General features: G+C 70.2%; 48 protein-coding genes and 3 pseudogenes (2 of these 51 cut by a window edge). 26 read left to right on the plus strand and 25 right to left on the minus strand.

Going from position 1 to position 57,671, the window contains the following annotated elements; genetic code table 11:
- Positions 1-487 carry the beginning of a TIM-barrel domain-containing protein gene (locus OG272_RS45645; protein ID WP_405895949.1) on the minus strand. 2,549 nt of this gene lie to the left of the window's left edge, so the window shows 487 of its 3,036 coding nt (coding positions 1-487); it begins with the start codon at positions 485-487; the stop codon falls past the left edge of the window.
- A gap of 340 nt (positions 488-827) precedes the next feature.
- On the minus strand, positions 828-1,727 hold the full coding sequence (locus OG272_RS45650; protein WP_326573662.1) for an SIS domain-containing protein: 900 nt from the start codon (positions 1,725-1,727) through the stop codon (positions 828-830).
- A 166-nt stretch (positions 1,728-1,893) separates the two neighbouring features.
- On the opposite strand from OG272_RS45650, the gene OG272_RS45655 reads away from it, so the two are divergent.
- The 3 genes from OG272_RS45655 to OG272_RS45665 are packed head-to-tail and all read left to right on the plus strand — an operon-like array spanning position 1,894 to position 5,043.
- On the plus strand, positions 1,894-3,147 hold the full coding sequence (locus OG272_RS45655) for an extracellular solute-binding protein (RefSeq protein WP_327726278.1): 1,254 nt from the start codon (positions 1,894-1,896) through the stop codon (positions 3,145-3,147).
- Positions 3,148-3,151: 4 nt separating this feature from the next.
- On the plus strand, positions 3,152-4,123 hold the full coding sequence (locus OG272_RS45660) for a sugar ABC transporter permease (RefSeq protein ID WP_326573660.1): 972 nt from the start codon (positions 3,152-3,154) through the stop codon (positions 4,121-4,123).
- Complete coding sequence (locus tag OG272_RS45665; protein WP_327726277.1) at positions 4,123-5,043, plus strand: carbohydrate ABC transporter permease; 921 nt, start codon at positions 4,123-4,125, stop codon at positions 5,041-5,043. The genes OG272_RS45660 and OG272_RS45665 overlap by 1 nt, the downstream gene beginning before the upstream one ends.
- Positions 5,044-5,198: 155 nt before the next feature.
- Here OG272_RS45665 and OG272_RS45670 read toward each other — a convergent pair whose 3' ends face one another.
- On the minus strand, positions 5,199-5,987 hold the full coding sequence (locus OG272_RS45670; protein ID WP_326573658.1) for a DeoR/GlpR family DNA-binding transcription regulator: 789 nt from the start codon (positions 5,985-5,987) through the stop codon (positions 5,199-5,201).
- Between the two features lie 254 nt (positions 5,988-6,241).
- On the opposite strand from OG272_RS45670, the gene OG272_RS45675 reads away from it, so the two are divergent.
- The gene (locus OG272_RS45675) at positions 6,242-7,075 is read left to right on the plus strand and encodes a class II fructose-bisphosphate aldolase (RefSeq protein ID WP_327726276.1); all 834 of its coding nucleotides are present in this window, start codon (positions 6,242-6,244) and stop codon (positions 7,073-7,075) included.
- Between the two features lie 60 nt (positions 7,076-7,135).
- Here OG272_RS45675 and OG272_RS45680 read toward each other — a convergent pair.
- The 3 genes and pseudogenes from OG272_RS45680 to OG272_RS45690 form a co-directional block, all read right to left on the minus strand.
- Positions 7,136-7,353 (minus strand): annotated as a pseudogene (locus tag OG272_RS45680) (MFS transporter); the annotation flags it as partial.
- Between the two features lie 148 nt (positions 7,354-7,501).
- Positions 7,502-8,344: a phosphotransferase gene (locus OG272_RS45685; protein ID WP_405895950.1), complete on the minus strand. Its 843-nt coding sequence runs from the start codon at positions 8,342-8,344 to the stop codon at positions 7,502-7,504.
- A gap of 174 nt (positions 8,345-8,518) precedes the next feature.
- Complete coding sequence (locus OG272_RS45690) at positions 8,519-9,040, minus strand: DUF4396 domain-containing protein (protein ID WP_327726274.1); 522 nt, start codon at positions 9,038-9,040, stop codon at positions 8,519-8,521.
- A gap of 333 nt (positions 9,041-9,373) precedes the next feature.
- On the opposite strand from OG272_RS45690, the gene OG272_RS45695 reads away from it, so the two are divergent.
- Entirely contained in the window at positions 9,374-9,820 is a 447-nt protein-coding gene (locus OG272_RS45695; protein WP_327726273.1) for a hypothetical protein, read from the plus strand.
- 40 nt (positions 9,821-9,860) lie between these two features.
- Here the strand turns inward: OG272_RS45695 and OG272_RS45700 are convergent, their stop codons facing one another.
- Complete coding sequence (locus tag OG272_RS45700; RefSeq protein WP_328224620.1) at positions 9,861-10,853, minus strand: hypothetical protein; 993 nt, start codon at positions 10,851-10,853, stop codon at positions 9,861-9,863.
- 274 nt (positions 10,854-11,127) lie between these two features.
- Here OG272_RS45700 and OG272_RS45705 point away from each other — a divergent pair, with 274 nt between their 5' ends.
- The 4 genes from OG272_RS45705 to OG272_RS45720 all read left to right on the plus strand — a co-directional run bounded on the left by OG272_RS45705 (position 11,128) and on the right by OG272_RS45720 (position 13,870).
- Positions 11,128-11,325 carry a hypothetical protein gene (locus OG272_RS45705; RefSeq protein WP_327726272.1) on the plus strand — a complete coding sequence of 66 codons (198 nt, stop codon included), beginning with the start codon at positions 11,128-11,130 and terminating at the stop codon, positions 11,323-11,325.
- A 136-nt stretch (positions 11,326-11,461) separates the two neighbouring features.
- A complete protein-coding gene (locus OG272_RS45710; RefSeq protein ID WP_326573651.1) occupies positions 11,462-11,704 on the plus strand; it encodes a DUF6411 family protein in 243 nt (80 codons plus the stop codon).
- A 136-nt stretch (positions 11,705-11,840) separates the two neighbouring features.
- The gene (gene ppk2 / locus OG272_RS45715; protein ID WP_326573650.1) at positions 11,841-12,797 is read left to right on the plus strand and encodes a polyphosphate kinase 2; all 957 of its coding nucleotides are present in this window, start codon (positions 11,841-11,843) and stop codon (positions 12,795-12,797) included.
- A 107-nt stretch (positions 12,798-12,904) separates the two neighbouring features.
- On the plus strand, positions 12,905-13,870 hold the full coding sequence (locus tag OG272_RS45720) for a YihY/virulence factor BrkB family protein (RefSeq protein ID WP_326573649.1): 966 nt from the start codon (positions 12,905-12,907) through the stop codon (positions 13,868-13,870).
- 473 nt (positions 13,871-14,343) lie between these two features.
- Here OG272_RS45720 and OG272_RS45725 read toward each other — a convergent pair whose 3' ends face one another.
- Both OG272_RS45725 and OG272_RS45730 read right to left on the minus strand, forming a co-directional pair.
- A complete protein-coding gene (locus OG272_RS45725) occupies positions 14,344-15,366 on the minus strand; it encodes a DNA-directed RNA polymerase subunit alpha (protein ID WP_326573648.1) in 1,023 nt (340 codons plus the stop codon).
- A gap of 1,221 nt (positions 15,367-16,587) precedes the next feature.
- Positions 16,588-17,061: a hypothetical protein gene (locus OG272_RS45730; protein ID WP_326573647.1), complete on the minus strand. Its 474-nt coding sequence runs from the start codon at positions 17,059-17,061 to the stop codon at positions 16,588-16,590.
- Positions 17,062-17,431: 370 nt separating this feature from the next.
- Here OG272_RS45730 and denD point away from each other — a divergent pair, with 370 nt between their 5' ends.
- From denD to OG272_RS45765, 7 genes are all read left to right on the plus strand, one after another.
- On the plus strand, positions 17,432-18,487 hold the full coding sequence (denD, locus tag OG272_RS45735) for a D-erythronate dehydrogenase (protein ID WP_327726271.1): 1,056 nt from the start codon (positions 17,432-17,434) through the stop codon (positions 18,485-18,487).
- Between the two features lie 84 nt (positions 18,488-18,571).
- Positions 18,572-19,198, plus strand: coding sequence for a class I SAM-dependent methyltransferase (locus OG272_RS45740; protein ID WP_327732032.1), 627 nt, complete (start codon positions 18,572-18,574; stop codon positions 19,196-19,198).
- 278 nt (positions 19,199-19,476) lie between these two features.
- Positions 19,477-20,127: a hypothetical protein gene (locus tag OG272_RS45745; protein ID WP_326573645.1), complete on the plus strand. Its 651-nt coding sequence runs from the start codon at positions 19,477-19,479 to the stop codon at positions 20,125-20,127.
- A 254-nt stretch (positions 20,128-20,381) separates the two neighbouring features.
- The gene (locus tag OG272_RS45750) at positions 20,382-23,363 is read left to right on the plus strand and encodes a BTAD domain-containing putative transcriptional regulator (RefSeq protein ID WP_405895951.1); all 2,982 of its coding nucleotides are present in this window, start codon (positions 20,382-20,384) and stop codon (positions 23,361-23,363) included.
- Positions 23,364-23,503: 140 nt separating this feature from the next.
- Positions 23,504-24,025, plus strand: a complete 522-nt coding sequence (locus OG272_RS45755; RefSeq protein ID WP_326573643.1) for an RICIN domain-containing protein — start codon at positions 23,504-23,506, stop codon at positions 24,023-24,025.
- Positions 24,026-24,225: 200 nt separating this feature from the next.
- Positions 24,226-24,834, plus strand: a complete 609-nt coding sequence (locus OG272_RS45760) for a TetR/AcrR family transcriptional regulator (protein WP_327726269.1) — start codon at positions 24,226-24,228, stop codon at positions 24,832-24,834.
- The gene (locus tag OG272_RS45765; protein WP_327726268.1) at positions 24,831-25,823 is read left to right on the plus strand and encodes a DMT family transporter; all 993 of its coding nucleotides are present in this window, start codon (positions 24,831-24,833) and stop codon (positions 25,821-25,823) included. Before OG272_RS45760 ends, OG272_RS45765 begins: the two co-directional genes overlap by 4 nt.
- Positions 25,824-26,184: 361 nt before the next feature.
- On the opposite strand, the gene OG272_RS45770 is transcribed toward OG272_RS45765, so the two are convergent.
- The 5 genes from OG272_RS45770 to OG272_RS45790 form a co-directional block, all read right to left on the minus strand.
- Complete coding sequence (locus OG272_RS45770) at positions 26,185-27,315, minus strand: ABC transporter ATP-binding protein (protein WP_327726267.1); 1,131 nt, start codon at positions 27,313-27,315, stop codon at positions 26,185-26,187.
- Complete coding sequence (locus OG272_RS45775; protein ID WP_327726266.1) at positions 27,312-29,060, minus strand: iron ABC transporter permease; 1,749 nt, start codon at positions 29,058-29,060, stop codon at positions 27,312-27,314. Before OG272_RS45775 ends, OG272_RS45770 begins: the two co-directional genes overlap by 4 nt.
- Positions 29,057-30,136 carry an ABC transporter substrate-binding protein gene (locus tag OG272_RS45780; protein ID WP_326573638.1) on the minus strand — a complete coding sequence of 360 codons (1,080 nt, stop codon included), beginning with the start codon at positions 30,134-30,136 and terminating at the stop codon, positions 29,057-29,059. Before OG272_RS45780 ends, OG272_RS45775 begins: the two co-directional genes overlap by 4 nt.
- Before the next feature lie 154 nt (positions 30,137-30,290).
- A complete protein-coding gene (locus OG272_RS45785; RefSeq protein WP_405895952.1) occupies positions 30,291-31,052 on the minus strand; it encodes a response regulator transcription factor in 762 nt (253 codons plus the stop codon).
- The gene (locus OG272_RS45790; protein ID WP_326573636.1) at positions 31,049-31,855 is read right to left on the minus strand and encodes a HAMP domain-containing sensor histidine kinase; all 807 of its coding nucleotides are present in this window, start codon (positions 31,853-31,855) and stop codon (positions 31,049-31,051) included. The genes OG272_RS45785 and OG272_RS45790 overlap by 4 nt, the downstream gene beginning before the upstream one ends.
- Before the next feature lie 924 nt (positions 31,856-32,779).
- Between OG272_RS45790 and OG272_RS45795 the strand changes: the two genes are divergently transcribed.
- A complete protein-coding gene (locus OG272_RS45795; protein ID WP_405896141.1) occupies positions 32,780-32,959 on the plus strand; it encodes a hydrophobic protein in 180 nt (59 codons plus the stop codon).
- A gap of 356 nt (positions 32,960-33,315) precedes the next feature.
- On the opposite strand, the gene OG272_RS45800 is transcribed toward OG272_RS45795, so the two are convergent.
- The gene (locus OG272_RS45800; protein WP_327726264.1) at positions 33,316-34,698 is read right to left on the minus strand and encodes a hypothetical protein; all 1,383 of its coding nucleotides are present in this window, start codon (positions 34,696-34,698) and stop codon (positions 33,316-33,318) included.
- A 38-nt stretch (positions 34,699-34,736) separates the two neighbouring features.
- Complete coding sequence (locus OG272_RS45805) at positions 34,737-35,177, minus strand: GtrA family protein (RefSeq protein ID WP_327726263.1); 441 nt, start codon at positions 35,175-35,177, stop codon at positions 34,737-34,739.
- A gap of 148 nt (positions 35,178-35,325) precedes the next feature.
- On the opposite strand from OG272_RS45805, the gene OG272_RS45810 reads away from it, so the two are divergent.
- Positions 35,326-36,339, plus strand: a complete 1,014-nt coding sequence (locus tag OG272_RS45810; RefSeq protein WP_326573632.1) for a glycosyltransferase family 2 protein — start codon at positions 35,326-35,328, stop codon at positions 36,337-36,339.
- Between the two features lie 247 nt (positions 36,340-36,586).
- Positions 36,587-37,750, plus strand: a complete 1,164-nt coding sequence (locus tag OG272_RS45815) for a N(5)-(carboxyethyl)ornithine synthase (RefSeq protein ID WP_327726262.1) — start codon at positions 36,587-36,589, stop codon at positions 37,748-37,750.
- 733 nt (positions 37,751-38,483) lie between these two features.
- Here the strand turns inward: OG272_RS45815 and OG272_RS45820 are convergent.
- Positions 38,484-38,831: a hypothetical protein gene (locus OG272_RS45820; protein ID WP_326573630.1), complete on the minus strand. Its 348-nt coding sequence runs from the start codon at positions 38,829-38,831 to the stop codon at positions 38,484-38,486.
- A gap of 686 nt (positions 38,832-39,517) precedes the next feature.
- Positions 39,518-40,162 carry a GAP family protein gene (locus tag OG272_RS45825; protein WP_327726261.1) on the minus strand — a complete coding sequence of 215 codons (645 nt, stop codon included), beginning with the start codon at positions 40,160-40,162 and terminating at the stop codon, positions 39,518-39,520.
- A gap of 106 nt (positions 40,163-40,268) precedes the next feature.
- Between OG272_RS45825 and OG272_RS45830 the strand changes: the two genes are divergently transcribed.
- Positions 40,269-40,487: a hypothetical protein gene (locus OG272_RS45830; protein WP_327726260.1), complete on the plus strand. Its 219-nt coding sequence runs from the start codon at positions 40,269-40,271 to the stop codon at positions 40,485-40,487.
- 93 nt (positions 40,488-40,580) lie between these two features.
- Here the strand turns inward: OG272_RS45830 and OG272_RS45835 are convergent, their stop codons facing one another.
- From OG272_RS45835 to OG272_RS45845, 3 genes are all read right to left on the minus strand, one after another.
- The gene (locus OG272_RS45835) at positions 40,581-40,754 is read right to left on the minus strand and encodes a CsbD family protein (RefSeq protein WP_326573626.1); all 174 of its coding nucleotides are present in this window, start codon (positions 40,752-40,754) and stop codon (positions 40,581-40,583) included.
- Between the two features lie 264 nt (positions 40,755-41,018).
- A complete protein-coding gene (locus tag OG272_RS45840; RefSeq protein WP_327726259.1) occupies positions 41,019-42,047 on the minus strand; it encodes a LacI family DNA-binding transcriptional regulator in 1,029 nt (342 codons plus the stop codon).
- Positions 42,044-44,482, minus strand: coding sequence for a glycoside hydrolase family 2 protein (locus OG272_RS45845; RefSeq protein WP_405895953.1), 2,439 nt, complete (start codon positions 44,480-44,482; stop codon positions 42,044-42,046). The genes OG272_RS45840 and OG272_RS45845 overlap by 4 nt, the downstream gene beginning before the upstream one ends.
- 283 nt (positions 44,483-44,765) lie before the next feature.
- Between OG272_RS45845 and OG272_RS45850 the strand changes: the two genes are divergently transcribed.
- On the plus strand, positions 44,766-46,082 hold the full coding sequence (locus OG272_RS45850; protein ID WP_327726257.1) for an ABC transporter substrate-binding protein: 1,317 nt from the start codon (positions 44,766-44,768) through the stop codon (positions 46,080-46,082).
- A 44-nt stretch (positions 46,083-46,126) separates the two neighbouring features.
- Positions 46,127-46,474: pseudogene (locus OG272_RS45855) on the plus strand (ABC transporter permease subunit); the annotation flags it as partial.
- 34 nt (positions 46,475-46,508) lie between these two features.
- On the opposite strand, the gene OG272_RS45860 reads toward OG272_RS45855, so the two are convergent.
- From OG272_RS45860 to OG272_RS45875, 4 genes and pseudogenes are all read right to left on the minus strand, one after another.
- Positions 46,509-48,302: a glycoside hydrolase family 9 protein gene (locus tag OG272_RS45860; protein ID WP_327726256.1), complete on the minus strand. Its 1,794-nt coding sequence runs from the start codon at positions 48,300-48,302 to the stop codon at positions 46,509-46,511.
- Between the two features lie 329 nt (positions 48,303-48,631).
- Positions 48,632-50,926, minus strand: coding sequence for an ABC transporter permease (locus OG272_RS45865; RefSeq protein WP_327726255.1), 2,295 nt, complete (start codon positions 50,924-50,926; stop codon positions 48,632-48,634).
- Positions 50,927-50,929: 3 nt separating this feature from the next.
- Positions 50,930-51,583 (minus strand): annotated as a pseudogene (locus tag OG272_RS45870) (ABC transporter ATP-binding protein); the annotation flags it as partial.
- 92 nt (positions 51,584-51,675) lie between these two features.
- Positions 51,676-52,191 carry a PadR family transcriptional regulator gene (locus OG272_RS45875; RefSeq protein WP_326573620.1) on the minus strand — a complete coding sequence of 172 codons (516 nt, stop codon included), beginning with the start codon at positions 52,189-52,191 and terminating at the stop codon, positions 51,676-51,678.
- 124 nt (positions 52,192-52,315) lie between these two features.
- Here OG272_RS45875 and OG272_RS45880 point away from each other — a divergent pair, with 124 nt between their 5' ends.
- The 4 genes from OG272_RS45880 to OG272_RS45895 form a co-directional block, all read left to right on the plus strand.
- Complete coding sequence (locus OG272_RS45880; protein WP_327726254.1) at positions 52,316-53,584, plus strand: ABC transporter substrate-binding protein; 1,269 nt, start codon at positions 52,316-52,318, stop codon at positions 53,582-53,584.
- A 161-nt stretch (positions 53,585-53,745) separates the two neighbouring features.
- Entirely contained in the window at positions 53,746-55,428 is a 1,683-nt protein-coding gene (locus tag OG272_RS45885; RefSeq protein ID WP_327750270.1) for a glycoside hydrolase family 13 protein, read from the plus strand.
- A gap of 52 nt (positions 55,429-55,480) precedes the next feature.
- Complete coding sequence (locus OG272_RS45890; RefSeq protein WP_327726252.1) at positions 55,481-56,809, plus strand: extracellular solute-binding protein; 1,329 nt, start codon at positions 55,481-55,483, stop codon at positions 56,807-56,809.
- Between the two features lie 5 nt (positions 56,810-56,814).
- On the plus strand, positions 56,815-57,671 hold the 5' portion of the coding sequence (locus OG272_RS45895; protein WP_327726251.1) for an ABC transporter permease subunit. Its footprint extends 499 nt past the window's final position; the window shows 857 of its 1,356 coding nt (coding positions 1-857); the start codon lies at positions 56,815-56,817; its stop codon lies beyond the right edge, outside the window.

The following is a 57,671-nucleotide window of genomic DNA, read 5'->3' on the forward strand; positions in this document are numbered from 1 at the left end:
GCTCGGGGCTGCCGCCTTCGACGTCCCAGTCCAGCTGGTAGCGGTCCGCCTCGGGTGTGAGCCGGGCCTTGACGGTGGCGTCGTCGAGGGTGGTGTCGGTGGTGAGAGTGAGGACGCCGTCCTTCCACGTCCAGTCGGTGACCGCGGTGGCGTGCTCCCACTTCTCGTCGGAGCGGAAGCGGAGTCCTCCGGTGTCGCCGGACGCGGTGCCGAGCACGGTTTCGCCGGAGCGCTCGGTGGTCAGGGCGAGTTCGTCGGTGGTGATGTCGACGGTGTAGCCGGGGGCCTTTCCGGTGCGCGGCACGGACAGGGTGAGGCCGTTCGCGCTCTCGGTCACCTTCGGCCGGGCCGTGGCGTCTGCCCGCGCTGCGGCGTCTGCCCGTGCCGCTGTGGTGAAAGGTTCGGCGACGGGCGGGACGAGCGTCAGGGCTGAGGCGGCGACCAGTAATGTGCCGAGGCTGCGTGGTCTGAGCGGATGGGTGCGCACTCACGTCCTCCTGCGGGGCGGGGCATGGCGTGATGGAGCAGCACTGCAAGATCATGCGTATTTCTGTTCATGCTCTGGCGATAAACGTCAGCTGTCAACACTCTCCTTCATGATTCATCAGGAGCATCACGGGCCACTACCGGCCCTGGTGGCGGTTGGTTTCCCGGGTCAGCGCCCTGCCTCGGGAGGCCGCCGACCCGGGGAAAACGGCTGTAAATTCCGTGTGAACCGCGCCCGATCCGGCCGTTTCCGTTCCGGTGCTCGGGTCCGGTGCTCGGGTCCGGTGGCCGGGTCCGGGGGCCGGCGGTGGCGGCCAAGGGCCGCCGGATCCGGGCAGGGGTCAGGTCAGGATCACCGAGCGGGTCAGATGGCGGGGGTTGTCCGGGTCGAGCCCGCGCTTCCCGCCGAGGGCCGCGGCCAACCGCTGCACCACGATGAGGTCGGCCACCGGGTCGCGCCCGAGGGCGACCAACTGGCCGCCGGTGCGCGCGATTTCCTCCGCCAGACCACCGGGAACGGCCGTCGGGTCGCCGAACCACCAGGCCACCCGGCCCGGTCCGGTGATGCTGATCGGCCCGTGCCGGTACTCCATGACGGGGTACGCCTCCGTCCAGGCGCCGGCCGCCTCGCGCATCTTCAGGGCCGCTTCCTGGGCGATCCCGTACGCCCAGCCGCGCCCGAGAAAGGTGAACTGCTCGGCGTCGAGGAGCTCTTCGGGCAGTGGTTCGACCAGCGCCGAGGCGGCCTGTGCCGCCAGATGGCCGAGGTCCTCACCGAGCAGCGCGCGCAGCAGCACCAGTTCGGTGGTGGCGAACCGGGTCTGCACCACCGACGTCTCGTCGGCGAAGTCGAGCACGACGGCCGCGTCGGCGACGTCCATGACCGGGGTTTTCGGGTCCGCGGTGACCGCGACGGTCGGCGTCCGCCCGCGCAGTCGGCCGAGCAGTTCCAGTACCTCCGACGTGGTGCCGGACCGGGTCAGCGCGACCACCCGGTCGTAGGCCCGGCCGGCCGGCATCTCGGAGGCCGCGAAGGCGTCCGTCTCCCCGTGGCCCGCGGATTCCCGGAGCAGCGCATAGGCATGGGCCATGAACCAGGAGGTTCCGCAGCCCACGACGGCGACCCGCTCGCCGGGCCGGGGCATGGCCGTGCACGAGGGGTCGTTCGGCCGCCCTGCCAGTTCGATGGCGCGGCGCCAGCACTCGGGCTGGGTGGCGATCTCGATCTCGGTCCGACTCATGAAGGGGCTCCCGTCTCGGTGCTCATGGGGGTCGCGGCGAAACCGAGTGGTCGCCGTCGGCCCTTGACATCATGCGAGATCTGTTGGGCATGATGGGTATTGATGCTTGATCTTAGCCACTTTCAAGCAGAAACAATCACTCGGTTGCAGTGAAGGTGGGTACCCCGTGAAACGGCACCTCGTAGGTAGCGCGGCAGGTGTGGCCCTCGCCCTGGTCCTCACCGGATGCGGCAAGGGAGGTTCGTCCGGTGGCGGCGACGCCGACGGAAGGACGATCAGATTCGTGGCCGCGAAGTACGACGACGACACCCAGCCCTACTGGGAGAACCTCATCAAGGACTTCGAGGCCGAGAACCCCGGCTACCAGGTCGAGTTGGAGGTCGTCGACTGGGAGCAGATCGACTCCAAGGTCAAGACGTACATCCAGACCGGGCAGCAGCCCGACGTCCTCAACTACAACAAGTTCTCCGACTTCGCGCGCGACGATCTGATCTACCGGGCCAAGGACGTCGTGTCGCCCAAGGTGCTCGCCGACTTCCTGCCGCTCTTCGCCGACCAGGCGCGGTACGAAGGCGTCCAGTACGGTCTGCCGTTCATCTCCAGCGCGCGGCTCTTCTTCTACAACAAGGACCTCTTCGACAAGGCCGGGATAGCCGAGCCGCCGTCCAGCTGGGCCGAGGTCGAGGACGCCGCCGAGAAGTTGAAGAAGGCCGGGGACATCCCGCTGGGCCTGCCGCTCGGTGCGGAGGAGGCCCAGGCCGAGTTCTCCATCTGGGCGATGAACAACGGCGGCGGCTGGACCGACGAGTCGGGACGGTGGGCCGTCGACCAGCGGGCCAACGTGGAGACGCTGGACTTCCTGCGGAAGCTCACCAAGGCCGGTCTGACCCAGCCCAACCCCGAGGCCACCAACCGCAAGGACGTCTTCAACCAGTTCGCCCAGGGGAAGATCGGCATGATCAACGGCGCCGTCTTCATGCGCAAGGGCTTCATCGACACCGTCGACAAGGAACTGGACTACGGCGTCGCGCCGCTGCCCAGCAAGGACGGTACGACGCACAACACGCTCGGTGTCCAGGACTACCTGGTGGCGTTCAAGAAGAAGGACGAGGGCAAGAACCGCGACGCCGTCAACAAGTTCCTCGACTTCTTCTACCAGAAGAAGAACGCCTCGAAGTTCCTGTCCACCGAGGGGTTCCTCTCGGTCACCAAGTCGGCCGGTGACGCGCTGAGTTCGGACTCCGCCTACTACAAACCGTTCGTCGAGGCGCTGTCGGGCGCGCGGTTCGCACCCACCGACAACCCGAACTGGGCGACCGTCGAGGGCGCCGTGAAGCAGCGCATCGGTACCGCCGTGTCGAGTGCGGAGCCCGAAGAGGTCCTCAGTGAAATCCAGAAGACCGCAGAGAACGACGGCTGACGGGGTGGCCGTACAGGACGTCACCGCACCCACCGCGGGGGAGAAGGAGGACCGGACCCCCGCGGCACCGGAACGCGGCTCCCGCCGCCCCCGGTCCGCACACCGTCTGCGGGCGCTGGAGCCGCTGCTGTGGGTCGGCCCCGCACTCGCACTGATCCTGGCCGTGGTCGTGTGGCCCGTCGTCGAGATGGTCCGCACCTCCCTGATGGACATCAGCTCCACCGGTCTGACCCAGGGCTTCGCGGGCGGCGCCAACTACACAGAGCTGTTCGCCGAGCCTGACCTGCCGGGCGTGGTAGTGCGCACCCTGATCTGGGTGGTGGGCGTGGTGACGGTCACCATCACCGTCTCCCTGGGCCTGGCGCAGTTGCTCAACGCCCGTTTCCCAGGGCGTCGGCTGGTCCGCTGGGCGCTGATCGTGCCCTGGGCGGCGTCGGTACTGATGACGGCGCTCACCTGGCGCTGGATGCTCAACAACTTCTACGGCGTCGTCAACCGCGTACTGATGGACGTCGGAATCCTGGACAAGCCGGTGAACTGGCTCGCCGATCCGGTCCAGGCATTCGCCTGGATGATGGCCGTGGCGGTCTTCGTCTCCCTGCCGTTCACCGCGTTCGTCATCCTCTCCGGACTGGGAACCATCCCGGCCGAGGTCTACGAGGCGGCCCGCCTCGACGGAGCGGGACCGGTCCGCACCTATCTCGGCATCACGCTGCCGCTGCTGCGCCCGTCCCTGCTGGTCGCCGCGATCATCAACGTCATCAATGTGTTCAATTCGTTCCCGGTCATCTGGGCGATGACCCGAGGCGGCCCCGGCTTCTCCACCGACACGACCACCACCTATATGTACAAACTCGCCTTCGACAACCAGGACGTCGGCGAGTCGGCCGCCCTGGCCGTGGTGAACTTCGCGCTGATCCTCCTGGTGGTGCTGGTGTACCTGCGCGTCGTCCGCCGCCGAGAGGAGACCGGCTGATGTCCGCCGTCACGGCTGAAACAGCGCCCACAGCCGAAACCGCGACCGGAACCGCGGCCAAGGGTGGTCGCACCATCGCCCGGAGGCGGCGTCCGCCCCGGCTGCGCACCGTACTGCTCGCCGCGGTGGGCTGGCTGGTCGCCCTGACGTTCCTCGCGCCGTACCTTCAGATGCTGCTCACGGCTCTGAAGCCGACGCCGGAACTGATGCGGTCACCGCCGTCCTATCTGCCGTCACGGTGGGAGTGGTCCCACTTCGCCGACGTCTGGTCGCTGAAGGATCCGCCCGTCAGCGACGCGCTCTGGTTCTCGCTGTACGTCGCCGGGATGTCCACACTCCTCGCACTGGCCGTGGGACTGCCCGCCGCGTACTACACCGCCCGCAACCGGTTCCGCGGGCGCGGCGCCTTCCTGCTGCTGGTGCTGGTCACCCAGATGTTCGCGCCGACCGCGCTGCTGGTGGGCATCTACCGGGAGATGGTCAGCCTCGATCTGACCGACACCGCGGAGGGGCTGATCCTGGTCAACGCGGCGTTCAACCTGCCGTTCTGCATCTGGATCCTCAACGCGTACTTCGCGAGCATCCCCAGGGAGCTGGAGGAGGCGGCGTACATGGACGGGGCGGGACGGCTGGGCGCGCTGGTCCGGGTCACCCTGCCGCTGGCGCTGCCGGGAGTGGTGACCGCGCTCGTCTACACGTTCATCGGAGCCTGGAACGAGTACGTCGTCGCGCTCACCATCACCTCGTCCGGCGACCGGACGACGCTGACCAAGGCCATCCCGGGCTTCGTCACGGCGTACCAGGAGCAGTGGCAGTATCTCTTCGCCACCTCGCTGATCGCGATCGTGCCGGTCGTCGTCCTGTTCGTCTTCGTGGAGCGCTATCTGATCAGCGGTCTGACGGCCGGCGGCATCAAGTGATCCGCCGGGCAGGCCCATGGGGCGGGGACGGGGGCGAAGGCGGGGGCAGGGTCGGGGCCAGGACTCCGACCCCGGTCGACCGGGCCTCTGCAGGGGCTCCGGCTCCGGCCTCGGCCGCACGCCCGTCGGCACCGGTCCGGCACGTGCGAAGACCTTCAGGCCCGGACGATCTCCACGCCCGCAGCGGCAAACGGCTCGGTCAGGTCGGGGCCCGCCGCCTTGTCGGTCACCAGCACATGGACGTCCTCCACCGGGCAGATCCGGGCGAAGGCCCGCCGACCCAGCTTGGAGGAGTCCGCCACCACGATCACCTGTTCGGCGCGGAGGGCCAACGCCCGGTTGATGCCGGCCTCGCCCTCGTCCTGGGCCGTGGCCCCGTGCCTGACATCGATCGCGTCGACGCCGATGAAGACCTGATCGAGCGTGATCTGTGCGAGCACTTCGGTGGCCAGCGGCCCGGTGAGTTCGTACGAAGCAGGGCGGGCCACACCTCCGGTGACGACGAGCTTCACATGGCGGCGTACGACCAGCTCGTTGGCGATGTTCAGCGCGTTGGTGACAACCGTCAGCGAGGGACCGGCGCCCTCTGTGCTCAGCTCGGGCCTGATGGCCAGCGCCCGGGCGACCGCTGTGGTGGTGGTGCCGCCGTTCAGACCCACCACGGCGCCCGCCTTCACCAGGCCCGCCGCCGCGTCGGCGATCCGCTCCTTCTCCGGAGCGTTGCGCGCGGCCTTGTAGCGGAGCGGCAGGTCGTACGCGATCGCGTTGATCACGGCGCCGCCATGCGTGCGGGTGACCATCTGCTGGCGCGCCAGCTCGTCCAGATCACGCCGGATCGTGGCGGCGGAGACCCGCAGTTCGTCCGCGGCGGCCTCGACCTCGATCCGCCCGTCGCGCGTCAGCAGCTCCAGCAACGCGCTCCATCTGGCCTGTGGTGCCGCCATGCGTCGTCCCCTGTTCGTGGTGTCCGGGCCCATGACCATCACGGGCCGAAGTCCGCATCCGAAGTCCGCATTCGAAGTCCGCATCTCCCGAGCCTGGATCTGTGAAGACCGGATCTCCGAAGAGCGGATGTGCCGCGCCCGGATGTGATGACTGATGCCTGTTTGAGCATGTTATCTCGCCAAAACAAGCGAATTCGTGCACGGCTGTCTCAGCGTGCACGGCTCTCCCTGCCGAGGAAAGGCCATAACCACCCATGCCCCTGATCTCCACCGCCGAACTCGTCCGCATGGCCCGCGCCGACGGCCGTGGCGTCGGCGCGTTCAATGTGATCACACTCGAGCACGCCGAGGCGATCGTCGCGGGCGCCGAGGCTGCCGGAGCACCGGTCGTCTGCCAGATCAGCGAGAACGCGGTCCGCTTCCACGGGGGCTCACTCGGCCCCCTCGCCTCCGCCACGGCCGCCGTGGCGGAGGCTGCCCGCGTCCCGGTCGGCCTGCATCTGGACCACGTGACCGACGAGGAACTGCTGCGCCGCGCCTGCGACTTCGGCTTCGGCTCGGCGATGTACGACGCCTCTGCGCTGCCGCACGAGGAGAATGTCGCCGCCACCCGCGCCGCGGCGGACTGGGCCCACGACCAGGGCCTGTGGCTGGAGGCCGAACTCGGCGCGATCGGTGGCAAGGACGGCGTACACGCCCCCGGCGTCCGCACCGATCCCGAGGAAGCGCGCGCTTTCGTGGCCGCCACCGGCGTCGACGCGCTCGCCGTCGCGGTCGGCAGCTCCCACGCGATGACGACCAGAACCGCAAGACTCGACCACGAACTCATCGCCCGGCTCGCGCACGCCGTCCCAGCCCCTCTGGTCCTGCACGGTTCGACCGGCGTACCCGACGACGAACTCCGCCGTGCGGCGAGGGGAGGCATGACGAAGATCAACGTCGGTACGGCGCTGAACATCGCCTTCACCGGAGCGATTCGCGACTTCATCACCGGGGACACGCACACCGTCGACCCGCGGGCCTACCTGGCGACCGCCCGCACCCGCATGGCCGAGGCGGTGGAGCACCTGCTGCGGGTCCTCGGCTGATGGTGGCTGCGGCGGTGTCGTGCGCGTGAGGCTGGATCTCGGCCTTCACAGCGGATGCTTGATGATCGCCGTGCCTGAGACAAGGCCGAGGTTCCGGCCGAGCCTCAGCTGAGCCAGGAAGAGCGCGGGGAGGGCGACGGAGGCACCGGGCGCGGTGGCGGCGAGGACGCCGACGACGAGGACGCCGACGACGAGGAGGGTGGTGCCGCGGAGGCGGCGGCGACTGTCATGCGGCCGTAGCGGTCGACGAGCCGGCCGGTGAGAGGCGAGGGCAGGTACTGCGGCGAGGCCCTTCGGTGCGGCCATGCAATCGGCCCTGGCCGGACAGCCGATGTCCTCTCAAGTCGGCCGAGCCCGACAGCTGCACCGCTTGGGATGCCGCACACGGCGCAGCGGGTCGGGTTCCAGCAGCCCCCTGTCTCCAGTTCAGCCCAGTCCGCAGCGGTCGAGTGCAGCACGAACCCGGTTGAGCCCCTCCACTCTCCAGTGGCCCCGGTCAGGCATCTGGTCGTCCCGGCGCCAGCGCCAGGCCGAGAACATCGCCCAGTTCAGGGCGCGGCACCGGTGGATCAGACCGTGGTCAGCCCCCGCATAGTGCTGGCCCACTTCTTCGTGCGCATGGGCGAGGTCGAACTCGATCGGCCCACGGCAGCACGTGGCGAGGTCTACGAAAAGCGGCCCTCTCCTCGTGTTCAGGAGGTTGCCCGGATGCGGTTCGCCGTGCAGCAGCTGGTCGCCGGCCTTGTCGGTGCTGATCGCGGCGCTCAGTCCACTGAGTGTGTCGCTGAGGAGTTCCCGGTCAGAATCGAGCAGCTCGGGGGACCGCTCCCGGTCGCTCACCTCTCTCAGCGCCACGGCGACGCGATCGGTGAAATGGGGTGCATCCAGATCGATCTGGCGCAGGGCGGCGTGGTGCCGCAGGAACACGTCCGCGTAGTCGACCGGCGTGATCTCTGGTCCCACCGGTTCGTAGTAGGTCCAGAGCGAGACGGCGAAGGCATCACGGACATGGACGCGGGGCGCGACCCGAGGCTCGAGCTCAGCCACCGGAGCGTCGACGTCGGCGAGACGGCGAGCAACCTCTACTTCGAACTCGAAATCAGCCAGATGCCCCGAAGGCGCGACCCGAGCCAGAACATCGCAAGGGACCAGGCGCAGCGCGACGCGGTCCGAGTCGTGGATGACGATCGCATCGTCGACCTGAAGGCCCAGCTCCGAAGCGATCGTCCGTCCTGCCTCAACTGCGCGGCGGAGTGCTACCGGCTCCATACCGTTCTCCCTCAGACCCGGACCCGGCGACAAGCATCGCAAACAGAACCTGCACAGGCCCCAGGATTTGTCCGGGCCCACCATGTGACTGGTCCGCCCGCCCGCCCGCCCGCCCGACTGGCCGTCGTCGCCTGGGCGTGGGGATGTCCGCGTGTGCTGTGGGCGGAAGGCGCGTCAGTGGTAGGCGTGGACGACGGCGTGTCCCTTTCCGCGGCCGATCATCCACTTGTTCACCGGGGTGGTGATCACGAATGCGACGGCGAAGCCTCCCAGGAGGGCCGACCAGAACAGCCCGTCGGACAGGTGGGCGTCCATGGCGCCGGGGACCAGGGCGATGATGCCGTTGTCGACGAGCTCCATCACGGCGATGGACACCGTGTCGGCGGCGAGGGCGACCTTGATCGCGGTCTTGAAGTCCAGGCCGGCCCTGCGGACCGCGAACAGCGTGAACGCGTAGCCGAACACGAAGGCGAGCGCGATGGCCAGGGCCATGGTCTCGACATTGCCCCAGACCAGCGCGGTGCCGATGACCATGCCGAGGATCTCGCCGATGGCGCAGCCGGTCAGGCAGTGCAGCGTCGCCTTCGCCGCCGTGGACCAGGATGCCCCTGGCGCGTGCGGTCCGTGGTGCCCGGCGTGATCCTGGTCGGCGGTGTGCGTGTGTGCAGTGCTGGTGTGGTGGGCGCTGTGATCCATGGCCGTCATCCCCATTCCCGTCCAGTGTGACCCGCCGCTTCGGGTTTCACAGCCCAACCATATACCCCCCTGGGGTATTCCGGAATGGTGTAAGGAGAGACAGGAGACGGCGGCAGGGGCCGCCGATGGGATGGGGGGCTCGCCCCAGCGGGTGCTGTGGTGAGGCGGGCCAGTCCGCACCTTTGCGCTGCGACGGCCCCGGTCGGCCCGCGTGTCGGCACGCTCGGGGTTGTTTTGCGGACAAGGTCGGCGAGCCCCCACATGCGGGACGCCCTTCTGCGGCACGCTTCGCGGGGTGTCGCCGATGTGCCATCGCACTGTTCAGGAGGTCGGATGAGCGAGCCAGAGCTGTCTGGGACCTATACCTACAGAAGTTTCCTCAACAGGCCGGAACCCGTGGAGGATTTCAACAAGCTCCGGTTCGCGGAGTTGGAGCTGAGGCTTTTCGTCGACCCGGAAGGGGCGATCAGCGGCGAGTTGGTCTTCCCGGGGTCACTGGGTGCCGAACCGCTGGCGATGGACATCGTCGGGAAGGTGTCGAAGGTGCCGGCAGCCTCGCCCGTGGCGTTCACCCTGACGGGCAAGGGCCGCACCGACACCCCCATCGCCGACTTCCACTACGAGTACGACGGCGGCGTCCTGCGCCACTGGGAGACGGGGATCAACCAGCGCATGACGCTCGCCGGGACCGTGCTGCGCGCGAAGGACCACGGGAGCGGTGCCAGCCTGGCCCGGGCGGGCCAGACGGCCAGTTTCCTCGCGGTGAAGCGGGACGCCTGACCTGACGCAACCGTCAGGTCAGGCTGACTGTCCAGAGTGCTCAGGCGTCGTCGGAGACGGGGAAGCGAGCGGGTTCGCCCACGCCTGCTCGCTTCAGATGCTCGACCGTCGTTTCCATGCCGCCGAGAATCGACTGCAGAGCGGCGGCCTCGCCGTTGCCCGGATGAGCCTGAACGACGAGCCCGGCCACGGGGTGACGGTGAGGGTCGTGTCCCACGGGGCCGCTCCACGGAGGGTCGAAACTCCACGGCACCGGCCCTGTCAGCTCCTTGGCCGCCATCCAGTCGTCGATCCGGGCGTCCACCCAGCCGTGAAGCTTCCAGAAGATGGGGTTCACGTGGGCGGAGTAGGTGTCGGCGAGCCAGTTGTAGCTCGCGTCGTCCCACCGAGGGTCGATGCTGAATTCGTCGCCGCCCGGCCGATATTCGGGCATCTGGGCGGACCAGCGCAGATGCATGGTGTTGTGGATACCGAACTCGATCCTGGCTCCGAGACGACCGAGGGTCATCTGACGCAGTTTCGCAGGGTCGGTGAACTCCGCTTCCCACGCACGAATCTGGTTGAACTTCTCCTGGGTCTTGGCGCTCCGGATGGCTTCGGCCGTTCCGGTGTCTCCCGGGATGTCGAACGGAGGTGGCACCGGGTACGCGGTGTCTTCCGGGGAAGGAACCGTCGGCCACCCCTCCACACGGGGGTACTGAGGATCGCCCAGTTCGGCGAGTATCTCGTTGACCGCAGCGATCATCTGCCGGTGCATGAACAGGAAGTCCTCGCCCGAGCCGTTGTTGAATTCGATGTCACGCTTCCCGGTAACAGGGTCCGGCGCCGTCAAGGACGGGCGTGGCGGCTCCCAGCCGTGGTGGTGGAAGACCTCCTGCTGCTCCGGCGTAAGAACCATCCAGTTGTCACGCGCGGTGTGCCACAGCATGTGGTGCAGGCGCATGGCGCGATCGGCCATGGAATCGATCACGGGCTTGGGGAAAGAGTTCATTTCTCGGACCCTCCTGGTGTCGGCGAGGAAAGTGAGCGGCACGCAGCCGCGGCAGGACTGCGGAGAGGCCGACCGATCAGGGGGCGAGTCGGCCCAAGCGTCCATTGCCAGTCAGAGGCGACGCGTTGTCCGCCGATGTGCCCATGAACGGGCCAGGCCATTGAGCATCACCGTCACCGCGGAACAAGTGCGCTGAGGACTCGGAGTATGGCCATGTGAGTCCATCCGCTCTCGATTCCACTGTGACGCAGAACATCCGCCCCCGCACCCGGGTGCCCAAGCGACTGGGCACGTGTGGCGCGCCGACAGTGTCCTGATGGTCCTCGACCGATGGCGGTTCGTGGGCCGCACCACCGTCGTTCGGGACTTTCAGGCCAACGAGGAGATCGCGGCCGTCCGTTGGTGGAGCCTTCGGGAGCTCCTCCCGGGACGTGTTCAGCCCCTGGACGCCTATCTGGCCGGTCTGACTCGCGAGTCGGACTCGGGCATCTCCCACCATCAACGGCGAGCTTGAAAGCGCAAAGCTCAACCCTTGAGCCACCCAGGGCGCCGGTCACATAGAGCGAACGTGACGGGGCACTCGGTCCTCTCGACCGATCAAGCGACCGATCAAGCGACCGATCAAGCCCGACTAGCAAGGGAGCCGACTCGTGATCATCGCCGTAGTTGTTGGAGTCTGTGTGGTCCTGGCCGTACTGGCCTTCTTCGTCCCGCGTCTCTCCCGGCACCCCGAACGCGGCACGCAGCGCTCGCTCGGTGCCGGTGCGCGGGCCGGCGGCAAGGCGCCCGGTGTCCTGGGCAGGCTTTTCAGCAAGCCGTTCCGGACGAGTTCCCGCGCCGTGGGCCGCAGCGGCTCGGCCGGTCGTCGCACCCGTGGCCGTATGCCCCTCTGACCTCGGCGAGGCCATGCCGACCGGCGTGTCTGCCCGGGGCAATGAGGTCTCCGCGGTGGGCGCCGGATGCTGTCCTGGACAGTCGAGGGCGCGCACACCGATTACTGAGTTCACGGGACGGTACGGGAGTGGTGTGATGAACGCTGAACAGGCCGACGGACTGCTGGACGGACTGACCGTGGACACCAGCCGGCAGGAGCGGCCGATCCTCCTGGACGGGACAGGCCGCCCCCTCGATACCTGGCGCGAGAACCATCCGTACGACCAGAAGGTCGGCCGCGAGGAGTACGAGCGGCTCAAGCGTGTTCTGCAGATCGAGCTGCTCAAGCTCCAGCGGTGGGTCAAGGACACGGGCGCACGTGTGGTCGTGGTGTGTGAAGGGCGCGACGCGGCGGGCAAGGGCGGCACGATCCAACGCCTCACCGAGCGGCTCAACCCCCGCGGCGCACGAGTGGTGGCCCTGGACAAGCCCACCGAGCGCGAGGCCGGTGAGTGGTACTTCCAGCGGTACATCGCACACCTGCCGACGGCGGGGGAGATCGTCTTCTTCGACCGTTCCTGGTACAATCGGGCCGGCGTGGAGCGCGTGATGGGCTACTGCTCGAAGGACCAGTACGAGCTGTTCCTCGAGCAGTGCCCGGCCTACGAGCGGATGCTCGTCGACGACGGCATTCTGCTGGTCAAGTTCTGGTTCTCCGTGTCCCGCGCCGAACAGCGCACCCGTTTCGCCATCCGGCAGGTCGACCCGGTGCGCCAGTGGAAACTCTCTCCCACCGACCTGGCCTCGCTGGACCGGTGGGACGACTACACCGAGGCCAAGGTCGACATGTTCCGCGCCACCGACACCGAGAGCGCGCCCTGGACCGTCGTCAAGAGCAACGACAAGCGTCGCGCCCGGCTGGAAACCATGCGCAGTCTGTTGTGGCGTATGGACTACACCAGCAAGGATCCCGAGGCGGTCGGTACCCCCGACCCGCTCGTCGTCGGCGCCGCCAACACCCTCCTGGAGCCCGGCGAGGAGGACACCACTCTCTCGCCCACTCCTCTGTCCCACGGCACCAGCGGGCCCGGCAGCCACCCTGAATCCACCTGACGACCGACCGCCGCAGTCGTCCGCAGTCGTTCGGCTGTACGGTTCTCCCGGCGGCAAAGATCGCGTTCCTCATCTGGCCGTACGAACGACACGAGGAGACGTTCTCGATGGGGACCGTTGTGCACGTCCCGCAGACGCGGGACATGATCGGGGACGAGCTCTCCGGAGACGAGGCGCTCACCGCGCTGAGGCACTACGGCGGCCGCCGTCTTCTCTTCGACGCGTTCGCCCGGTTCCGCTACGCCGACGGCTTCACCAACTCCCGTTCGCTCGCCTTCCAAGTGGTCCTGGGCCTGGTGCCGTTCACCATCGCGCTGGTCGGCGTCGCCACCACCGTGCACACGGAGAGCGTGGGGCGGATCATCGAACTCACCCTGGGCCAGATCGTGCCCGGCGCCAGTGCGAGTCTGGTCGAGGACGCGCTGGACGCCACCGCGCGCAGCGCCGGTACCGGAGTCTGGAACGCGGTCGCCATGTGGGTGGGACTGGCCTTCGCCGTACTCAACCTCGCCTCGGCGATGGGGCAGGTCGAGCGAGGAGCCAACCGCATCTACGGCATCGAACGCGACCGGCCGTTCCTGAGCAAGTACGGGCGGTCCCTGCTCCTCGCCCTCGCGGCGGGCACGCCGATGGTCCTGGGGTTCCTGGTGCTCGTCGCGGGGGACGCAGTCGGCAACGCGGTGGTGGAGGCCCTCGGCTGGCCCCGGGAGCTGCTCGACTGGTGGGGGCCCCTCGAAGTGCCCCTGGGCGTGGTCCTCGCTTGGGTCGCGTCGGCGGTGATCTTCCGCTGGGCTCCGCGCAGGGACCAGCCGGGCTACACATGGCTCGCGTTCGGCTCGGCGGTCCACCTGGTCCTGTGGATCACGGCCACGTGGCTGCTGGCGCTCTACGTCGCCAAGAGCGGATCGTTCGGCGCCGTGTACGGACCGCTGACGGCGTTCGTCGCTCTGCTGCTGTGGGCCAACCTGACCGGTGTGGCGCTGTTCCTGGGCATCGCGTTCGCCGCTCAGCTCGAAGCGGCCCGGGCCGGGATCACCGAGGCCGTACAGCCGGATCCGGGACCGGGGCCGTGACCCCGGGCCCATGAAGGCTGTCGTGGAAGATCTGTCGTGGGCCGAGGTAACCGACGTGGGGCCGAGGTAGACCGACGTGGCGCCGAGGTAGACCGACGTTGCGCGTGTCTCCGTGTGACGGGCGGGGTGCGCCCACACAGCGATGGCGGGACGGCGGTCGACGGGTAGCCGGCGGGGGCCGCGCTCGCAAGCACAGCCCCCGCGTGGCGTCACCCCAAGAGGGAGCGCTCGTTCCCGCTCGGCCGGGATGCGCATCAGCGCATCCCGGTCACCTGTTCCGGTCCGCATCGATCGTCGCGGACTCGTCTTGCGGACGTGGCGCGCGGGCAGTGGACACGGTCCTCGCCATCCGCGGCAGCCCGGGGCCACCGAGCAGCCGCCCGAGGCCACCGAGCAGCTGTCGTTCCGGTGACCGGGCCCGCACGCGCCGTCATCGAGCGGGACACGGCCCGGTTGACCGGGTGAGCCCGTGTTCAGTACTGCTCGGTCTCCACGAAGCCCGTGTCCGCGACACTGCCCGCACCAAAGGAGTCGGCGGCGGCGGTGGGGTCGAATCCGGGCGGGCTGTCCTTCAGGGCCAGGCCCATGCCGGCCAGCTTCGCCTTGACCTCGTCGATCGACTTCGCACCGAAGTTACGGATGTCGAGCAGGTCGGCCTCGGAACGCGCCACGAGCTCACCCACGGCGTGGACGCCTTCACGCTTGAGGCAGTTGTACGACCGGACGGTGAGGTCGAGCTCCTCGATGGGCAGGACCAGATCGGCGGCGAGGGCGGTGTCCGTCGGGGACGGACCCATGTCGATGCCCTCGGCGTCGATGTTGAGCTCGCGGGCGAGACCGAACAGCTCGACCAGGGTCTTACCGGCGGAGGCCATGGCGTCACGGGGACGCATCGCCTGCTTGGTCTCGACGTCGACGATCAGCTTGTCGAAGTCGGTGCGCTGCTCGACACGCGTGGCTTCGACCTTGTAGGTGACCTTGAGAACCGGCGAGTAGATCGAGTCGACCGGGATGCGCCCGATCTCCTGACCGACCTGCTTGTTCTGCACGGCGGAGACGTAACCGCGGCCGCGCTCGACCGTCAGCTCCATCTCCAGCTTGCCCTTGCCGTTGAGCGTGGCGAGGACGAGGTCGGGGTTGTGCACCTCGACACCGGCCGGGGGCGCGATGTCGGCGGCGGTGACCAGACCCGGGCCCTGCTTGCGCAGGTACATCACGACCGGCTCGTCGTGCTCCGAGGAGACGACCAGCTGCTTGATGTTGAGGATCAGGTCAGTGACGTCCTCCTTGACGCCCGGCACGGTGGTGAACTCGTGCAGGACACCGTCGATACGGATGGACGTGACCGCCGCACCCGGGATCGAGGAGAGGAGGGTACGGCGAAGGGAGTTGCCGAGGGTGTAACCGAAGCCCGGCTCCAGCGGCTCGATCACGAACCGGGAGCGGAACTCGTCGACGACCTCTTCGGTCAGGGACGGACGCTGAGCAATCAGCACGAGGTGTTGCCTCCAGTGGTTTGGCGCCCGCTAGGTGACGCCATGGACACTACGAAGGGTACGGGCCGTACGGCATCCGAAGAGGCCGAGCCACCCGACTCCGACCCGGCGAGGAGACTTTGGTCCTGCGTCCGCCCCCAGCCCCCGGACGGTTTCGGCTCTGCTCGCGCCCGGCTTCTCGGGCCCGCGGGACGGTCGGACAGACACGCGCGGCCCGGACCGGGAACAGTCTGCAGGGGGCGTGCTCCGCTCACAGCTCTGAGCTCAGCCGTTGCGGCCGCCCCGGCTCGGAACCCCGTCGCCTCAGTCGCTGTGCTGGTCGGCGAAGACGGCCTCGAACGTTCAGCACCCCCGGACACCAGCCAACTTCCGCCGCGGGCAGGCGAGGTCGTCCTCCGCGTGGACACCCACCGGGATGTCCACGCCGCCGCCGTGCTCTCCCCGCCGGGGACGATGCTCGGCTCGGAACCTCTTCCTCCACTTCGGCCGGCTGTCGCGAACTGCTCCCGCCGGGCCGGGCGGTCGGACACGGCGCGCCGGGCCGGTGCGGAGGTGGCGGCGGCTACCGGAGCAGCAGCCCTGTCCCGGGATCCGCAGACTCCGCAGACCGAGGTGTTGGACGTGAAGCCGCCCGATCGGGTGGCCCGTCGGCGGCTCCGCGCCCGGGCCTAGTCCGGCGACGGTCCAGCGCAGATCGCCCGCAGGCCCTCAAGAGTGCCTTCACGGCGAGGCTCCACACTGGTGGTCCCGTCGGCCGTTGATCCACATCCAGAGCGGGTAGACGGATCGGCATGGCAGCGAAGGCGTAGCCCTCGGAGGCCGGGCAGGGCGGCTCCGGGGCGGCGCCCGCGCTCGTGCCAGGTGTGTCCGGCGGCCTTCTCGATGACCGTACCGAGCAGGATGTAGCCGATGTTCGAATAGCCCCAGCCCCAGCCCCAGCCCCAGCCCCAGCCCCAGCCCTTGCCGGGCTGGAAGTCCGTGCTGACGACGTTCGACCTGGACGGGCGATGCTCGCGCCGACGGTCACGCGGCGGTGGATCCGGGCGTACTCCGACCTGCCGCTGCCGCTGCTGGTATGCGGCCCTGCCCGTCGCCCGTCGCCCGTCGCCCGTCGCCGGTCGTCGGGACGCCCGGCGGGCCGGCCGGTGTGCGCGGGGCCGGGTGCTGAACGGGGCGATGGCTACGACGGCCAGTGCGTGCCGCGAAGCCCGTCGGCAGCTCTCAACTACCGGCAGGGGCGGTGACGGTAGACCGAAGGTGGGGGCAGGTGCCCTGCTCGGCAGCCTTGGGGATGCGCATCCGGTGCAGCAGATCGCGAGTGAGACGAGATTCGAGTGTGGTGCGCCAGGTGACACCCGGATACTGGGAGCGCAGATGACACAGCGCCCTCGTGCCCAACCCGCAGTCGCGGAACGGTTCGTCCAGTACGACATCGGTGATCACACCCTCGGCGCACTCATCGCACGCTCGATAGGTCACTCGCCCGATCACCTTGCGGATATGCACCAGCAGCAGGCACTCCTCATCCGCACCCTCCAGCGCGGACGTCGGCAGCAACTCGACGCCGCGGTAGGCCAGAAGCCTGCGATGCCACCGGCCCCCTCGTCGTCCGGAGCGCCGATGCCTTCCCTTGGCCCGCCGCTGTAACGAGCCTTCCCGTACCGGTCGGCCGTGCGCGTTGGTCATGGCGTACATCTGGTGATTTCCCTGCATCCCTCGCGCCTGCCCTCGATCGCCGGGCCTCATGTCACGACGCCATGACCGAGCACGACGACGCGGTCGGTCGCCGAGGTGGCCGGGTCCGAAAGGGCACCCTCTTCCGCCGCTACGGAGAGCAGGCCCGGCGACGTCGCCTTCGCGGAGGGCGTCGAAGAACCGCGACGCCGGTTCCTCCAGCTCATCGCGGTCCTCTTCGCAGCGGGGCCGGTCTGCGGCCACAGGCGAGGCCGCCCCAGCCTCGGCAACCCGACCTCCCGGACTCGGCAGGGGGAGAACCGTCCGCCGATTCCCGGAGGCGTCCGTGGGCATGCTGCACTCCCGGCTCCGCATACCGAGGAGGCACCGCATGAGGATCGTCATCACGGGTGGCTTCGGCTTCCTGGGACGACAGGTCACGAGCTCACTGCTCGAGACGCGGACGTTTGGTGGGGCGCCGATCGATCGCCTGGTGCTCGCCGACCGGATCGTGCCGTCCGGGGCGCAGTCTGCCTCCGACCCGCTTGTGGAGATCGTGCGGGGCGGCCTGACCGACCGACTCGACGAGGTCTTCGCGGAGCCGGTGGACGTGCTGATCCACCTCGCCGCCGCCGTCTCGGCCGAGTGCGAAGCCGACTTCGACCTCGGCATGGGCGCCAACCTGGACACCACCCGCGCGCTCCTCGAAGCCGCCCGAGCGCAGTCGGCCGTCGGCGGGCGGACGCCGCGCATGGTGTTCTCCAGCAGCGTGGCGGTCTACGGTTCCGACCCGGCGCTCCCGCTCCCTCCTGTCGTCAGCGAGTCGACCCTGCCCACGCCACGATCCAGCTACGGAATCCAGAAACTCGTCTGCGAGCAGCTGATCGCGGACTACACCCGGCGCGGTTTCGTCGACGGACGTGTCGCCCGCCTGATGACCGTGTCGGTGCGGCCCGGCAAGCCGAACGCGGCCGCCTCCGGCTTCCTGTCCGGCATCATCCGCGAGCCCCTCGCAGGCCACCCCGCGATCTGCCCCGTACGTCCCGACCTGCGGGTGGCCCTGGCCTCGCCGCGCCGCACCGTCGAGGCGATCCTCCGCATCGCGGAAGTAGAGCGCGGGACGGAAAGGGGGCGGCTCCACGGCGGACTGCCAGTCAACCTGCCGGCACTCACCGTCTCGGTCGCCGAGATGCTGGCCACGCTGCGGCAGGTGGCCGGCGACGCCGTCGCCGACCTGGTGACGATCAACCCCGACCCCGCCATCGAGGCCCTCGTGGGCTCGTGGCCCGCCGTCTTCGACGACACGCGCGCCGCCGCGCTCGGGCTGGCACCCGACCCGAGCTTCGCATCAGTGGTACGGGACTACCTCACCGACCACGCCGACGCGGTCCTGGCCAAGCCCACGCTCGCGACGGGACAGCCGGACCATGATCTACGGACGAACTAGACCTTCCTTCCGGACCTACGATAGGAAACGCGCGACGGCGCCGCCCTCGCCCCCACACCGGGCCAACCGGAAGGTATGCAGGACATGACAAGGCAACGCGACCGCTGGGCGGAACTGACAGGCGGACAGGCCGGTGAGGAGTACGCCCGACGGTTCGCGAAACTCGCTGAATCAGGCCACGACATCCATGGCGAGGCCGCCTTCTGCGCCGCATTGCTCAACCCTGGCGCCCGCATACTCGATGCCGGCTGCGGCACCGGGCGGATCGCGATCCGGCTCGCCGAGCTGGGCCACCACTGCACGGGCGTGGACATCGACCCTTCCATGCTCGCCGTCGCCCGTCGCAACGCCCCCACGCTGGCATGGCTCCAAGGCGACCTTGTCCGCCTGGACAGTCTCACTCTGGAACCCGGCTTCGACCTGGTGCTCGCCGCCGGAAACGTCATCCCCTTGCTGGCACCCGGCACCGAACCGGCAGTCGTCCGGCACCTGGCCGCCGTACTGCGTCCTGGCGGCCTGCTGATCACCGGCATGGGACTGGACGCGGAACACCTGCCGTTGCCGGAACCGACGGTGACGCTGACGGAATTCGACAGCTGGTGCACGCAGGTCGGACTAACCCTGCGGCAGCGCTTCGCCACTTGGGACGGCGAGCCCTACTGTGAGGGCGGCGGCTATGCCGTCAGTGTGCACTCTCGCCCCGTCGATTGAGGTCGAGGCGACCGTGCGGTTCGCCCCCCCCGGATGCCGGCGGGGCGGGCGGATCCGGGGGCGAGCGGTGGGACGGTGTAGTGCGGGGCTTCTGCCGGCCGGCGAGGAAGTAGAGGGTGCCCGCGCCACCGTGGGGACAGTCCACGTGCTTGATGTCGTCCGTGTCGCCGCCCGACACCGACGTGGGCCTCTCGGCCATGACGTCGACAGGGCCAGACGATCGGCGGGCCGTCCGGGCAGGCCGGACCCGTGTCCTCAGCCGAGGAGGCAGGGTGTCGATGCGTCTACATCCAGGCGAGACCGAAGCCGCTGGCTGGCGGGTGGTGCCCCTGCTCGACGCCGTCCGGCAGCTGCGCGATGCATCACCCCACGTCACCGGACGTCCGCGAGTGATCGCCATCGACGGCCGGGGCGGCGCCGGCAAGACGACCCTGGCCGATCGACTACGCAAGGCCGTGCCCGACTCCGCCACCGTGCACACCGACGACATCGCCTGGAACCACGCCTGTTTCGACTGGGGCGCCGTCGTCGTCGAGAGCATCCTGCAACCTCTCCACCGGGGCGAGGCGGTGGACTTCCGTCCTGGCCCCTGGATCACCCACGACCGACCCGGATCGATCACCATCCCCGCCGGCGCCGACTTCGTCTGGGTCGAGGGCACCGGCATCATCCGCGAAGAGCTTGCCCCGTGGTTGGACGCCTCGGTGTGGATGCAGGGCGACCTCGATGAGCAAGAACGCTTGTTGGCCGTCCGCGACGGTGACTCCCGCGAGCAACTGGAGCACATGGCGAACTGGCTGCGGGAGGAACTGCCGTTCATGGTGCGAGAACGGCCGTGGGCCCGAGCCACGATGATCGTCGCCGGCCCTCCGCGGATCGACCACGACCCCCACACCGAATTGGTTGTCGCCCCGCCGACCGAGCCATGAGGCAGGCAGGCCCACCCGGAGAACGAGGGCGAGCGGTTCGAGCGGAATCCGGCGGCTGGTACGACCGCTCCGGAGCGGGCCCGCCCTGACGGCTACGCCCCCGTGGGGGGCACCGAACTCCTGTGGTGAACCCGCCTCCGGGCTCTCGGCTCGACAGCAGCAGACCTCGGCCGTCACGGTCGGGGCTTCGCGCACTCAGTGCAGGAACTACTCAGTGTGGCGTGTCGGTTACTGTAAGTTCTAGCATTGTCTGAATGGATACGCTGTACGAGTTCGGGATCCTCGGTCCGCTTGCCATCACCCGCGACGGCCAGCGCGTGAGCGTTGGCTCTGCTCAACTGCGCACGCTGCTGGCGGCACTGCTCGTCGACGCCGGTCACGTCGTCTCGGTGGACGCTCTGGTAGGCCGGTTGTGGGGAGAACATCCGCCGCGCGGGGCGCGGAACGCTGTGCAGAACTACGTCCTGCGGCTGCGCCGGGCTCTCGGGCCGGAAGTCGTGCGGACGGAGCGCCGTGGCTATGCGCTGGACGCGAGGGCCAAGGACCACCTGGACGCGCGTCGGTTCTCCGCGCTCGTCAGGGAGGGCGGGGTCGCGCTCGCCGAGGACCGGCCCGATCAGGCGGTGGCGCTGCTCGGCGATGCACTCGGGCTGTGGCGGGGTGAGCCCTTGGCCGACCTGGCGCCGGAGCGGTTCCCGGACGTCGTCCCCGCCCTGTGTGAACAGCGGCTTGCCGCACAGGAGTTGTGGATCGACGCCTCGATCCGGTGCCGACGGCACGAAGAAGCGCTCCCGGAGCTGCGCCGACTGATCGCCCTGCACCCGTTGCGTGAACGCTTCTGGGCCCAGCGGATGTTGGCGCTCTACCAGTGCGGCCGACAGTGCGAGGCCCTGGAGTGCTTCCGTGAGATCAGCGGGTTGCTCGCCGAGGAACTGGGCGTCGATCCGGGCACCGAGCTTCAGACCCTGCACCAGCGGATGCTCACGGCCGCGCCGGACCTCGCCCCGGCCCCGCCCCGGACACCCGGCCCGGGGCGGGGCGGGCGCGGAAACCTGCCCGCGGAGACCACCTCCTTCATCGGCCGGGAGAGAGAAATGGCCGAGACACAGCTGCTGCTGGGGCTGTCCCGGCTGGTCACGCTGACCGGCGTGGGCGGAGTCGGCAAGACACGGCTCGCGCTGCGTGCCGCACGGCGGTCCGCGGCGGCCTTCCCCGACGGGGTGTGGCTCGTGGACCTCGCGGCGCTCACCGACCCGGCGCTGCTGGAACGGGCGGTCGCCGAGGCGCTGGGGCTGCGCGACCAGTCCACGCAGGCCGCGTCCGACGCGGTCGTCGGCCACCTGAGCGAGCGGCACCTGCTGCTTGTGCTGGACAACTGCGAGCACATGGTGGACGCCGTGGCCCTGCTGGTGCTGCGGTTGTTGCGGGCCGCACCGGAGCTACGGGTCCTCGCCACCAGCCGCGAGCGGCTCGGTGTACCGGGCGAACACCTGCTGCTGGTTCCCTGTCTGACGCTCCAGGACGGACCGGACGGCACGCCGTGCGAGGCGGTACGCCTCCTCGTCGACCGGGCGGCGGCCTGCGCGGCCACGCTGTCGACGGGCGACCGGCACGGCGCGTCCGCCGCCGAGCTGTGCCGACGCCTCGACGGCATCCCGCTGGCCATTGAACTGGCCGCCGTGCGACTGAGTTCACTGACCGTGGAGGAGGTCCTGGAACGCCTGGAGGACCGCTTCCGCCTCCTGTCCAACTCCCGCTCGGCGGCGGTGCTCGCCTACGGGCCGGAACCGGCATCGGCGCCCCCGGCCAGCCGTTACCTGCACACTCTGCGGGGCGTCATGGACTGGAGCCACAGTCTGTGCACCCCTGAGGAGCGACTGTTGTGGGCCCGGTTGTCGGTCTTCGTCGGCTGCTTCGACCTCCGGGCCGCCGAAGCCGTGTGCGCGGGCGAGGGCATCGCACGGGAAGACGTGCTGGACCTGGTCGACGGTCTCGTCCACAAGTCCGTGGTGACCGTCGAGCCCGTCGCACCGGTCGGCCGGCGCCGCAGTACCACCCGCTACCGGCTGCTGGAGACCGTCCGTCAGTACGGTATGGACCGCCTGCGGGCGGAAGGGAACGAGACAGGGCTGCTCGTCAGGCACAGCGACTACTACCGGGCCCTCGCCGGCCGTGCCGCCGCCGAATGGTGCGGGCCCGACGAGGTCGGCTGGCTGGAGCGGCTGCGCCGGGAACTGCCGAACCTCCGCTCCGCGCTCGGCTTCTGCCGCGTCCACCCCGGCCGGGCGCTGACCGGCGCAGCCATCGCCGTCGACCTGATGCGGACCCGCTGCTGGTTCTTCGGCAGCACTCTCGGCGAGGCCCGCCACTGGCTCGAGAGCCTGTCCGTGCTGCTCGACCCCGCCCTCGGCGAGCCGACCGTACTGACGGCGACCATGAAGGCGTTCATCGCGATCCTCCAGGGAGACCGGGCCGCAGCCGGGGTCTTCCTGGAGGAGTGCCGCGCGGCTCCCGTGTCCGCGAAAACCGCGCCCGCCCTCTACATCGAGGGCGTGTACGCGCTGTTGGTGCTCGGCGACCCGGTCTGCGTCGCCCAACTCTCGCATGCCCGCGAGGAGTTCATCGCGGCAGGCCAGAGCGGTGACGCGCACATGGCGACGATGTTCTGGGCCATGGCCGCGGTCTTCCTCGGCAACCACGCCGACGCCCGCTTCGCGTGCGACACGTACGTCGCCGAGGCCGAGGCGGCCGGCGCCGAGTGGGCACACACCTGGGCCCAGTGGTGCACGGCTCTCGCCGAACTGCTGCACGGAGAGCCGTCCCGCGGGCTACCGCCCCTGTGCGACGCGCTCGTACGACAGCGCGCCATCGATGACAACTGGGGGCCCGCGTGGAGTCTGGAGACCCTCGCATGGACGCTCGGCGCCCTCGGGCACCACGGTCAGGCGGCCGTCGTCCTGGGCGCGGCACACCGCCACCGCCAGGTGACGGGGGCCACGATCACCGGGCTCCGTCCCTTCGCCACCCTCCATGCCCGTACCCAGGGCCTCGTGCGCAAGCACATGGCGGCCGAGGCCTACTCCGAGGCGTGGGAACGAGGCGCAACGGCCGAGGACAGCATCGCCACGGCACTCGGGATCGCGCAGGAGATCGACCGGCAGACGGTCACGGCAACGCCTCCCCAGCGGCTTGCGGACGACCAGCGTGACCAGCGGGCCGAAGTGACCAAGGTGTGACCGGGATGACAGCGCAGGCCGGAAGGGTGGATTGCGAGCCACCGAAGGCGAACCGCCGATGGCACGACGCGCAGTGTCCATGGCTGTGGCGTCGCAGCCGCCGGCGGCCCACTCACCTCTCCCTGAAAGGGATCACTCTCATGAACCTCGTACGAATCGCCCTGCCCACACCCACGGTTCGTGTGCTGGCCGCGGGGCTGACGTTCCTCTCCTTCACCGTGGCCGGCGTCGCCACGGTGGAGGCGGCGCCCGGTGGTGCCGAGGCCGCATCCGGCACCACCGCGGTTCTGGCGCCGCGTCAGACATTCCAGAACGACGCGACCAAGCGCTGCCTCGACGACCACGGGGGCCTGGGCAACCTGCGCACCTTCGCCTGCAACAACACCGACTTCCAGAAGTGGGAGGTCTTCACCGTGGGCGACGCCCGCGTCCTGAAGAACGTCGCCACCGGGCGTTGTCTGGACGACCACGGGGGCCTGGGCAACCTGCGCACCTTCGCCTGCAACGACACCAACTTCCAGAAGTGGCTGAAGGCCCCGTACGAGGGCGGCGCCATCCAGCTCAAGAGCGTGGCGACCGACCGCTGCCTGGACGACCACGGAGGCCTGGGCAACCTGCGCACCGTCCCCTGCAACTGGCAGCATTTCCAGGCCTGGCGCTGAGCAGGGGTAGCGCCACCGATGACGGGGCGGTGCGGCTCACCACGGCCGTGCCGTCTCCGCTCGGACGCGGACCTGCGGGTCGTGGGGCCCCAGCCGCACGAGGTACGGCGGCGCGGCGGCCGCGATCAGCACGCGCATGTTCCGCGGTTCTGCCCATCCGTCTAGTCTAGGTAGACCTACCTACCTATTTTTGGACTGTGATGAGCGGGCCCGATGTGCATGAGGCTGAGAGCGGGAGGCGTCGGCGTCCCGCCCGGGAACGGCTCTTGGAGGCGGCGGCCCGGCGCTTCTACGCCGACGGTGTGACGGCGACCGGTATCGACACGATCACCGCCGAGGCCGGTGTGGCGAAGATGAGCCTGTACAACAACTTCTCCTCCAAGGCCGACCTGGTGCGGGCCTACCTGGACGCCCGGCACGAGGAGTGGCTCGGCCTGTACCGGACGCGTCTGGAGCGGGCCGAGGGTCCGCGTGCGGGCGTGCTGGCGGTGTTCGACGCGTACGCCGATCACGCGGCGTTCGCGTACGAGCACGGCTTCCGCGGCTGCGGCCTGCTCAACGCCGCCGCCGAGCTTCCGGTCGGGGACGAGGGACGGGTCGTGGTGCGCGCCCACAAGGAGGAGGTGGAGCGCTTGATCGCAGGCCACGTGGAGGAGCTGGTGAGCGGCCGGTCCGACGAGGCCGGTGCTCTGGCCGAGCACCTCTCCTTTCTCCTGGAGGGCGCGATGGCCCGTGCCGGCCTGGAGGGCGACGGCGCGCGTGTCCGGCACGCCCGCGCGATGGCGGCGGCTTTGCTGGACCGGCTGTGAGGGGTACCGACCGCGGCCGGACCGCGGGGATCGGGGCCCTGTGCGTGCTGGCCGCCTCCGTGTTGTGGGGGACGACGGGCACGGCCGCCACCTTCGCCCCGGATGTGGGCCCGCTGGCCGTCGGCGCCGTCGCCATGGGCCTGGGCGGACTCCTCCAGGCCCTCGCCGCCACACGGCAGATCGCCCGCAATACCGCCGGTCTGCGCGACCGGCGCGGCACGGTCCTGCTAGGCGCCACCTCGGTGGCGGTCTATCCCCTGGCGTTCTACAGCTCCATGCACCTGGCCGGAGTGGCCGTGGGCACCGTGGTGTCGATCGGCACGGCTCCGCTCGCCTCGGCTCTGATCGAACGTGTCGTGGACGGCCGCCGGCTCACACGCCGCTGGATGGCCGCGGCCTCCCTCGGCCTGCTCGGCACCGCCTTGCTCTGCGTCGCCGAAGCCGCCCACGCCGCCGAGGGCACGGGCCGGGCCTCGATGGCCGGCACCGTGCTCGGCGTCGGCCTCGGGCTGGTCGCCGCCGCGACGTACGCCCTGTACTCCTGGGCGGCGCACCGGCTCATCACCCGCCGAATCCCCTCCGGCGCGGCGATGGGCGCCGTGTTCGGGCTCGGCGGTCTGCTCCTCCTGCCCGTCCTCCTCGCCACTGGCGCCCCGCTCGTCGCCTCCTGGTCCAACGCGGCCGTCGGCACCTACATGGCGATCATCCCCATGTTCGCCGGCTACGTCCTGTTCGGCTGGGGCCTCGCCCACGTACCGGCCAGCACCGCCACCACCCTGTCGTTGCTCGAGCCGGCCGTCGCGGCCGTCCTCGCCGTCCTGGTCGTCGGCGAACGTCTCCCGGCCACCGGCTGGACCGGCATCGCCCTCGTCATCACCTGCCTCGCCGTCCTCACCACTCCCACACCCGCCCACCGTCGCTCACGCGGACAGTCGCGCAACCCTGCGGACCACGACCGCGAGACCATGGCTGGGGCCGTGCACGACTGAAAGCCGCACCCGGCACGCCGGGCGGCCCCACCATGCGAAGGGCCCCGGGTGGCCGGAGGCCACGAACGCGCCGTGGTCGTTCAGACGCCGAGCCAGGGTGGTCGCCTCCTCCGCGGCGGCGACGCCGTCGGAGGGACGGCCGCGGCCGGGTGTCTCTCCTGGACCGGCGTCGTCACCGGCCGCCAACAGACCGCGGACGAGGGGGCCATGCGCATGCGCGAACCTCACGCGTCCAGTGCGGGGGGAGTGACCACGGGGCAGGTCGGAGGCCGTATCGCACGACGGCGATACGGCCTCTGGGGCGGTGTGGAGGTCGCGGGGGCGCCGGCTAGTACTCCAGCCGTACTGTACGGCTGGAGTACTAGTCCTGGGTGAGCAGATAGGCCCGGTCCGGGTCGAAGGTGACGTCGACGTTGGTGCCTTCGGTCAGGGCCTCCCGGGGGTCGACGCCCGGCTCGGTGACCGTGATGGTGCCGCCGGTCGTCTCCACCTCGTAGTCGATGGTCGGGCCGTGGAAGGTGGAGCGCAGCACCGCGCCGATGCCGGTGCCGCCGTCGGTGACGGCGGACAGCCTGGCCGTCTCCGGCCGCACCATCAGGTAGGCGCCGGTTTCCCCGGCGGCCACCTTGGGGTGCGCGGCGACGGTGAGTCGTCGGCCGAGGACGGTCACGGTCCCCCTGCCGTCGACGACCCGCTCGGGCACCGCCTCCAGGAAGTTCGCCCGGCCGATGAAGTCGGCGACGAACACGCTGGCCGGCCGGGCGTAGATCTCGCCCGGGGTGGCGGCCTGCTCCACCCGGCCCTTGTTCATCACCACGATCCGGTCGGACATGCTCATCGCCTCGTCCTGGTCGTGCGTGACATAGAGGCTGGTGATGCCGAACATCTTCTGGATGCGCCGGATCTCCGCCCGCATCGCGTCCCGCAGCTTCGCGTCCAGGTTGGACAGCGGCTCGTCGAACAGCAGGACCTTCGGCTGGACGACCAGGGCACGGGCGAGCGCGACCCGCTGCTGCTGGCCACCGGACAGCTCGTGCGGGCTGCGGTCCTCCAGGCCGACCAGGTTCATGCTGGTGACGGCCATCCGCATGCTGGTGGCGATGTCGTCGCGACCACGCCGCTGAAGACGCATCCCGTAGGCGATGTTCTCCGCCACGGTCATGTGCGGGAACAGGGCGTAGCTCTGGAACACCATCGCCATGGGCCTGCGCTGCGGGGGCATGGCGTCGATGGCCCGGTCGTCGAGGAGGATGCTGCCGCTGGAGGCGTCCTCGAAGCCGGCGACCATGCGCAGGGTGGTGGTCTTGCCGCAGCCGGACGGGCCGAGCAGGGTGATGAACTCCCCGGGCTCGACGTCGAGCGACACGCTGTCCACCGCGGTCACGGTGCCGGAGCGGCCGGTGAACCGCTTGGTCAGGGCGGCGAGCCGCAGGTGTCCGCTGTCGGCCTCGCGCGAGGGCGCGGTGGTGAGTTCGGGCGCGGCGGCGGTCATGACTTCTGCCTTTCGGAGGTGGCGGTGCGCTGCAGTGCGGCGCCCGTGCCGACGAGGACGCGGATGAGGGCGAAGCCCGCCAGCACCAGCACGGTCAGCACCGTGCAGTAGGCGAAGGCGACGCCGTACCGGCCCGTACTGGCGGCGCTGAGGACCTGGGAGGTGATGATCTTCGTCTGGGGGGTGACCAGCAGGACGATCGTCGAGACGGAGGTCATGCTGCGGGCGAAGCTGTAGCTCAGCCCCGTGAGCAGCGCCGGGCGGATGAGGGGAAGCGTCACCCGGCGGAACGTCTGCAGCGGGCTTGCCCCCAGGTCGGTCGACGCCTGTTCGATGTGGGGGTGCAGCTGTGTGAGGGAGCCGACCGCGGTGCGCTGGCCCGCAGGGACGCTGCGGACGACGTACGCCAGCACGATGGCGACCGCGCCACCGGCGACGGCACTGCCCCCGACCAGGCTGGGCACCGCGTGGACCGGGCCGATCCACCGGTCGGGCCGGTAGGCGAGCACGAAGCCGATGCCCAGGACGGTGCCGGGGACGGCGACGCCCAGGGTGCCGCCGAGGTCGAGCAGCCAGGCCGTGCGGTCCAGATGCCGTACCACCAGCCAGGCGATCACCAGACCGACGATGCCGGCGATCGGTGTGGCGATGGCGGCGAACCTGAGCGTGTCCAGCACCGCCTCGACCCCCACCCCGGCGACGACCTCCTCGAGGTAGTCGAGGGTGAACGTGTTGTCGACGCCGAACACCCGGGTCACCGAGCCGACGAGCACGGTGCCGTAGAGGCTGAGGATCACCGCGGCGGCCAGCAGGGCCAGCGCGTAGAACGGCCACCGGGTCCAGCCGGTGATCAGATGGATGCTGCCGGAGGGGCGGCCGGTGATGGTCGTGCGGACCTTCCGGCTCATCCAGCGGCGCTGCCCGAAGTACATCGCCAGCGACGGCACCAGCAGGATCACGCAGTAGACCGCTGCGCCCGTGATGTCGTACTCGCCGGTGACCGCCAGATAGGCGCGGCTGGCGAGGACCGTGTAGTCGCCGCCGAGGACCAGCGGGTTGGCCAGGTCGGCGATCGCCTCCACGAACAGGAGCAGGAACGGCGCGACCAGACCGGGTGCCACCAGCGGCAGGATCAGCGTCCGCAGGATCCGCCACCGGGACGCGCCCATGTTCATGGCGGCCTCCTCCAGTGCCGGGTCCAGGCCCCGCAGCATGCCGAGCAGACCCAGGTACGCCACCGGGAAGAGCGAGAGCGACAGGACGAACACGAGCCCGTCGAGGCCGTAGATGTCGTACTCCACGCCGAAGACACCGTTGCTGATGACACCGCGACGGCCGTACAGCACGACCGTGGCGGTGGCGATCGCGAAGGGCGGGCTGACGATCGGCATCAGGGCGATGACGTGCAGGATCCGCTTGCCCGGCACATCGAGCCTGGCCTGGACGAACGCGAACAGGAAGCCGAGCGCCGTACCGCAGAGACCGACGAGGGCACCGAGGACGAGCGTGTTGCGCAGGACGGCGAGGTCGACCCATGAGGTGAAGAACTCCGCGTAGCGGGGCAGCGCTTCGGGAGCGAAGGCGGTGGCGAGCACCGCGACCAGCGGCACGACCGCGCCGATCACCACCAGCAGGGCGACGGCCACGATCAGGACCCGGACCCCCGGATCGGCCCGGCGGCGCCGGCGCGGAGCCGCCACCTCGACCGAGGTGGACGGCTCGCGGTCGGAGAGAATCACGGTCATGACTTCGGCGCCTGCGCGACGTCTTCGTCGAACCGCTTGGTCAGCGCCGACTTGGCGGCCCCTGCCGCGGCCGCGTCGTAGTCCACGACCTTGATGCTCGCCAGGTCCACGACCTTGTCCGACACCCTGGCGTCGGGGTGGGTCGGGAACTGGTACGCCTTGACGCCGGGGCCGATCTCCTGGGCCTCGGGAGTCAGCGCCCAGTCGACGAACTTCTTGGCGCTCGTCGGGTTCTTCGCGCCCTCGACCAGCGCGACACCTCCCGTCTCGTAGCCCGTGCCCTCCGACGGGAAGGTCACCTCGAGGTCGGGGAAGCCGGCCTCCTGGGTGGCTATGCAGTCGTGGGAGAAGATCACGCCGACGGCCACCTCGCCACGCGCCGTCATCTGCGCGGGTGCCGCGCCGGACTTGGTGTACTGCAGCACGTTCGGGTGGAGCTCGCGCATGTAGTCCAGCGCCTTGTCCTGGTCCCCGTCGGCCAGCCGCACCTGCGTCCACAGGGCCGTGTACGCGGTGCCCGACGTGGACGGGTGCGCGATGCCGATGTCGTTCTTCAGCTTCGGGTCGAGCAGGTCGGCCCACGAGTCCGGGGCGTCGAGCCCCTTCTCCTTCAGGAGTTCGCCGTTGCTGCAGAAGCCCAGCGCGCCGACGTAGACGCCGGTCCACAGACCCGAGGCGTCCTTGTACTTGGCGGGGATGACCTTCGCGTTCGCCGACACATACGGCTCCAACAGGTCCTGCTCGCCCGCGGCGGCGTACCCGTCGGCGGGCCCGCCGTACCAGACGTCGAACTCGGCGTTGCCCTTGCCGGCCTGGATGCGGGCCAGGGCTTCGCCGCTGGAGAGCCGGACGAAGTCGGCCTTCACCCCGGTGGTCTCGGCGAACTGCTCCGTCGTGGCGGCGCACCACTCCTCCGTGGCACCGCAGGCGACGTGCACCACGCCGCCGTCCTGCCCGGCACCGACCTCGGCGGCGTCACGCGCGCAACCGCTCGCGGTCGCGACGACCACGGCCGCCAGCGCCATCGTCACTGTCGCGCCCCGGCGCGATCGTCTTCCCTGTGTCACGACTGTCACGACGTTGACCTCCGCGTATCCGAGCCCGAAGCGGCTCGCCCGAGCGATGTTGCGGCCAGATTAGGAGCGTGTGAACGAGGCTCCGGTGACGGCGCGGTGAGCCCCGGTGACAGCGCCGTCACCCAGCACATGACGCGAGCCGTCTCCCCGCTCCTCACCCGGCGGGCGGCTCGTCCGGCTCGTCGGAGGGAGCGTTCTCCGGTCCCTCCACCGGCAGGTCCGGCATCAGGTAGCCGACCCCGCGCAGGGTGCGGATGTACGCGGAGCCGTCCGGCACCCCGGCCAGCCGCGACCGCAGCCGGTACACCGTGGACTTGACCACGTCCCGTCCGCCCAGCAGATCCGCCGTACCCCACACTTCGCGCAGCAGCTCCTGCCAGGACTGCGGCACACCCCGGCGCGATGCCAGATGGGTCAGCAGTTTGAGCTCCGTGAACGGCAGGTCCAGCCGATGCGGACCCAGGGTCGCAGACTGTGCCACCGGGTCGATCACCAGCCGTCCCACGCGGAGCGCCGTGCCGCTGCCCCGGCGGTGGCGCCGGACCAGGGCCTGGGCGCGCAGGGCCACCTCGCGCGGGTGGAACGGCTTGGTCACATAGTCGTCGGCGCCGTGCTCCAGGCCGGCGATGACATCGTCGTGCTGGGACAGCGCGGTGAGCAGCATGACCGGGACGTCCGAGCGGGCCCGGATCCGGCCGCACAGGGTGAGCCCGTCCATCGCCGGCATCATCACGTCGAGCACGACCAGGTCGACGGCGCGGGTCCGCAGCAGATTCAGCGCCGTCGCCCCGTCGTGCGCCGTGAGCACCGTGAACCCCTGCGTCTGCAGGGCGAACTCGATGATGATCGTCATCTGTGGCTCGTCGTCCACCACCAGCGCGATCGGCCCCGCCGCCGTCAGCTCCTCCGCCGTCATGACGCGTCGGGCAGGGTCAGCAGGAACGTCGTCCCGCGGGACGACGCGGTGTGCACCATGATCTCGCCTCCGTGCAGCTCCACGACGGTCTTCGTGATCACGAGACCGAGGCCGGTCCCGTCGGCCAGGGGCCGCCCGGTCGCGAAGCGGTGGAACAGCCGATGCCGTTCGGCTCGCGTCATACCGGCGCCGTCGTCGGTGACGTACACCGCGACGCCGGTGTCGATGAGCGCGACCCGGACGTCGATGCTGCCGCCCGTGGTGGTGAACCGGCTCGCGTTGGACAGCAGGTTCGTCAGCGCCTGGGTCAGCAGCATCGGGTCCGCCGGGATCCGCGGCATCACCTGCGGCACGTCCAGGCTGACCCGCTGCTCGCGCTGGGCGCACAGCGGCCGCATCGCGGTGACGACATCCCGCGCCACCACCGACACGTCCACCTTCTCCATACGCGGTGTGAACAGGCCGGCCTCGATCTTCGCCTGGATCAGCAGACTCTCGCACAGGCTGATGACCTGCGTGGACTGATGGTCGGCGACCAGCAACAACCGCTCCTGCGCCGCCGTCAGCGGGCCCGGTGACCCTTCTCGCAGCAGATCCACAGCGCCTTTGATCATGCTGAGCGGCGTTCGCAGCTCATGGCTGAGCGCGGTCACCTGCTCCGCCCGGCGCTCCACGAGCTGCTCCAGATGTTCGAGTTCGGCGACCCGGGCCGCGGCGGCCCCGCGCATCCGCAGGAACGTCGCCAGGCCGACGGAAACCGCGCCACCGAGCGCGGCCACCGACAACCACCAGACGGTGACCATGACCCGTCCTCCTCAAGGACCGCCCTCGCGCGCGGGGCGAGGAGGTCCCGTGCATTCTGCATGGCCACCACCGCTACGACAATCAGTTCGCTACCCGACATATCAGGGAGAGCGCCGGCGCGCGGTCCCGGTGGCGGGGGAGAGGATCGCCGGCAGGCCGGGGTCGGCGGGGGAGACCGGGATGTGCTCTGGTCGACCTTCAGGACGGGAGGGCGCGGGGGGAGGGTGGGGGCGTCGTGGGTGGCAGGCTACGGAGCGTGTCGTGGGTTCCGCCGTCGAGCACGGGCCCATCGCGGACCGGGAGCCGGCGCCTGACCAGGGCCGCCGCTGGGCGACCGCGAGGTGGCCCCGTGCCCGTGTCATACAGCCCTCTGCGGCGATCCGGGCGAAGGAGCGGACCAGCGGATCGTTGCGTGGAGCGGGCGGGGAGCGGGTGCGGAGCGACGACGGAGGTGAGCACCGTGTTCAGCCGCTCGGATCGCGCCACGCGGTACGCGGGACGGCGAGGGCCTTCCGGTCGTGGGTGCCGGGTGGGGGCTGGTCAACCCGACCACGGCCGAGTCGCCCCGCCCGACGACCCCTGCGGGGATGTCACCGGACGCCGTTCCGGGTAGCACTCTCCGGGCCGACTGTGCGGCCTGATCCCTCACCGCAGGGACGAGGGGGCGGCGTTCGACCTCCCCAGGCATCCCGCCGCTCCCTCGTCAACGTCCAGCGCCTACCCGCCCCAGCGCGTGCCATGCCGGCAGACGCGTGATCTCGGTGACCCTGTCCACGGCCTCGGTCAGTCGGTTCCCGCAGGTGCTCGGGCAGCGGCTACGCCCCGACGTCGGCGGTCCGCCGGATGCCCCGAGCGGCGGATAAGAAACAGATAAATTCTAGGTGTGTGTGGAGATCAGGGTGGGGCACACGGCGGGACGGAGGTTGATAACCATGGTTCCCCTGCTACTCGTTCTGCTGCTCGCCCTGATCCTCTTCGGCGCCGGGTTCGCCCTGAAGGCCCTGTGGTGGATCGCCGTGATCGTCCTGGTGATCTGGCTGGTCGGCTTCCTCGCGCGATCCACCGGACCGAGCGGGAAGCGAGGCCGCTGGTATCGCTGGTAAGTCGCGTCGGTCCCGGCCAGGACGCTGGATGTGAGTGGGGGCGCACCGATCATCGGTGCGCCCCCCACCATGTCCGTCCGTCTCTCACGCCTTGTACACACAACTGGTTGTATCGCTGGACTCTCCCCGGGTACGTGCCTGGTCGGGCCCGGGGCCGGTACCTGTGCCGGCAAGGGAACCCCGGCACCTCCAGCAGGAACCGGCCTCGGGCTTCTGGATCGCCCTGCCGCAAGGGACCGCGTCGCCTGGTGCGCTGGTGCGCTGGTCCGCGGGGACGCCGCGCACTCTGCCGCCGGGAAGGGGCCGCCGGCCGACCGGGCCGGTGTCGTGGGCCGCTCAGGAGCCCCGTACCCGCGTCATACGGTGGTTCGAGACCGCCCCACCACCTCGGACACGGTCCTGGGCGGGACGGTCCTGTCACGGTCCAGCCAGAGCAGCAGGAGACCGAGCGAGCAGGCGAGGGCCGGCCAGTAGAGGTAGCGGTAGTTCGTCGCCGGCATGATGGGCAGGTAGCCGAGGACGTAGACGGCCGAGCTGATGCCCAACGCCCGGATCGGCAGGCGGAACGTACCCCGGCCAGGACGGATGGCGAGTACGAGCGCCGCGGCGAGCCAGAACCACCCCCGAAAGAGCGGCTGCAGATCCGTGACCGCGCCGCTGACGTACGCCTTGAGCGTGTCTTCCAGCCGGGGGTGGGCCACCTTCATTCCCAGGTCGTTGCTCCAGACCCCTGACTGGTACGGGTAGCCGGTCTCGAAGAGCAGGCCCGCGAAGAGCCGCAGCCGGTACTGGAGGTAGCCGGGGGCGTGTCCGCTCATCTCACGCAGCCACAGGGATGTGAGAGGGCCCGAGTCCCCGATCAACCCGTCCGCCGGACGTTCGTAGCAGGCCCAGTAGGCGTCCGACAGGGCGCCGATGCGGTCACACTCCTCCGCGGCGGCCACGAGGCGGTTGCGAAGGTCCGGCGGTAGGTCGGCCGACCTCAGTTCCTCCACGCTCAGGACGTGGATCAGGTCGTCGATCATGATCTGCGCGCCCTGTTTCGTCTGTACGGGCTGCGCGATCCAGGCGATCGCGGCGGCCGGCAGGACGAGGCCGGCGACGAGTGCCGCAGTGCACTTGGCCCAGGTGCGGCGGCCGGGGGTCCGCCACAGGGCGAGGACGAGCAGGGCGAACACCGGAATCGCGGCGAGGAACGCGTTCTTGCGCACGAGGATGGCGTAGGCGAGGAAGAGCACGCCCAGCCAGAGCAGAGCCCAGCGCACCGCGGTGGGAGGCCGGCTCTCTCGCAGTCGCAGCCCCACGAGCGCCACCGCGCATGCGGCGAGCAGGGCGATGGCTGCGTGGACGTCCTTCCACACCACGCCGAGAAACGTCAGGACGGGGGGAGTCAGCCCGAGACCGAGGACGGCGAGGGAACCGGCACGGCTCGCGGTCAGGTCCCAGACACACCAGGCGATCACCCACAATGCGCCCCAGAAGATGACGGACTGCAGGGCGGCCATGGACGCGGGCATGCCGGTGACGGCGATGAGCGCACGCCACACCAGGCTCAGCACGGGCGGGTGCCAGTCGGTCAGCGGCCTTCTGCCCATGGCTTGCCGCAGCTGGTCGACGCTGTCGGGACTCATGTACCCCGGGGCGAAGACGGCGGTCGTGGTCAGGCAGCACACCGCGGCGACAGCACCCAGCCCCCAGACCCAGAGCCTTTCACCCTGAATCAATGCTTTTTGTCCCATATGGGCGGATGCTAGCAGCGCCTACGGCACCGCACGGATCAGGGCGCGACGAAGACGTAGCGCCGATAGGCGAAGAAGCGGAACAGGGTGGCGAGGACCCAGCCGAAGACGCGGGCGGCATTGTCGCTGAGCACGGATTCCAGCCCGAGCAGCTGGCGTGAGGCAAAGACCGTGCCCGCTGTGATGGCGACACCGAGGATGTTCGCGAACAGGAACAGGGCCAGCTCCTGAGCCACCTTCTCGCGATGCTGTCGGCGGTAGGTCCAGTAGCGGTTGCCCACCCAGCTCAGCAGCGTCGCACCGCCCGTCGCGATGACGGACGCCTGGACCGGGGCGGCCCGCATCACCCCACCCTCCGCACCGCCGGGGAGACCGAAGACCAGCAGGTTGTAACCGCCGTTGTCCACGATGAAGGCCAGCGCCCCGACAGCCCCGAACTTGGCGGCCTCACCCCAGACGCCCCTGACGGCGTCACGCATACGCAGCATCACAGATGCGAGGACCGGCACCCGGCGAGAGTATCGACACGGCGCGTCCGCACCATCCGGACGCGCCTGTCTCGCAGTGTTTCCTCTCGTGATTCGGCTCGTCATTTCGGCGCCGGTTCGGGTCCGGTTCGGGTAAGGAGTGGCCGTGAAACCGACGATCGCGTGTGTCGTGCCGTGTCACAACGAGGAGGCGGCTGTCGGCAAGGTGGTGCGCGACCTGAGGGCGGCGCTCCCCGAGGCCGACATCTACGTGTACGACAACGCCTCGACGGACCGCACGGTGGAGGTCGCCCGCGAGGCGGGTGCGATCGTCCGGGAAGAGCCGCGGAAGGGAAAGGGCAATGTCATCCGGCGGGCCTTCGCCGATGTCGATGCCGACGCCCTGCTCATCATCGACGGTGACGACACCTACGACGTGTCCCGTGCCCGGGACATGGTGGACCTGCTCTTCGAGGGGCCGTACGACCAGGTGGTCGGCGCCCGCCGAGAGACGGTCAGTGCCGCGTACCGGGCCGGGCACGCCGTCGGCAACAAGTTGCTCACGGGTGCGGTGCGGTCCCTGTTCGGCAACGACGTGACCGACATGCTGAGTGGCTACCGGGTCTTCTCGCGACGCTTCGTCAAATCCTTCCCCGCGCTGGCCCGCGAGTTCGAGACCGAGACCGAGATGACCATCCACGCACTCCACCTGCGGCTGCCGACGGCGGAGGTGGTGGTGGACTACCGGGTCAGGCCCGCGGGGAGCGAGAGCAAACTACGCACCTGCCGGGACGGCTGGCGCATCCTGCGGGTCATCCTCGACCTCGCCCGGCGCGAGCGGCCCTCGCTCGTCCACACGGTCGTCGCGGGTCTGCTCGCCCTCGTGTCGGTCATCCTCGGCGCACCGGTCATCGCCGACTTCATCCGCACGGGCACCGTGCCGCGGATCCCCACGGCGATCCTCGCAGCGGCGATCATGACGATCGCGGCGCTCGTCCTGCTCGTGGGGTACATCCTCGAATCGCTCATGCACATGCGTCAGGAACAGTCCAGACTCGTGCACCTCGCCTACGCGGCGCCGACCCCCGCACCGCGCCTGACCGGGCACGGGACCGGAACCGGGACCGGCACTGGGACCGTGCCCGTCAGTAACGCCCCCAGTACCTTGCCCTGACCTTGTCGCCGGTTGCCCGCGGTGTCCGCCAGGGAGCGAACCGGCCGGGGGCTGCAGCCCTGGAGCCGAAAGGACCCGCGGCATCACTCCGCGCCCCGCCCCACCGCCGCGACGCCCTGGGGCTCGGGGACGGGAGTACTGTGGCGGTACCGAGCGCACCTCGCACGCCGTCATCCGTTTCGGCGTCGCCCTCGGGGAACGGCAATCCCGGAGCGCATCGCGTCCGGTCGGAAATGAGCCGCCCCACATGAGCCTGATGAGCCTCGGAGTACTCGCCTCCTCCCGCAAGGAGAACGAGTTCCGCCTCCCGTTGCACCCCCGCCACCTCGACCGGATCGCCCCGGACGTACGCGAGCGGATCTTCCTCGAACAGGGCTACGGCGAACGCTTCGGCATCGCCGACGACGCGCTGCGACCACTCGTGGCCGGCCTGCGCTCCCGCGAGCGGCTCATCGCCGAGTGCGACATCGCGCTGCTGCCCAAACCGATGCACGACGACGTCGCCGAGCTGCGCGAGGGCCAGGTCCTGTGGGGCTGGCCGCACTGTGTGCAGGACGAGAAGATGACCCAGATCGGCATCGACCGACGGCTGACTCTGATCGCCTGGGAGGCCATGAACCACTGGACCTCCACGGGCGCCTTCAGCGTCCATGTGTTCCACAAGAACAACGAGCTCGCCGGCTACTGCTCGGTGCTGCACGCCCTCCAGCTCGGCGGGCTGACCGGCCACTACGGCCGCCGCCTGCGCGCGGTGGTCATCAGCTTCGGCGCCACGGCGCGCGGAGCGGTCACCGGCCTGGGCGCCATGGGGGTCACGGACGTCACGGTGCTCACCCAGCGCGCCGCCGCGGCGGTGGCCTCGCCGATGCCCTCGGTCGTGATGGCCCACTTCGAGGAGCAGGAGGACGATCCGTCGCGCTTGCGGGCCGTCACTGCGGCCGGTTCCATGCCGCTGGCGGAGTACCTGGCCGGGTTCGACGTCATCGTCAACTGCGTCCTCCAGGACACCGACGCGCCGCTCATGTTCGTCACCGACGAGGAACTCGCCCTGTTCCGGCCGGGCACCTTCTTCGTCGACGTCGCCTGCGACGAGGGCATGGGCTTCGCATGGGCCCGTCCGACCACCTTCGGCGAGCCCATGCCCACGGTGGGGCCGGGGTGCCACTACTACGCGGTGGATCACAGCCCGTCCCACCTGTGGAACTCCGCCACCTGGGAGATCAGCGAGGCGCTCCTTCCCTACCTGCGCAAGGTCATGAGCGGTCCCACGGCATGGGACGCCGACCCCACGGTCCGGAAGGCCATCGAGATCCGCGACGGCGTCGTCCAGAACCCGAAGATCCTCTCCTTCCAGCACCGTCAGGCCGCCTACCCCCACACTCCCGAGGCCTGCACTTCTCTCGTCGGGTGAACCACCGCGGGCCCCGGGAGCAGCCGTCCCCGGGGCCCGCGGTGGCACCAGCATCCGGCTGCCCCCGGTCGGCCCCATGATGGCTTCCGCTTCCCGGTCCACTCAACGGACCGGCCCTCGCACAGTCACTGCTGCGACCGGGTGCACCGCACCCCCAGGAGTGGTCGCACCCAAGGCGAAACGCGGTCGGGGCTTCATACGGTCCTGCTTCCCGGTCGGTAGGGCGGGACGTGGGCCACGGCGCGCACCGCCGCACCGCCACACCGTGCACATCAGTGAACGGGCCCGGCAGGCGCCCTCCCCCGAGTATCACCGGCCGAGCGAGCGGGCCCGCTGTGCTCCGGGCCATCGGCGGTCGCCGTGGAGGGGACAAGGCGGGTGACAACGACGGCGATGCGCGCTCCGGCTGTGCCGGACCGACTTTGACGAGCCGGCCGTCCGCAGGGATCTTGCGGGGGCGACCGGCCGTTGCATCGGGTTGACGGCGATGCAGGTGATGGCCCACCACGGGGTCAACACGTCGGTCAGTAACGGCAGTTCGCTCAGCGGATCCCGGGCGAGGGGCCAAGGTCCCGCCCGTGCGGACCGGACCGTCCCGGGACCGCCTCAGCGGCGGCCCCGGGACGGATCTCTCGCCGAGAACGCCCCGGCGTGGAAGCCGGTGTGGGAAATGCCCTCGGTACGGTCCGCACGACCCGGCGCCCCGCAGCGCCGTGGGCCCGCGTGCGGCGGCCTAGAGGTGGAGCAGCCGTTGGGTGATCTCCCGGTACTGCCTCAGCGCCTGCCGGAGTTCGTCGGACTGCGTCTCGGGGTCCCGGTCCTGCCACCCGGCGCGCAGGACACGCCGCTGTTCTGCGAGGGCGCTCACGAGCTGGGCGGTGGCCGCGTCGTAGGCGCTCTCGGCCTCTTCCAGCGCCTCGCGCGGAGTGTCGGCGAAGGTGTTGAGGGCCTGCCGGAGGCGCAAGAGGATCTTGTCCCGCTCGGCCGACGGGAGCAGCGGCTCCGGGCCCGGGGTACGGCGTCTGCCGGAGCCCGTTGTCTGGTCCGCAGGCTGCTGGGCGCGAGTCTGGTCGTACATCATCGGGTGCCGCTTCCGTCCCGCCCGAAGGCGTCCTTGGTCTTCTCGACGGCCTGTTTCAGGCTTTCGGAGCCCTGGCCGATCCTGTCCCGGCACCGCGGTCGCCTGTTGCGGGTGGCCCGGTCGAGGTCTTCGGTAGTCCTCCCCTCCAGTGTCCGTGCCCTGTTCCTGCTCGTCCGTGCAACAGCGGTGGCCGGCCTCGCCTGTGTCGGGTACGCGGGTTCCCGTGGGGGCTGGGCGAGGCGGGAATGGAGTGATCCGCCGTGTTGTCCGGAGTGCAATGGTCCCACGCCGTGCCGACAGTCAATGTCCGGCGACGGTCCGTGTCAATGTGGGGGGCACGTGATCCGGCGGAGCCTTGTTACGCAGTGTGCGCAAGTACTGCGGTGTGCGCGAGTGCGGTTGAGGACTCGGGGCTCTTCGTGTGCCGGTACCCGTGTGCGACGGCGGGCAGTGGCTGTATGTCGCGGTGACGGCGGTCATCATCTCCATGGACGCAACTGGCCGGGCCCGTCGTCTGTGGCATCGTCCCGACCGAAGCTCCAAGCACGGAGGCGGCCGGGCAGGTCACTGCCCTGGAGGCCCAGCTCGATGCCGTCGGCTGACAGGGGTTCGGGTGCGGCCGGTGCGCACCTTCGTCGAGTGGAGAACTCACCCTTGTCGGGGGGCGAATACCAGGGCCCTGCGTCTCAGGCGACCAGCTCGGCGATGCTCCGCGCCGTCAGCCACAGGCCGAGGAGCAGGGCGAGCGTGACGATCAGTTGTTCCTGCTGCTGCGCGAGCCAGTTCCGCAGGGAGTTCAACCGGGCCTTCGCGACCGCGGGCGCCCAGACCACGTACATCTCCATGACGACGAGGCTGAGTGTGGCCAGCAGACAGTAGCCGGTCAGTGCCACCCAGCTGGCGGGGGTGGAGAGGTCCGCGTCGACGGCGGTCGCGGCGCCGGCGCCGACCAGTGCCCAGGGCTGGAGCAGCCATGCCAGGCCGGCTGCCGTGACCGGGGAGGCGTTGTCGATCCGGGCGGTCCAGCGTGGCGGGGCGTGCGGGCGGGGCGGTCGGCGGTATCGGTGTGCGCCGTACAGCACCAGTGCCAGGCCGATGGCGAGTTTCGCAGCGATCACGGCAGTCGAGGGCACGCTGTGACGTGCCGGGGGCTGACCGCCGGTCAGCAGCACCACACAGGCGATCACCACCATCAGGTTGGCCAGCCAGGACAACAGGAACGCCAGGCCCTGGCGAACGCCGCGCCGCGAGGAGAGCAGCAGGATGAAGGCGCTGTTGTGCAACGGCCCCAGGGTGATGGCCGTACCGATCACAACCAGGTTGAGGACCATGGGATCAGCCGCTCCTGGGTGTCAGGGCCGTCTGCCACTCGTGGACGGGCGGACCGGTCGGCAGAGTGAGGCGGTGGTGCCGCGGTGCCGCATCCCGACTTTGCAGGTGACGGCGCGGCTGGTCAAGCGGGCCACGCCTGCAGGGCGGCACCGGCTGCCCGGTGCGCTCCCGGGCTGCGCCCACGGCGCCGACAGCCAGCGGGCAGCGAGCACTGACTCCGGCGACGGCCCGCACAAGGGCGAGTGGCAGCTGCGCGGCTACCGGCTGCTGCCACCCTTCGACCTGGCGGGGCCCGATCTTGGCCGCTGGCGTGGGCGGCGCTGACGCCCGCGGCACAGCGGACGTACGGACGTACGGCCGAGAACAGCCGACGGACCCCAGCCTCTCGGCGGGGGTCCGTCCAAGGTTCAGCGTTCGTCAGTGCCGGAAGACGTCCTTCGTCTTCTCCTTCGCCTGGCGTGCGTCACCCTTCGCCTGGCCGCCGCGGCCTTCGGCCTCCATCTTCTCGTTGCCCAGGGCGCGGCCTGCCGCCTCCTTGGCCTTGCCCTTGACCGCTTCCTTCTTCGCCTTGGCCTTCTGCTCTCGTGCCACCGTTCATCACTCCCTGACAGGTCTGACCTCGGTGTCACTACGCCAAGTAGCCTTTCGCGTGGCGCCCAAACACGCCTCGTGCACCCAGGTTGCGCCGTGCGCGTACCTGAGGCGAAGTCGTCGCGCAGGTGTCCGCCCTTCTTGGCGCGGGCGATGGGCGCGGGCGATGGGCGCGGGCTCCGTCCCTGTCCCTCGATCGGCTCGGCACCCTACGCGGTTCGCGGCCGAGGCGTGTGTTCCGGCTTCGCCCCCGACGCGGCTCCGTCAGGCAGGCGGGGGCGCCGTGGACCCCCGCGGGGTCAGGGCCGGTGTCGGCACCTGGTGGGACACCACGTCCTCCCCGGCGATCACGGAAAAGAGTGTGCGGGCGACCTCGGCGCCGAAGCCGTGGACGTCGTGGCTCATGGCCGACAGGGTGGGGTGGGTGAGCCGGCACAGCTGGGAGTCGTCCCAGGCGAGGAGCGACAGGTCCTGCGGTACCGACAGGCCCATTTCGGCGGCGACCGCCGCGCCCGCCACGGCCATGATGTCGTTGTCGTAGACGATCGCCGTCGGGCGCCGCGCGGACAACAGCAGGGCGCGGGTGGCGCGGGCACCCTCCTCACCCGCGAAACCGGTCGCGACCTGCTGACCCTCCTCCAGGCCGAGTTCGGCGACGGTGGACTCGAACGCCGTGGCACGGATGCCGCTGTGGCCGAGCGTGCGCGGTCCGCCGACGCGGGCGATCCGGTGGTGGCCGAGCGCGGCGAGGTAGCGGACGGCCTGGGCGACGGCGGTGGCGTCGTCGGTCCAGACCGAGACCAGATCCTCGGTGAGGGACGGATGCCCTACGGCGACGGCGGGCAGACCGAGGTCCTTGAGGGCCGGGACGCGCGGGTCGCCCTCGTGGAAGTCCACGAGGATGGACCCGGCGACCTGCCGTCCGCGCCACCACCTCTCCTGCAGCGCGACCTCCTCGTCGAGGTCACGGACCAGGCGCAGCAGCAGCGAGCAGGAGTGCTCGGTGAGCACACTCTCGATGCCGGAGATGAACTCCATGTAGAACGGTTCGAGCCCGAGCAGGCGGGCGGGGCGGCAGATCGCGAGGCCCACGGCGTCCACCCGCTGGTTCGACAGGCTGCGCGCGGACAGGTTCGGTTCCCAGCCCAGCTCGCGTGCGGCGGCGAAGATGCGCTCGCGCGTCGCCTCGGAGAGACCGGGCTTCTGGTTGAAGGCGAGGGAGACGGCACCCTTGGACACACCCGCGCGGGCGGCGACGTCCTTGATGGTGACCCTGGCCGGTGGGGCGCTCACGACCCCTCCACGCAGAAGATCGCTTCTCGTACCCGGTCCGCCGACAGGCCGGACACGCCGGACACGCCGGACACGCCGCTGACCGTGATCCGGGCCTGCTCGTTGGGGAGGAGAGTCACCAGACCGCGGTCCGCCGAGGCGTCCGGACCGAGCCTGTCGGCCTGAAGCAGCAGGTCCCGTACCAAAGTGTGTGCTGTCACCACGACATCGACCCTATCCCCGCCGCCGGTGACCGGCCGCACCTCCACCTCGAAGCGCGGCGTGGGGTAGTCGGTGTCCCGGTCCCGGGCGGCGAAGTGGAAGGAGCGCAGGCCGTCCGCCTCGGCGACCAGATACTCCTTGGGGGAGTGGGGCGTGGGCAGCAGGTCGTCCGGCACGGCGAGCCGGGTCACGCTCCGAGCCCCGGCACGTGCGGTGAGCCGCGTCCGCGCCAGGGTCGTGCCGTCGGTGGTCAGGCGCCGCAGGAGCACCTCGGTGTCCCAGGCGTCCGCGGACTGGTTGGCCAGGGCCACGGCCAGGCCGTCGACCTCGGGCTGTACGGTCACCAGGCGGTCGGCGTACACGCGGCGCAGCTCGTGGTAGAGCGGCTTGAGCCGCTCGTCCCCGTCGATCGCCGCCCACGAGCTGACGGGCCAGCAGTCGTTGAGCTGCCAGACGATCGTGCCCGCGCACACCGGCCAGTGCGACCGCCAGTGCTCGATGCCGGCGGCGACGGCGCGCGCCTGGACCACCTGGGTCAGGTAGTGCCAGCGGTCGAAGTCGCCGTCGGGCAGCGCGAAGTGGCGAGCGACGCCCCGGTTCAGCTTGCCGTTGCCGTCCTCGGCCTTCTGGTGGTGGAGCATGCCGGGGGAGCCGGGTGCCAGGTCCTCCCCGGGAAGCGCGCGGCGCAGCGTCGAGATGGCCGGGGGCGCCTGCCAGCCGAACTCCGCGACGAAGCGCGGGACGCTCGCCCGGTACTCGCCGTGGTCGAGGCGGTTCCACACCTCCCAGGAGTGGTGGGTGCCGTGCGCCGGGTCGTTGGGGTGGTGCTCCCAGGAACCGGACCAGGGGCTGCCCGCGGTGTACGGCCGGGTGGGGTCGAGTTCGGCGACGATCCGGGGGAGTAGGCCGAGGTAGTAGCCCTCTCCCCAGGTGGCACCGGCGAGTTCGGACTCCCAGCCCCAGTCCCGGAAGCCCCACAGGTTCTCGTTGTTGCCGTTCCACAGCACCAGCGAGGGGTGCGGCATCAGGCGTACGACGTTCTCGCGGGCCTCCGCCTCCACCTCGCCGCGCAGCGGCGGCTCCTCCGGGTAGGCCGAGCAGGCGAACAGAAAGTCCTGCCAGACCATCAGGCCCAGCTCGTCGCAGGCGTCGTAGAAGGCCTCGCTCTCGTAGAGACCGCCGCCCCAGACACGCACGAGGTCGACGTTGGCCGCCGCGGCCTGTTCGAGGCGACGACGGTAGCGGTCGGATGTGATGCGGGAGGGCAGCACGTCGTCGGGGATCCAGTTGACGCCCCGGGCGAAGACGCGTACGCCGTTGACGACGAAGGTGAAGCCGGTGCCGTGCTCGTCCTCCGACCGGTCCAGGCGGACGGTACGGAAGCCGATCCGACGGTGCCAGGTGTCGAGCGGTAGCGGCCCGGAATCCGCGTCGTCGGCACCCAGCAGCGTCAACTCGACGTCGTACAGAGGTTGTTCGCCGTAGCCGCGCGGCCACCAGAGCGCTGGGTCGGGGACCTCCAGGACCAGGGTGGCCCGGTCACCTTCCACGACGGTGGTCGCCTCGGCCCCGGCCACCGTGGCGTGGGCCGTCACGGTGCGGGACCTGCCGGACTCGGTGCGCTCCACCTCGACGCGCAGCTCCACGCGGCCCGCCCCGTCCGCGACCGTCACCACGGGCCGGACCCGGTCGATGCGGGCGGTCGACCAGGTTTCCAGCCGGACCGGCTTCCAGATGCCGGCGGTCACCACGGTGGGCCCCCAGTCCCAGCCGAAGCTGGAGGCCATCTTGCGGATGTACTGGGACGGCTCGGGGTAGACGTTGGGCCGCTCACCGACGAGCTCTTTGACAGCCTCGGCCTCGGTGTAGGCCGATGTGAACCGCACACTCAGTTCACCGCTCCGTCCGGTGACGTCGAAGCGGTAGGAGCGGTGCATGTTGCGGGTGCGGCCGAGGAGATCGCCGCCCACAGCGATCTCGGCCGCCGTGTCCAGCCCCTCGAAGACGAGGTCGGTGCGCTCGTGAGCGGAGGGCGGCAGGTCCAGTGGCCGGGTGTAGGTCCAGTCACGTCGGCCGACCCATGCCACTTCGTGCTCGTTCATCCCGATGAACGGGTCGGGGATCAGCCCGGCGTCGAGCAGGTCCGTGTGGACGCATCCCGGTACCTGGGCGGGCAGCGGCGACCCGTCGTGGAGCAGGTTCCAGCCCTCGGAGAGGGGGGTGACGTCCTTCATGCGCGGCTCCCATCGAAGCGACTCGGGCCTGGCGGTGATCGGCCGAGCACAAGATAACGGGTCGCTTTGCTCGCTGTCCATGAACCGGTTTAGTTCCACATGGAGAGGTTTGATCCCCGCAAGATGCCTGTATATCTGCGGTATTGATCCGGGAGAATTACGGTGCAGGTAACGATTCTATATCGCGGGGAGATCGATAGCTATACCGGTTTAACTGTGGCTGCCATAGTGCCGTCGTTCCCACTCGCAGTCCGGAGCCGTAACCCTGAAGGGAGTTGGGCACATGGGGAAGAAGTCGCTTTCCGGCGTGCTGATCACCGCCGCGATGCTGGCCGTCGCGGGGTGCAGCGGGGGAGCCGCGACGACGGGGGAGGCCGCGAACGCTCCCGCCGATCCGGGGAAGGTCTCCGGCGAGATCAAGGTCCTCACACACCGGACCGACCTGGTGCAGAACGGCACGATGGACACGTACGCGGCGGAGTTCAACAAGGTCTACCCGAAGGTGAAGGTCACGTTCGAGGCCATCACCGACTACGAGGGCGAAGTCAAGATCCGTATGAACACGGACCAGTACGGCGACGTCCTGATGATCCCCAACGCGATAGCCAAGGACGACTACCCCAAGTTCTTCGCCTCCCTCGGCGGGGAGAAGCAACTCGCCGGGAAGTACCGGTTCATCGACAAGAGCGCGGTCGGCGGCAAGGTCTACGGCGTGGCCACGGTCGGCAACGCGAACGGGTTCGTCTACAACAAGGCCGTCTGGAAGAAGGCCGGTATCACCGACTGGCCCACCACCCCCGCCCGGTTCCTGGACGACCTCGAGGCGATCAAGGCCAGGACGGGCGCGGTGCCCTACTACACGAACTTCAAGGACGCCTGGCCGCTGACCTCGCCCTGGACGGGCATCCTCGGATCGGTCTCCTGCGACCCGCAGGCCAGCAACAAGCTCGTCTCCGCCGACCCGTGGGCCAAGGGGAGCGACCTGACCGTCGCCGACACCCTGCTGTACGACATCGTGCACGGCAAGCTCGCGGAGAAGGACCCGAGCACCACCAACTGGGAGGCGTCGAAGGGCATGATCGCCAAGGGCGACATCGCGACGATGCTGCTCGGGTCGTGGGCGATCACGCAGATGCAGGACGCCGCGGAGAAGGCCGGCACCAACCCGGACGACATCGGGTTCATGCCGTTCCCCGCCCAGGTCGACGGGAAGTTCTGCTCCGTCGTCTCGGCCGACTATGTGCAGGCCGTGAGCATCCACTCCGAACACAAGGAAGCCGCCCGCGCCTGGCTCGACTGGTTCACCGACAAGTCCGGCTTCGCGCAGAACGAGGGTTCCGTGCCGACGCTCAAGTCCAGTGCCCTGCCGGCGACGCTGAAGCCGTACACCGACGCGGGGGTGCGGCTCATCGAGGTGTCGCAGAGCGAGACGGGCACGGTCAACGCGATCGACAAGGCCGCCGAGATCGGCCTCAACACACCCGACTACCGGCAGAAGCTCGTCGACATGGCACGCGGCGCGCAGAAGGGCGACCTCGACGACTACCTGACGGACCTCGGCGAGCGGTGGAACGAGGCCGCGAAGACCGCCGGTTCGTAACCGGTGCGGCAACGGGCCGCCGCCGAGCACCGCTTGACGGCGGTATGCGGGGCATCCCGGTCTCGCGGGACGAGGCGGCGCGGCTCGGCGGAGCGGACGCCCTCACCATCTACTGGCGGATCATCCTCCCGCTGCTCAAGCCGGCCGTCGCCACCGTGGTGATCATCAAGGGGATCACGGTCTACAACGACTTCTGCATCCCCTTCCTGTACATGCCGTCGGAAGAGCCGGGGACGATCTCCACCGCGCTGTTCCGCTTCCCGGGACCCTTCGGCGCGCACTGGGAGAACATCTCCGCGGGCGCGGTCCTCGTCGTCCTGCCGACACCGGCCGTCTTCCTCTTCCTCCAGCGGTACATCTACAACGGCTTCGCCCGGGGCGCGACCAAGTGACGCACCCCGGGCGTGCGCGGGAACCGGCGCGCGCTCAGGCCGTCCGAGGCCGCTCGGCGGCGAAGGCGGCCAGCCAGGCCAGCGGGGCGTTCCAGTTGATCGCGACCTCGTTTGTCGAGTACGAGCCGATGTCGTCGATGTAGCAGGCCGCGGGCTTGCACCCACCGAGCCGCTGCTGCGCCACCGGATCCTGCAGGGCGCTGTTGGGACCGCCGGCCAGTGAGCCCGCGGGCGGGTTCGGCAGCGAGGCGTCGTACTGGCGCGCCCAGAAGCGGTGGTGCTGGTTGCGGGCGTACTGCGTGCCGTACCCGGTGACGTAGGACAGGCCGAGCGCGTTGCGGCCCAGCAGATAGTCCATCGACTCCAAGGCGCCGTCCCGGTAACGCCGTTGGCCCGTCAGTTCGTACGCCACAGCCATGACCAGCGCGTTGTCGGTGACCTGACTGTTGGAGCCCCAGACGTACGCCGACACCGGGATCGGCGCCGGATAGCCCTGGCCCGACATCGAGTCGAGGTAGCCGTCGGCTGCCGAGACGACCGAGGAGCGCAGCCGGGTGACGTCCGAGGCGGGCAGAGCGCCTGGCACCGTGGCGAGCGTGAGCCGGCCGAGCGCGGCGGTATCCGCCCAGCCGAAGCCGAAGGAGGTGAAGGCGTCGGAGGCCGTGTGCCAGGACGAGGACGTGACAGCGTCCCGGAAGGCGCCTTCCCCGGTGGCCGCGTAGAGCTCGGCAGCAGCCCAGTAGAACTCGTCGCTCACGCGACCGTCCCCGTAGGCGCCCCCGCCCGTGCCGTCCGAATCCGGCGCGATGACGCCGGGGTTCGCCTTGGCGGCGGCCCACGCCTTGCGTGCGGCGGTCAGGCAGCGTGACGCGAACCCCGCGTCGTACGGCGCGTACACGCGGGCGCACTGCGCCGCGGTCGCCGCGAGGTTGAGGGTGGCGGCCGTCGAAGGCCGGTGCAGTTCGCGGGGCTGCGCGTCCTGTTCGGGCCGGGTGGGCAGCGCGGTCCACTGGGCGTCGTGGATCTTGTGGAAGGCCATTCCGGCGTACGGCCGCCCGTCGGGAACCTGCATCCGCAACAGGAACTCCAGCTCCCAGCGCGCCTCGTCGAGCACGTCGGGCGTGTTGTTGCCCCGCTCGGGGATGCGCAGAGTGGAGTCACCGAGGGCGGCTCCGTTGCCGGCACGTGCGGCGCGGTCGTACGAGTTCACCAACAGCCATGTGGAGATGCCGCCGTTCACCACGTACTTGCCCTGGTCGCCTGCGTCGTACCAGCCGCCCCGGACGTCGAGGGTGTAGTCGCAGACACCGGCCTGGCAGGGCACGCGGGTGTCGCCCTTGTTGGGAGCGACGCCCAGATGACCGGCCGGCCGCGCGTAGGCCGATCCCACCAGGGACGCCTCGATGGGCGTTCCGCTGCGCTGGTGGTAGAAGAACGCCATCGCGTCCGAGCGCAGGGTGTTGTAGAGGTCGGCGCGGATGTCGAAGGACGGGCTGTTCTGTCCGGACACCGCGAGGACGTAACCGCTGCCCGTCCCCGTGTACGACGAGAAGTCCACGAGATGAGTGGCGTCCCCGGAGGCGGCGTCCGTCCCGCGCGGGGTGGTGGAACCGGAGGCCACAGTCTGCCCGGAGGCGTTGCGCAACTGCCAGGACAGCGGCTGGGAGGCCGAGTTGACGAACGTGGCTCGCTTCGGTCCGTCCGGCAGGTAGCCGAGTCGGTTGACTCTGACGGGGGAGTCCGCGGTGATGGCGGTACGAGCTTCGGCGGAGCGGTCGGGCTCGGCCGCCCCGGTGGTGCCGGTCAGCACACCGGCGAAGGTGACCAAGGTGAGCAGGCTGACGGTCGTCGCGCGGGAACGGCGTCGGCGACACGAAGTGGGGGACTGCACGGGCGCCTCCAGTGGGGGGAAGGGCAGGGGCGGCCGCTGTACGGAATCCCCTGCGCCAAAGGCGAGGTCATGGGAGCGCTCCCATCCAGCAGGTTTGCATGGTCATGCCACAGGGTCAATGCTCCGGGCGGACTCTGCCGCCCGCGCACCCTCCCGCCTGACGCCCACGGGGCCCTACGGTGGGAGGCCTCGGCGTAAGGGCTCGACGATCCTGTCGAGAGACCTGGAATGTCGGCCGGGCCGGGCCGACACCGCTCCTGGGAGACCTACGCCACCGCGCTCAGCGTGTCCGCGAGGCGGCGGCGGGAGGCGCGGGCCGCGGGGAGAGCGGCAAGGGCCAGGGCACCCAGTACCGCCGCTGCGGCCAGCGCGGACAGAGCGGCGGGGGAGGGGACCTGGGCGATGCCGGCCCCGATGCCGTTCGACCGGCCCTGGGCGTCGATCAGCCACCGGGCGAGGGGGATGCCCAGCGCCATGGCGACCACGACCGACGCCAGGGCGGTGCAGCCGGTGGCCGTGACGGTGATCGCGGTGATCTGCCGCGGTGACAGTCCGATCGCTTTGAGCGCCAGCAGGTCCCGCTCGCCCTCGCGGACGGTGCCGCCGATGGCGGTCAGCAGTTCGACGAGTCCGATGAGCGCGAGGACGCCGAGCAGGCCGACGACGACACCGCGCAGCGGCGACAGTCCGTCCGCGGGGTTCGTCACGACGTGCACGTCCAGCTGTCCCCGGCCGGCCGAGGCGGTCAGCTCCGTGGCGACCCGCTGCGGCTCCGCGCCGGCACGCAGCCGGACCTGGTAGAGCGTCGGCCGGAGTTCGGGGTCGTTCTCCCGGAGGGTGTCGAGCGAGGTGGAGATGACGCGGCCGGAGTTCTCCGGCTCGATGCTACGGCCGACGATGTGCAGGATCTGGGGCCGGCCGCCCACGGTCATACGCACCCAGTCGCCGACCTCCACGTCCAGCAGGTCGAGCAGCCCCTGCCCGGCCACCGCCTCGTCGGGACCATGGGCGGGACGGCCCTCGGCCGGCGTGTAGGGGTACGGGTCCTTGTCGGTGCCGAGACCGCGCAGCGCGATCGTGGCCGTCTGGCCCGGCACCAGGGCCGCCACCTCGACGCCCGGATAGGCGGCGGCGACCTCGGGACTGCGCGCCAGGAGGGCCCGGGTCGCCGGGTCGCCGAGACCGGTGTCGGCGCGCACGGTGAGCGCTGCCGCGAGGCCCATCCGCTCCGGTCGGCTGTGGAAGCGGTCCATGGTCGTCCACGCGCTCATCGCCACCACGATCAGCATCAGCGGCAGCGCGAGACGGGCGATCGTGGCCAGTGCGCGAGGGCGGCGCGTGAACGCCCTGTGCCAGCCGAGGACCAGCGCGGGCGGCAGCCGCAGGCCGAGAGCCCGGCGCGCCACACCCGACAGACGTCCGCCCGCCGGCGCGGCGGTCCGCGCCACCGGAACCGGGGGCACCCGTCCCGCCCGCCAGGCCGCGAGTCCTGTGGTCGCCCCGATGAACAGCACCACGCCCACCGGCACCGCCACGAGAGCCACCGGGTGGCCCGGCAGTCCCTGCCACATGCCGACCGCGTCCCCGAGGCGCCCGGGCATCCGGGGGCCCAGCGCCTGGGTGAGCGCCACCGCGGCCACGGCGCCCAGCAGCGCGTAGGCGAGGTGCTGGACCAGGAAGACGCGCACCACCTGGCCCGGTGTGAAACCGATCGCCTTCAGGATCGAGATGTCGCGGAGATGGCCTCGCACGCGGGTGCCGATGGCCCCGTGCACGGCGAGTCCGGCGGCGACCAGCGCGCCGAGCCCGAACAACCCCAGCACCAGACCGAGCAGCCGGTCCTCGCCCTCGGCCTCGGCCCGCGCCTGCTGCCAGGCGGAGACCTCACTGACGGCGCCGGCACCCAGCATGGTGACGGCACGCTGAACGGTGTAGTCGGTGTCCGAGGGGTCCGTCAGACGCAGCCCGATCACCTGGCCGCCGTCGGAGCCGGTGCGGGGCAGGGCGGACGGCGGCGCCCAGACGAGCCCCGGTCGCTCCCCCTTGCTGTAGCGCGGCTCGGCGCTGTCGGCGACGCCCAGGACCGTCAGCGTGCCGGTGCCGCCGGGCAGCGTGAGTACGTCCCCGGGCTCGGCCAGCAGTGCCCGGGCGAGAGTGCTCTCCAGCACCACACCGTCCGGCCTCCCGGGATCCAGCCAGCGGCCGGAGGCGAGCAACGGGCGGCCGACCACGGGCCGTTCGGACGTGCCGCGCAGCTCGACGGAGGCGCGGGCGCCGCGGGAGGTGACCGTGGTGGACGCCGTGGGGTAGGGGCCCGCGACGGACTCGACGCCGCCCAGACCGGCGAGCCCGGACGTCTCGGCGGAGGGAGCGGTGTGAAGCCACACGTGTGCGCCCCGGGACTGTGTGAAGACACGTTGCCAGGGGTTCGTCGCATACCCGAAGAGCGCCGTCGCCAGCAGCAGGGAGGTGACGATGCCGACCGTGGCGAGGACCAGGAACAGCGCCTCGCCCCGATGGGTCCGCAGGTCCGAGTGCGCCCAGCGCAACGTGGCTCGCATCGGTCAGTCCTTCAGCTCCAGCACGGCGGGAACCCCCGCGCCGGGCGACGGCGTGCCGTCCAGTTCGACGTCGTCGGCTATCCGGCCGTCGAAGAAGCTGATCACCCGGTCCGCCGCACTCGCCAGTCGTGCGTCATGAGTGACCAGAACGATCGTCTGACCACGTCCGTGGAAACGGGACAGCAACCGCATCACCTCACGTGTGCCCTTGCTGTCCAGGCTGCCCGCGGGCTCGTCGGCCAGCAGCAGCGGAGGACGGTTGACCAGGGCCCGGGCCAGCGCGACCCGCTGCTGCTCGCCGCCGGACAGCTCGCCCGGCATGCTCCGCTCCTTGCCCGCCAGACCCAGCTCGGCCAGCAGCTCCTCACGCTCGGCGCGCGCCCGCTTGGCGGAGACCCCGGCCAGCAGCGCGGGCAGCTCCACGTTGTCGGCGACCGACAGGTTGGAGACGAGGTTGAAGAACTGGAAGACGATGCCGATACGGCGGCGACGCTCCACGGCCCACCGCGCCTCGCTGTAGGCGTCCGTGCGCTCGCCGTCCAGCCAGATGCTGCCGCCGTCCGGTCGCTGCAGTCCGCCGAGCAGGTGCAGCAGCGTCGACTTGCCCGCGCCGGACGGGCCGGTGACGGCCACGAACTCGCCGGGCCGCACCCGCAGGTCCACACCGCGCACGGCACGGGCGGGCGCACCCTGTCCGTAGTGGGTCTTGACGAGGCCCTCGGCCCGCAGCACAGGAGTGGGGGCGTCGCTCACTTCGGCTCCTCCAGTTCCTCCTGGCAGCGCTCCAGCCAGTCCAGGTCGGCCTGGAGGTGCAGCATGGCGCCCTCGATCAGCAGCCGGGAGATGCGGTTGTCCCGGTTCTCGGCCGTGGAGAGCTTCGACAGGTTGCGCATGGTGTTCAGGTAGTGGCGCCGTTGTCTGTTGATCAGGGCGATTCTGTCGGCGAGACCGGTCTGCTCGGCGAGCGCGAGCTTCATGAAGAACTCGTCCCGCACCCGCGGCTCGTCCGCCGTCTCCTCGTACCAGGCGCGCAGCGCCTCCCGCCCGGCATCGGTGAGGTGGTAGATCTTCTTGTTCGGCCGGCTCGCCTGCTCGACCTCCTCCCCCTCGATCAGTCCCGACTTCTCGAGGCGGCCGAGGGTCACGTAGATCTGGCCGACGTTCGGCTGAGGGTACGCGGCACCCAGTAGTTGCTCAAGGTCCTGCTTGAGCTCGTAGCCGTGGGCCGGGCCGCGCGCCAGCAAGGCCAGGAGGGGCAGGCGCACTCGAGCTGTCCTCCTCGCAGCCTCGTATTGTGTTCCAGGCCCTAGTATCGCCCATACCTAACAGGTATACATGGCCTCTGACTCCGGGCGAAGGTGCCCGGCGCCGGTGTACAGGGAGGAACCTATGCGGTGGATACGCGCCGCCGGTAGGGGCCTCCTCGTCCTCGCGGTCGTTCTGGCCGGTTATGGCGCGTCCGGGGCACAGGCCACCGGCGGACCCGAGGGTCGCGGGCCGCTGACCCTCGCCACCGCGGGCGACCTCACCGGCTACCTCGGTCCACTCCTCGAGGGCTGGAACCGCGCTCACCCCGGTGAGAAGGTCACCCTCGTCGAACTGCCGGACTCCGCCGACGAGACCCGCGCCCAGATGATCACCGACCTGCGTGCGGGCGAACGCGGCCGCTTCGACGTCCTCAACATCGACGTCACCTGGACCTCGGAGTTCGCCGCCGCCGACTGGATCCGCCCGCTGCCCCGCAACCGCTTTCCCCTGAGCAGCTTCCTCCAGCCGGTCGTGGACACCGCGACGTACGACGGACAGCTGTACGCCGTCCCGTACGTCACCAACGCCGGCCTGCTCTTCTATCGCAAGGACATCCTTGCCAAGGAGGGCGTCCAGCCGCCCCGCACCTGGGCCGAGCTGGAGCGTTACGCGAAGACCATCGCGCCCAGGCACGGCCTCGACGGCTACGCGGGCCAGTTCCTGCCCTACGAGGGCCTCACCGTCAACGCGGCCGAGGCCGTGTACTCGGCGGGCGGCACGATCCTCGGCGACGAGGGCCAACGCGTCACCGTCGGCTCGGCGGCGCGCGAGGGCATCGGGTTCCTCGCCCGCGGTGCACGCGACGGCTGGATCCCCAAGGAGGCTCTGGAGTACAAGGAGGAGGAGTCCAGGCAGGCCTTCCAGGACGGCCGGCTGCTCTTCCTGCGCAACTGGCCCTACGCGTACGTCGGCGCCTCCGCCAAGGGCTCCGCGGTCGCCGGGAAGATCGGCGCCGCACCGCTGCCGGGTCCGGACGGGCCCGGAACCAGCGTGCTCGGCGGCTCCAACCTGGCCGTCAACGCGCACGCCGAACACCCCGACACCGCTGCACGCCTGATCTCCTATCTCACGGGCGAGCGCGTCCAGCGCCAGGTCCTCACCCGGGGTGCGCTGCCTCCCGTGCGCGCGGATCTGTACCAGGACCCGGAACTGGTGCGGGAGTTCCCGTACCTGCCGACTCTGCGCGCGAGCGTCCTCAAGGCCGCACCGCGCCCGAAGAGCCCGCGCTACGACCAGGTCAGCATGGTGGTGCAGGCGGTGGTCCACGATGCGATGGCCGGGCACTCGACGCCGGAGGCGGCGGTGCGTCGGCTGGCGCGGGAGCTGGCCGACATCTCCCGCCGCGGCTGACGTCCTCCTGGCCGGCACGACTTCTCCTACTTACATGTTAGGTAACGCCAGCGTATCGACTCGCGTCTCTCTGGGATGAAAAATCCGTTTATAACATCCCTGTTGGCGGATTCCCTCTGTCCTCTTCGTTGACACCTCCGTGAAACATCTACCTAACATGCATGCATAACAGTCAGCTCGCACAGACAGGCCAACGGGTGAGCTCCAAGCACATCGACACACATCGCTGGTGGCGTGACGCGGTGATCTACCAGGTGTACGTCCGCAGCTTTCTGGACAGCACCGGTGACGGCGTCGGCGATCTCGCCGGAGTCCGGGCCGGACTGCCGTACCTGAAGAAGCTGGGCGTCGACGGGATCTGGCTGAGTCCGTTCTTCCCCTCCCCGCAGCACGACCACGGCTACGACGTCGCCGACTACCGCGACGTCGACCCGCTCTTCGGCGACCTCGCCGAGTTCGACCTGCTGATGTCGGCCGCCCGTCGGCTGGGCGTCAAGGTGCTGCTCGACATCGTTCCCAACCACTGCTCCAGCGAGCACCCCTGGTTCCGCGAGGCGCTGGCCTCCGCGCCGGGGAGCGCGGCACGGGCCCGCTTCCACTTCGCCGACGGGCGGGGACCGGACGGGGCCGAGCCGCCCAACAACTGGCACGCCATGTTCGGCGGCTCCGCCTGGTCCCGCGTCACGGACGCGGACGGCCGTCCGGGCCAGTGGTACCTGCACATGTTCACGCCCGAGCAGCCCGACTGGAACTGGCGCGACCCCGAGGTCGGCGCGTACTTCGACCGTGTCCTGCGCTTCTGGCTCGACCGGGGTGTGGACGGCTTCCGTATCGATGTCGCCGCCGGCCTGTTCAAGCATCCCGAGCTGCCCGACTCGCCGGACCCCGAGATCGACGCCCGTACCCGCGACTCGGTCAACCCGCTCGCCTGGAACCAGCCCGAGGTGCACGAGGTGTGGCGGCACTGGCGGGCGGTGTGCGAGGAGTACACGGCACACGACGGCCGCGAGCGGCTCCTGGTCGGTGAGGTCTCGGTCCCGACGGCACGCGACCACGCCAAGTACGTACGCCCCGACGAACTGCACCAGGCCTTCTTCTTCGACCTGTTGAGCGCCTCCTGGGACGCCGACGCCTTCCGCAAGGTCATCTCCGAGGCCATGCAGGACATCGCGGGAACGGGCTCCACCGTCACCTGGGTCCTCAACAACCACGACCAGGTCCGCACGGTCACCCGCTATGGCGAGCCCGCCGTCGAGGGCAGCGGCCTCGGCGCCGCCCGCGCCCGCGCCGCCGCCCTGCTCATGCTGGCGCTGCCCGGGGCCGCGTACATCTACCAGGGCGAGGAGCTGGGCCTGCCCGAGGTCGTCGACCTGCCCGACGACGTGCTCACCGACCCGATCTTCCGCCGCACCGGCAGCCGCGCCCGCATCCGCGACGGCTGCCGGGTACCGCTGCCGTGGTCCGGGCACGCCTCGCCGTTCGGCTTCACCTCCGGCGTCGAGGGCGCCAAACCCTGGCTGCCGCAGCCCGAGTACTTCGCCGAGTACGCCACCGACCGCGCGCTCGCCGACACCCGCTCCTTCTGGCACCTGTACCGCGACGGCCTCCAGCTGCGGGCCGCGCTGCCCCAGCTCGGCGAGGGCACGCTGCGCTGGCTGGACACCCAGCCCGGTGTCCTCGGCTTCGTCCGCGGCGACGGCCTGGTCTGCGCCGTCAACTTCGGTACGGCGCCCGCCCCGGCGCCCGTCTCCGGCACCCCCTTGCTGTCCAGCGGCCCCTGCCCGGCCGGGGTGCTCCCCGGCTCCACGGCCGCCTGGTGGATCGGCGACGACACCGATTCCTGAGACCCCACACCGCTCCACCCCGTCAATCACCCTCCCCGAAGGGACATCAACGATGATGCGACGACGTACCCCCCTGCTCACGAGCTGCACCGCCCTCGCCCTGGCGCTCGGCGCGACCGCCTGCGGTGGCGGTGGCCCCGTCGCCGCGGGCGGCGGCGACAAGGCGCTCAGTGGTCAGACCGTCTCCGTGGCCGGCGTCTGGTCCGGCAGCGAGCAGAAGAACTTCCAGAAGGTGCTGGAGGCCTTCACCGAGAAGACCGGCGCCAAGACCCAGTTCGTGTCCACCGGCGACAACGTCTCCACCGTCGTCGGCAGCAAGATCGAGGGCGGCAACGCCCCCGACGTGGTGATGGTCCCGCAGGTCGGCGTGCTCCAGCAGTTCGCCGGGAACGGGTGGCTCAAGCCGCTGTCCCCGACCACCCGGAAGTCCGTCGACGCCAACTACGCGAGCGTGTGGAAGGACTACGGCAGCGTCGACGGCACCCTCTACGGGCTGTACTTCAAGGCCGCCCACAAGTCGACCGTCTGGTACAGCCCCGACGCCCTCGACCAGGCCGGCGTCGAGCCGCCGAAGACGTACGACGAGATGCTGAAGGCCGGGCGGACCGTCTCCGACTCGGGCCTCGCCGCCTTCTCCGTCGCGGGCCAGGACGGCTGGACGCTCACCGACTGGTTCGAGAACGTCTACCTCTCCCAGGCCGGCCCCGAGAAGTACGACGCCCTCGCCGCCCACAAGCTGAAGTGGACCGACCAGAGCGTGGTCGACGCGCTCACCACGCTCGGCGAGCTCTTCAAGGACAAGCAGCTCCTGGCGGGCGGACAGAACGGCGCCCTCAACACCGACTTCCCGGGCTCCGTCGAGAAGGTCTTCGGGCCCAAGCCCGAGGCAGGCATGGTCTACGAGGGCGACTTCGTCGCCGGTGTGGCCAAGGACCAGTTCGGCCGGAAGATCGGCGAGGACGCGAACTTCTTCCCGTTCCCGCCCGTCGGCGGTGGCGCGGCACCCGTGGTCAGCGGCGGCGACGCGGCCGTCGTCCTCAAGGACGGCAAGAACACCAAGGCGGGCATGGCCCTCCTGGAGTACCTGGCGACCCCGGAGGCCGCCGCGGTGTGGGCGGAGACGGGCGGCTTCCTGTCCCCGAACAAGGAGCTCGACCCCGCCACCTACGGAGACGACGTCACCCGGACGACCGCCAAGTCCCTCATAGCCGCCGGGGACTCCGTCCGCTTCGACATGTCCGACCAGGCCCCGGCCGCGTTCGGCGGCACCAAGGGCGCGGGCGAGTGGAAGATCCTCCAGGACTTCCTGCGCGACCCGTCCGACCCGAAGGGGACCGCGGCACAGCTGGAGACCGCCGCGGCCAAGGCCTACAAGGGCTGACCGCGATGACCGCCACGTTCACGAAGGCGGGCGGTCCTCCCGCCGCCGGAAGCACCGCTCACCAGCGGCGCGCCCGGCGGCGGGGGAGGACCATCGCCCTGCTCTTCGTCCTCCCCGCGCTGCTCCTGCTCGGCGCCCTCGTCCTCTACCCGGTGCTGTTCTCCGTCGGCCGCAGCTTCTTCGACGCCTCCGGGACACGGTTCGTGGGCGGTGACAACTACACCGAGATGTTCCGCGACCCCGCCACCCTCAAGGCCGTCCGCAACACCACCATCTGGGTCGTCGTGGCCCCCGCCCTGCTCACGGGGCTGGGACTCGTCCTCGCCGTGCTCGTCGAGAAGATCCGGTGGGCCACCGCGTTCAAGCTGCTGCTCTTCATGCCGATGGCCGTCTCCTTCCTGGCCGCCGGCATCATCTTCCGGCTCGCCTACGACGAGGACCCCGACAAGGGCGTCCTCAACGCGGCGGCGGTCGGCATCCACGACGCCTTCCAGGGCACCTCCTCGTACCCGACGGCCCGCGCCCGTGACGGCCAGGGCCTCACCGCCGGCGACAACGGCTCGTACCGTACGAGCACACCCGTGTCACCGGGCGACACGGTCTCCCTCGGCCTGGTGGGCGTCGCGCCCAAGAACCTCAAGGGCGCGGAACCCGCCCACGGGCCGGCCGCCCGCAAGGCAGGCCCCGACGAACTGCGCGGGGTCGTCTACCTGGACTTCACCCCCGGCGGGGGAGGGAAGCAGGGCGCGGTCGACCGCCGGGAGAGCGGCCTGCCGGAGATGAAGGTCGAGGCGGTGCGCGACGGGAAGACGGTCGCGAGCACCACCACAGCGGCCGACGGCTCCTTCCGCTTCCCGGGCCT

The sequence above is a fragment of the Streptomyces sp. NBC_00104 genome (assembly GCF_045160825.1).
In the GTDB taxonomy this organism is placed as follows: Bacteria; Actinomycetota; Actinomycetes; order Streptomycetales; family Streptomycetaceae; genus Streptomyces.

What these genes read in the sequence shown, in the direction of transcription:
- OG272_RS45650 (WP_326573662.1), bottom strand. Translation starts at nt 1,727, where the DNA reads ATGAGTCGGACCGAGATCGAGATCGCCACCCAGCCCGAGTGCTGGCGC.
- OG272_RS45665 (WP_327726277.1), top strand. Translation starts at nt 4,123, where the DNA reads ATGTCCGCCGTCACGGCTGAAACAGCGCCCACAGCCGAAACCGCGACC.
- OG272_RS45670 (WP_326573658.1), bottom strand. Translation starts at nt 5,987, where the DNA reads ATGGCGGCACCACAGGCCAGATGGAGCGCGTTGCTGGAGCTGCTGACG.
- OG272_RS45675 (WP_327726276.1), top strand. Translation starts at nt 6,242, where the DNA reads ATGCCCCTGATCTCCACCGCCGAACTCGTCCGCATGGCCCGCGCCGAC.
- OG272_RS45685 (WP_405895950.1), bottom strand. Translation starts at nt 8,344, where the DNA reads ATGGAGCCGGTAGCACTCCGCCGCGCAGTTGAGGCAGGACGGACGATC.
- OG272_RS45690 (WP_327726274.1), bottom strand. Translation starts at nt 9,040, where the DNA reads ATGGATCACAGCGCCCACCACACCAGCACTGCACACACGCACACCGCC.
- OG272_RS45695 (WP_327726273.1), top strand. Translation starts at nt 9,374, where the DNA reads ATGAGCGAGCCAGAGCTGTCTGGGACCTATACCTACAGAAGTTTCCTC.
- OG272_RS45705 (WP_327726272.1), top strand. Translation starts at nt 11,128, where the DNA reads ATGGTCCTCGACCGATGGCGGTTCGTGGGCCGCACCACCGTCGTTCGG.
- ppk2 (WP_326573650.1), top strand. Translation starts at nt 11,841, where the DNA reads ATGAACGCTGAACAGGCCGACGGACTGCTGGACGGACTGACCGTGGAC.
- OG272_RS45720 (WP_326573649.1), top strand. Translation starts at nt 12,905, where the DNA reads ATGGGGACCGTTGTGCACGTCCCGCAGACGCGGGACATGATCGGGGAC.
- OG272_RS45730 (WP_326573647.1), bottom strand. Translation starts at nt 17,061, where the DNA reads ATGTACGCCATGACCAACGCGCACGGCCGACCGGTACGGGAAGGCTCG.
- denD (WP_327726271.1), top strand. Translation starts at nt 17,432, where the DNA reads ATGAGGATCGTCATCACGGGTGGCTTCGGCTTCCTGGGACGACAGGTC.
- OG272_RS45740 (WP_327732032.1), top strand. Translation starts at nt 18,572, where the DNA reads ATGACAAGGCAACGCGACCGCTGGGCGGAACTGACAGGCGGACAGGCC.
- OG272_RS45745 (WP_326573645.1), top strand. Translation starts at nt 19,477, where the DNA reads ATGCGTCTACATCCAGGCGAGACCGAAGCCGCTGGCTGGCGGGTGGTG.
- OG272_RS45750 (WP_405895951.1), top strand. Translation starts at nt 20,382, where the DNA reads ATGGATACGCTGTACGAGTTCGGGATCCTCGGTCCGCTTGCCATCACC.
- OG272_RS45755 (WP_326573643.1), top strand. Translation starts at nt 23,504, where the DNA reads ATGAACCTCGTACGAATCGCCCTGCCCACACCCACGGTTCGTGTGCTG.
- OG272_RS45760 (WP_327726269.1), top strand. Translation starts at nt 24,226, where the DNA reads ATGAGCGGGCCCGATGTGCATGAGGCTGAGAGCGGGAGGCGTCGGCGT.
- OG272_RS45770 (WP_327726267.1), bottom strand. Translation starts at nt 27,315, where the DNA reads ATGACCGCCGCCGCGCCCGAACTCACCACCGCGCCCTCGCGCGAGGCC.
- OG272_RS45775 (WP_327726266.1), bottom strand. Translation starts at nt 29,060, where the DNA reads ATGACCGTGATTCTCTCCGACCGCGAGCCGTCCACCTCGGTCGAGGTG.
- OG272_RS45785 (WP_405895952.1), bottom strand. Translation starts at nt 31,052, where the DNA reads ATGACGGCGGAGGAGCTGACGGCGGCGGGGCCGATCGCGCTGGTGGTG.
- OG272_RS45790 (WP_326573636.1), bottom strand. Translation starts at nt 31,855, where the DNA reads ATGGTCACCGTCTGGTGGTTGTCGGTGGCCGCGCTCGGTGGCGCGGTT.
- OG272_RS45800 (WP_327726264.1), bottom strand. Translation starts at nt 34,698, where the DNA reads ATGGGACAAAAAGCATTGATTCAGGGTGAAAGGCTCTGGGTCTGGGGG.
- OG272_RS45805 (WP_327726263.1), bottom strand. Translation starts at nt 35,177, where the DNA reads ATGCGTGACGCCGTCAGGGGCGTCTGGGGTGAGGCCGCCAAGTTCGGG.
- OG272_RS45815 (WP_327726262.1), top strand. Translation starts at nt 36,587, where the DNA reads ATGAGCCTGATGAGCCTCGGAGTACTCGCCTCCTCCCGCAAGGAGAAC.
- OG272_RS45820 (WP_326573630.1), bottom strand. Translation starts at nt 38,831, where the DNA reads ATGATGTACGACCAGACTCGCGCCCAGCAGCCTGCGGACCAGACAACG.
- OG272_RS45825 (WP_327726261.1), bottom strand. Translation starts at nt 40,162, where the DNA reads ATGGTCCTCAACCTGGTTGTGATCGGTACGGCCATCACCCTGGGGCCG.
- OG272_RS45845 (WP_405895953.1), bottom strand. Translation starts at nt 44,482, where the DNA reads ATGAAGGACGTCACCCCCCTCTCCGAGGGCTGGAACCTGCTCCACGAC.
- OG272_RS45850 (WP_327726257.1), top strand. Translation starts at nt 44,766, where the DNA reads ATGGGGAAGAAGTCGCTTTCCGGCGTGCTGATCACCGCCGCGATGCTG.
- OG272_RS45865 (WP_327726255.1), bottom strand. Translation starts at nt 50,926, where the DNA reads ATGCGAGCCACGTTGCGCTGGGCGCACTCGGACCTGCGGACCCATCGG.
- OG272_RS45880 (WP_327726254.1), top strand. Translation starts at nt 52,316, where the DNA reads ATGCGGTGGATACGCGCCGCCGGTAGGGGCCTCCTCGTCCTCGCGGTC.
- OG272_RS45885 (WP_327750270.1), top strand. Translation starts at nt 53,746, where the DNA reads ATGCATAACAGTCAGCTCGCACAGACAGGCCAACGGGTGAGCTCCAAG.
- OG272_RS45890 (WP_327726252.1), top strand. Translation starts at nt 55,481, where the DNA reads ATGATGCGACGACGTACCCCCCTGCTCACGAGCTGCACCGCCCTCGCC.